The 57,671-nt window shown below is 48.4% G+C and carries 52 protein-coding genes and 1 pseudogene; 35 read left to right on the plus strand and 18 right to left on the minus strand.

From position 1 onward, the window contains the following. Positions 1 to 359: 359 nt before the first annotated feature. From AB1L17_RS24995 to AB1L17_RS25015, 5 genes are all read left to right on the plus strand, one after another. Positions 360 to 2,294 (plus strand): sigma-54-dependent Fis family transcriptional regulator, encoded by a 1,935-nt coding sequence (locus tag AB1L17_RS24995; RefSeq protein ID WP_412846082.1) that lies wholly within the window; start codon positions 360 to 362, stop codon positions 2,292 to 2,294. Between the two features lie 88 nt (positions 2,295 to 2,382). Then, positions 2,383 to 3,699, plus strand: a complete 1,317-nt coding sequence (locus AB1L17_RS25000) for a serine hydrolase domain-containing protein (RefSeq protein WP_412846081.1) — start codon at positions 2,383 to 2,385, stop codon at positions 3,697 to 3,699. 167 nt (positions 3,700 to 3,866) lie between these two features. Then, positions 3,867 to 5,186, plus strand: coding sequence for an ABC transporter substrate-binding protein (locus AB1L17_RS25005; protein ID WP_412846080.1), 1,320 nt, complete (start codon positions 3,867 to 3,869; stop codon positions 5,184 to 5,186). 18 nt (positions 5,187 to 5,204) lie between these two features. After that, entirely contained in the window at positions 5,205 to 6,155 is a 951-nt protein-coding gene (locus tag AB1L17_RS25010) for a carbohydrate ABC transporter permease (protein WP_412846079.1), read from the plus strand. Beyond that, the gene (locus AB1L17_RS25015; RefSeq protein WP_412846078.1) at positions 6,155 to 6,988 is read left to right on the plus strand and encodes a carbohydrate ABC transporter permease; all 834 of its coding nucleotides are present in this window, start codon (positions 6,155 to 6,157) and stop codon (positions 6,986 to 6,988) included. Before AB1L17_RS25010 ends, AB1L17_RS25015 begins: the two co-directional genes overlap by 1 nt. A gap of 101 nt (positions 6,989 to 7,089) precedes the next feature. Here the strand turns inward: AB1L17_RS25015 and AB1L17_RS25020 are convergent, their stop codons facing one another. The 9 genes from AB1L17_RS25020 to nikC form a co-directional block, all read right to left on the minus strand. Continuing rightward, positions 7,090 to 7,536: a hypothetical protein gene (locus AB1L17_RS25020; RefSeq protein WP_412846077.1), complete on the minus strand. Its 447-nt coding sequence runs from the start codon at positions 7,534 to 7,536 to the stop codon at positions 7,090 to 7,092. Positions 7,537 to 7,661: 125 nt separating this feature from the next. Continuing rightward, on the minus strand, positions 7,662 to 8,555 hold the full coding sequence (locus AB1L17_RS25025; protein WP_412846076.1) for a DMT family transporter: 894 nt from the start codon (positions 8,553 to 8,555) through the stop codon (positions 7,662 to 7,664). 22 nt (positions 8,556 to 8,577) lie between these two features. Beyond that, entirely contained in the window at positions 8,578 to 9,906 is a 1,329-nt protein-coding gene (locus AB1L17_RS25030) for a sodium:solute symporter family transporter (protein WP_412846075.1), read from the minus strand. Continuing rightward, the gene (locus AB1L17_RS25035; RefSeq protein ID WP_412846074.1) at positions 9,903 to 10,607 is read right to left on the minus strand and encodes a response regulator transcription factor; all 705 of its coding nucleotides are present in this window, start codon (positions 10,605 to 10,607) and stop codon (positions 9,903 to 9,905) included. Before AB1L17_RS25035 ends, AB1L17_RS25030 begins: the two co-directional genes overlap by 4 nt. Before the next feature lie 4 nt (positions 10,608 to 10,611). After that, complete coding sequence (locus AB1L17_RS25040; RefSeq protein ID WP_412846073.1) at positions 10,612 to 11,400, minus strand: sensor histidine kinase; 789 nt, start codon at positions 11,398 to 11,400, stop codon at positions 10,612 to 10,614. Between the two features lie 128 nt (positions 11,401 to 11,528). Then, entirely contained in the window at positions 11,529 to 12,515 is a 987-nt protein-coding gene (locus AB1L17_RS25045) for an ABC transporter ATP-binding protein (RefSeq protein WP_412846175.1), read from the minus strand. Positions 12,516 to 12,520: 5 nt separating this feature from the next. Further along, positions 12,521 to 13,543 carry an ABC transporter ATP-binding protein gene (locus tag AB1L17_RS25050; RefSeq protein WP_412846072.1) on the minus strand — a complete coding sequence of 341 codons (1,023 nt, stop codon included), beginning with the start codon at positions 13,541 to 13,543 and terminating at the stop codon, positions 12,521 to 12,523. A 12-nt stretch (positions 13,544 to 13,555) separates the two neighbouring features. Then, positions 13,556 to 14,476 carry a nickel ABC transporter permease gene (nikB, locus tag AB1L17_RS25055; protein ID WP_412846071.1) on the minus strand — a complete coding sequence of 307 codons (921 nt, stop codon included), beginning with the start codon at positions 14,474 to 14,476 and terminating at the stop codon, positions 13,556 to 13,558. A 13-nt stretch (positions 14,477 to 14,489) separates the two neighbouring features. Next, entirely contained in the window at positions 14,490 to 15,389 is a 900-nt protein-coding gene (gene nikC / locus AB1L17_RS25060; protein WP_412846070.1) for a nickel transporter permease, read from the minus strand. Positions 15,390 to 15,569: 180 nt separating this feature from the next. On the opposite strand from nikC, the gene AB1L17_RS25065 reads away from it, so the two are divergent. Genes AB1L17_RS25065 through AB1L17_RS25075 form a run of 3 tightly spaced genes read left to right on the plus strand, consistent with a single transcriptional unit; the run spans position 15,570 to position 19,294 of the window. Further along, positions 15,570 to 16,805: an amidohydrolase gene (locus AB1L17_RS25065; RefSeq protein WP_412846069.1), complete on the plus strand. Its 1,236-nt coding sequence runs from the start codon at positions 15,570 to 15,572 to the stop codon at positions 16,803 to 16,805. A 16-nt stretch (positions 16,806 to 16,821) separates the two neighbouring features. Further along, positions 16,822 to 18,045: an amidohydrolase gene (locus AB1L17_RS25070; RefSeq protein WP_412846068.1), complete on the plus strand. Its 1,224-nt coding sequence runs from the start codon at positions 16,822 to 16,824 to the stop codon at positions 18,043 to 18,045. A 31-nt stretch (positions 18,046 to 18,076) separates the two neighbouring features. Next, positions 18,077 to 19,294 (plus strand): amidohydrolase family protein, encoded by a 1,218-nt coding sequence (locus AB1L17_RS25075; RefSeq protein ID WP_412846067.1) that lies wholly within the window; start codon positions 18,077 to 18,079, stop codon positions 19,292 to 19,294. A gap of 59 nt (positions 19,295 to 19,353) precedes the next feature. On the opposite strand, the gene AB1L17_RS25080 is transcribed toward AB1L17_RS25075, so the two are convergent. Next, on the minus strand, positions 19,354 to 19,983 hold the full coding sequence (locus AB1L17_RS25080; protein ID WP_412846066.1) for a type 1 glutamine amidotransferase family protein: 630 nt from the start codon (positions 19,981 to 19,983) through the stop codon (positions 19,354 to 19,356). 155 nt (positions 19,984 to 20,138) lie between these two features. Between AB1L17_RS25080 and AB1L17_RS25085 the strand changes: the two genes are divergently transcribed. From AB1L17_RS25085 to AB1L17_RS25115, 7 genes are all read left to right on the plus strand, one after another. Continuing rightward, entirely contained in the window at positions 20,139 to 21,635 is a 1,497-nt protein-coding gene (locus tag AB1L17_RS25085) for an aminotransferase-like domain-containing protein (RefSeq protein ID WP_412846065.1), read from the plus strand. Positions 21,636 to 21,654: 19 nt separating this feature from the next. Next, positions 21,655 to 22,587 carry a D-alanine--D-alanine ligase gene (locus tag AB1L17_RS25090; RefSeq protein ID WP_412846064.1) on the plus strand — a complete coding sequence of 311 codons (933 nt, stop codon included), beginning with the start codon at positions 21,655 to 21,657 and terminating at the stop codon, positions 22,585 to 22,587. 223 nt (positions 22,588 to 22,810) lie between these two features. After that, the gene (locus AB1L17_RS25095) at positions 22,811 to 23,476 is read left to right on the plus strand and encodes an MBL fold metallo-hydrolase (RefSeq protein WP_412846174.1); all 666 of its coding nucleotides are present in this window, start codon (positions 22,811 to 22,813) and stop codon (positions 23,474 to 23,476) included. 89 nt (positions 23,477 to 23,565) lie between these two features. Next, a complete protein-coding gene (locus tag AB1L17_RS25100) occupies positions 23,566 to 24,027 on the plus strand; it encodes a GNAT family N-acetyltransferase (RefSeq protein WP_412846063.1) in 462 nt (153 codons plus the stop codon). Positions 24,028 to 24,104: 77 nt separating this feature from the next. Continuing rightward, a complete protein-coding gene (locus tag AB1L17_RS25105; RefSeq protein WP_412846061.1) occupies positions 24,105 to 24,296 on the plus strand; it encodes a hypothetical protein in 192 nt (63 codons plus the stop codon). Beyond that, positions 24,289 to 24,435 (plus strand): hypothetical protein, encoded by a 147-nt coding sequence (locus AB1L17_RS25110; RefSeq protein ID WP_412846060.1) that lies wholly within the window; start codon positions 24,289 to 24,291, stop codon positions 24,433 to 24,435. Before AB1L17_RS25105 ends, AB1L17_RS25110 begins: the two co-directional genes overlap by 8 nt. Positions 24,436 to 24,716: 281 nt before the next feature. After that, a complete protein-coding gene (locus AB1L17_RS25115; RefSeq protein WP_412846059.1) occupies positions 24,717 to 25,373 on the plus strand; it encodes a hypothetical protein in 657 nt (218 codons plus the stop codon). Between the two features lie 582 nt (positions 25,374 to 25,955). Here the strand turns inward: AB1L17_RS25115 and AB1L17_RS25120 are convergent. Continuing rightward, positions 25,956 to 26,783 carry a DUF92 domain-containing protein gene (locus AB1L17_RS25120; protein WP_412846058.1) on the minus strand — a complete coding sequence of 276 codons (828 nt, stop codon included), beginning with the start codon at positions 26,781 to 26,783 and terminating at the stop codon, positions 25,956 to 25,958. 208 nt (positions 26,784 to 26,991) lie between these two features. Here AB1L17_RS25120 and AB1L17_RS25125 point away from each other — a divergent pair, with 208 nt between their 5' ends. After that, the gene (locus AB1L17_RS25125; protein WP_412846057.1) at positions 26,992 to 27,366 is read left to right on the plus strand and encodes a nuclear transport factor 2 family protein; all 375 of its coding nucleotides are present in this window, start codon (positions 26,992 to 26,994) and stop codon (positions 27,364 to 27,366) included. Between the two features lie 109 nt (positions 27,367 to 27,475). On the opposite strand, the pseudogene AB1L17_RS25130 reads toward AB1L17_RS25125, so the two are convergent. Further along, a pseudogene (locus AB1L17_RS25130) lies at positions 27,476 to 27,859 on the minus strand (B3/B4 domain-containing protein); the annotation flags it as partial. 159 nt (positions 27,860 to 28,018) lie between these two features. On the opposite strand from AB1L17_RS25130, the gene AB1L17_RS25135 reads away from it, so the two are divergent. Continuing rightward, the gene (locus AB1L17_RS25135; protein ID WP_412846056.1) at positions 28,019 to 28,795 is read left to right on the plus strand and encodes a MeeY/MeeF family manganese export membrane protein; all 777 of its coding nucleotides are present in this window, start codon (positions 28,019 to 28,021) and stop codon (positions 28,793 to 28,795) included. A 51-nt stretch (positions 28,796 to 28,846) separates the two neighbouring features. On the opposite strand, the gene AB1L17_RS25140 is transcribed toward AB1L17_RS25135, so the two are convergent. Beyond that, entirely contained in the window at positions 28,847 to 30,088 is a 1,242-nt protein-coding gene (locus AB1L17_RS25140) for an amidohydrolase family protein (RefSeq protein ID WP_412846055.1), read from the minus strand. Positions 30,089 to 30,373: 285 nt separating this feature from the next. Here AB1L17_RS25140 and AB1L17_RS25145 point away from each other — a divergent pair, with 285 nt between their 5' ends. After that, positions 30,374 to 31,843: an amidohydrolase family protein gene (locus tag AB1L17_RS25145; RefSeq protein ID WP_412846054.1), complete on the plus strand. Its 1,470-nt coding sequence runs from the start codon at positions 30,374 to 30,376 to the stop codon at positions 31,841 to 31,843. Positions 31,844 to 31,904: 61 nt separating this feature from the next. Here the strand turns inward: AB1L17_RS25145 and AB1L17_RS25150 are convergent, their stop codons facing one another. After that, the gene (locus AB1L17_RS25150) at positions 31,905 to 32,687 is read right to left on the minus strand and encodes an SDR family oxidoreductase (RefSeq protein WP_412846053.1); all 783 of its coding nucleotides are present in this window, start codon (positions 32,685 to 32,687) and stop codon (positions 31,905 to 31,907) included. A 235-nt stretch (positions 32,688 to 32,922) separates the two neighbouring features. On the opposite strand from AB1L17_RS25150, the gene AB1L17_RS25155 reads away from it, so the two are divergent. The 10 genes from AB1L17_RS25155 to AB1L17_RS25200 all read left to right on the plus strand — a co-directional run bounded on the left by AB1L17_RS25155 (position 32,923) and on the right by AB1L17_RS25200 (position 48,261). Next, positions 32,923 to 33,996, plus strand: a complete 1,074-nt coding sequence (locus AB1L17_RS25155) for a branched-chain amino acid aminotransferase (protein WP_412846052.1) — start codon at positions 32,923 to 32,925, stop codon at positions 33,994 to 33,996. Positions 33,997 to 34,223: 227 nt separating this feature from the next. Next, complete coding sequence (locus AB1L17_RS25160; RefSeq protein WP_412846051.1) at positions 34,224 to 34,940, plus strand: GntR family transcriptional regulator; 717 nt, start codon at positions 34,224 to 34,226, stop codon at positions 34,938 to 34,940. Positions 34,941 to 34,965: 25 nt separating this feature from the next. Continuing rightward, the gene (locus AB1L17_RS25165) at positions 34,966 to 35,598 is read left to right on the plus strand and encodes a sterol desaturase family protein (protein WP_412846050.1); all 633 of its coding nucleotides are present in this window, start codon (positions 34,966 to 34,968) and stop codon (positions 35,596 to 35,598) included. Between the two features lie 485 nt (positions 35,599 to 36,083). Next, positions 36,084 to 37,688: a glutathione ABC transporter substrate-binding protein gene (locus AB1L17_RS25170; RefSeq protein WP_412846049.1), complete on the plus strand. Its 1,605-nt coding sequence runs from the start codon at positions 36,084 to 36,086 to the stop codon at positions 37,686 to 37,688. A 1,345-nt stretch (positions 37,689 to 39,033) separates the two neighbouring features. Then, a complete protein-coding gene (locus tag AB1L17_RS25175) occupies positions 39,034 to 40,620 on the plus strand; it encodes a glutathione ABC transporter substrate-binding protein (RefSeq protein WP_412846048.1) in 1,587 nt (528 codons plus the stop codon). Between the two features lie 100 nt (positions 40,621 to 40,720). Beyond that, complete coding sequence (locus AB1L17_RS25180) at positions 40,721 to 42,292, plus strand: glutathione ABC transporter substrate-binding protein (RefSeq protein WP_412846047.1); 1,572 nt, start codon at positions 40,721 to 40,723, stop codon at positions 42,290 to 42,292. 35 nt (positions 42,293 to 42,327) lie between these two features. Then, the gene (locus AB1L17_RS25185) at positions 42,328 to 43,548 is read left to right on the plus strand and encodes an amidohydrolase family protein (protein WP_412846046.1); all 1,221 of its coding nucleotides are present in this window, start codon (positions 42,328 to 42,330) and stop codon (positions 43,546 to 43,548) included. A gap of 823 nt (positions 43,549 to 44,371) precedes the next feature. Then, positions 44,372 to 45,943 carry a glutathione ABC transporter substrate-binding protein gene (locus tag AB1L17_RS25190; protein WP_412846045.1) on the plus strand — a complete coding sequence of 524 codons (1,572 nt, stop codon included), beginning with the start codon at positions 44,372 to 44,374 and terminating at the stop codon, positions 45,941 to 45,943. A 125-nt stretch (positions 45,944 to 46,068) separates the two neighbouring features. Further along, the gene (locus AB1L17_RS25195; protein ID WP_412846044.1) at positions 46,069 to 46,698 is read left to right on the plus strand and encodes an NUDIX hydrolase; all 630 of its coding nucleotides are present in this window, start codon (positions 46,069 to 46,071) and stop codon (positions 46,696 to 46,698) included. Between the two features lie 123 nt (positions 46,699 to 46,821). Beyond that, positions 46,822 to 48,261 carry an MDR family MFS transporter gene (locus tag AB1L17_RS25200; RefSeq protein WP_412846043.1) on the plus strand — a complete coding sequence of 480 codons (1,440 nt, stop codon included), beginning with the start codon at positions 46,822 to 46,824 and terminating at the stop codon, positions 48,259 to 48,261. Between the two features lie 53 nt (positions 48,262 to 48,314). Here AB1L17_RS25200 and AB1L17_RS25205 read toward each other — a convergent pair whose 3' ends face one another. Next, positions 48,315 to 48,824, minus strand: a complete 510-nt coding sequence (locus tag AB1L17_RS25205) for a GNAT family N-acetyltransferase (protein WP_412846042.1) — start codon at positions 48,822 to 48,824, stop codon at positions 48,315 to 48,317. A 205-nt stretch (positions 48,825 to 49,029) separates the two neighbouring features. Between AB1L17_RS25205 and AB1L17_RS25210 the strand changes: the two genes are divergently transcribed. The 4 genes from AB1L17_RS25210 to AB1L17_RS25225 all read left to right on the plus strand — a co-directional run bounded on the left by AB1L17_RS25210 (position 49,030) and on the right by AB1L17_RS25225 (position 52,360). Continuing rightward, positions 49,030 to 50,280 (plus strand): GNAT family N-acetyltransferase, encoded by a 1,251-nt coding sequence (locus tag AB1L17_RS25210; RefSeq protein WP_412846041.1) that lies wholly within the window; start codon positions 49,030 to 49,032, stop codon positions 50,278 to 50,280. 88 nt (positions 50,281 to 50,368) lie between these two features. Next, positions 50,369 to 50,542, plus strand: coding sequence for a hypothetical protein (locus tag AB1L17_RS25215; RefSeq protein ID WP_412846040.1), 174 nt, complete (start codon positions 50,369 to 50,371; stop codon positions 50,540 to 50,542). A 73-nt stretch (positions 50,543 to 50,615) separates the two neighbouring features. Further along, the gene (locus tag AB1L17_RS25220) at positions 50,616 to 51,092 is read left to right on the plus strand and encodes a PilZ domain-containing protein (protein ID WP_412846039.1); all 477 of its coding nucleotides are present in this window, start codon (positions 50,616 to 50,618) and stop codon (positions 51,090 to 51,092) included. Between the two features lie 116 nt (positions 51,093 to 51,208). Next, positions 51,209 to 52,360: a DUF2087 domain-containing protein gene (locus AB1L17_RS25225; protein WP_412846038.1), complete on the plus strand. Its 1,152-nt coding sequence runs from the start codon at positions 51,209 to 51,211 to the stop codon at positions 52,358 to 52,360. Here the strand turns inward: AB1L17_RS25225 and AB1L17_RS25230 are convergent. The 3 genes from AB1L17_RS25230 to AB1L17_RS25240 all read right to left on the minus strand — a co-directional run bounded on the left by AB1L17_RS25230 (position 52,357) and on the right by AB1L17_RS25240 (position 53,716). Next, positions 52,357 to 52,674 (minus strand): hypothetical protein, encoded by a 318-nt coding sequence (locus tag AB1L17_RS25230; RefSeq protein ID WP_412846037.1) that lies wholly within the window; start codon positions 52,672 to 52,674, stop codon positions 52,357 to 52,359. The two genes, AB1L17_RS25225 and AB1L17_RS25230, sit on opposite strands and share 4 nt — an antisense overlap. Before the next feature lie 128 nt (positions 52,675 to 52,802). Then, positions 52,803 to 53,261, minus strand: a complete 459-nt coding sequence (gerQ, locus tag AB1L17_RS25235) for a spore coat protein GerQ (protein ID WP_412846036.1) — start codon at positions 53,259 to 53,261, stop codon at positions 52,803 to 52,805. A 32-nt stretch (positions 53,262 to 53,293) separates the two neighbouring features. Then, a complete protein-coding gene (locus AB1L17_RS25240) occupies positions 53,294 to 53,716 on the minus strand; it encodes a cell wall hydrolase (protein ID WP_412846035.1) in 423 nt (140 codons plus the stop codon). Between the two features lie 167 nt (positions 53,717 to 53,883). On the opposite strand from AB1L17_RS25240, the gene AB1L17_RS25245 reads away from it, so the two are divergent. The 3 genes from AB1L17_RS25245 to AB1L17_RS25255 are packed head-to-tail and all read left to right on the plus strand — an operon-like array spanning position 53,884 to position 57,634. After that, the gene (locus AB1L17_RS25245; protein WP_412846034.1) at positions 53,884 to 54,270 is read left to right on the plus strand and encodes a MerR family transcriptional regulator; all 387 of its coding nucleotides are present in this window, start codon (positions 53,884 to 53,886) and stop codon (positions 54,268 to 54,270) included. Beyond that, a complete protein-coding gene (locus AB1L17_RS25250) occupies positions 54,267 to 55,838 on the plus strand; it encodes a class I adenylate-forming enzyme family protein (RefSeq protein WP_412846033.1) in 1,572 nt (523 codons plus the stop codon). The genes AB1L17_RS25245 and AB1L17_RS25250 overlap by 4 nt, the downstream gene beginning before the upstream one ends. Continuing rightward, complete coding sequence (locus AB1L17_RS25255) at positions 55,835 to 57,634, plus strand: acyl-CoA dehydrogenase family protein (protein WP_412846032.1); 1,800 nt, start codon at positions 55,835 to 55,837, stop codon at positions 57,632 to 57,634. Before AB1L17_RS25250 ends, AB1L17_RS25255 begins: the two co-directional genes overlap by 4 nt. Positions 57,635 to 57,671: the final 37 nt, after the last annotated feature.

A 57,671-nucleotide genomic window follows, 5' to 3' on the forward strand; every position in this document is an offset into this window, starting at 1 on the left:
TTGAGCGTTTTCTTCTTTTTTCTCTTCCCCACAAAAGCCCGACTTATGAAATTATCTTTTAAGCAAGAACAACCACTAAAGCAGGTCAGAGAAAAAAGAAGAAAGTAGCGAAAGTCTTTGGGATACCCCCGAAGCGTAATGGAAAAAAGGAAACCTGCCTTTAGCGTCCACCTCTGAGACGCTCCATAGATGCGCGACTTTGGACGCGGGCTTCATTTTTTCCATGGAGCTGGGCAGGGATGACCCCACAGCAGGTATCCCAAGAACTTGAGCGTTTTCTTCTTTTTTCTCCCCACCACTACAGCCCGCCATAGAGGTATAATAAAATAAGGAGAGATAACTAGATGGGAGGGTAGGCTATGCATAAAAAACGGATGACAGCCAGAGATACGTTTCTCTCTGCCGGACAGGTGAAGGCTGATGTTCCCGTCAGTATTTCTGAGTCGTGGAGCAGGAGCTTGTCGTATAAAATCGATCCGAATTTGCGAAAAACGCCTGAAGTACTCAACCAAATGGACGTCCATATGCTACAGGAATCCAGCTTGTTATACCATGCGTATCAATCGATTATCCCAAAAATCCAATCTTTCATTCATACAAACTATTCCATTATAGTAGCGGATAACAAAGCGAGATTACTAAACGTTTACGCCGATAACGAACTGATGGAGCTGTTAACCAGCTTCAATGCGGTTCCAGGCGGGGTATGGAGTGAGGAGCTCTGCGGAACGACTGCCTTTGGCACCACGCTGGTGGCAGGGGAACCAGTCGTCATCCACGATGCACAGCACTTTTGTGAGAGCTGGCAAAATATTTCCTGCGCGGGTGTGCCGATTTTTCATCCGATCACCAAACAGGCAATTGGCGTATTGGATTTGACGAGCTTTGCCGAGGATTTTCCAGCCCACGCCCTGGTCTTGACGCAGACAATCGCGAAAAGCATGGAGATGGAGATTTTTAATCAGCTTCAAATTCATCGGCTTTATCTCGAAAAAACCTTTCTCGAAAAAGAGCTGTCGATTGCCAATGATTTATTAGTGGCCGTTGATTTGGATGGTCAGATCGTGCGGAGCAATGATCCGGCTACGACGGATCAGCAAGAGTGGTGCAACCGATTCGACTGGCAGCATTTTTTCCAGGCTTGTCAGGAGCAGTCGGACCTTTCGCTATTAGCTGCAATCGTTCCCGTTGAGCGTCCTTTGCCTTTTTCAACCGATCCTTCCACAGGTCGACTACAGCTCGTCTCTTACAAAAATCGGATTATCGGTGCTCTGATCCAAATGCGCCGTCAACCTGTGCGAGCTGCGAAAGTAGTTGAAATAGCTGGCAATAAATCGCTAAACCGTGGACTGCCGAGCAATGGAACTGCAAAGGAAATGGTGGGGGAGTCACCCGAGTGGCTTGGTCTCCTGCAAAAATTGGACAAGGTCGCTGGACGTGAGATGTCCGTTCTCTTGATTGGAGAGAGCGGGACGGGGAAAGAAGTGCTATCCCAGTACATTCACGATCATAGCATGCGAAGACATAAGCCATTTGTTGCGGTGAACTGTGCGGCTTTCGCCCATGATCTGGTTGCAAGCGAACTGTTTGGGTATGCGCCAGGGACATTTACAGGAGGATTGAAGGAAGGGAAGGTCGGGCTGTTTGAAGTAGCAGACGGGGGCACCTTGTTCCTGGATGAAATCGCTGAGCTCCCACTGCCCATCCAGGCCATGCTGCTCCGTGTATTGCAGGAGAAGCAAGTGACGCGTATCGGAGAATATAAAGCCCGTCCTTTGGATATTCGGATTGTGGCTGCAAGCAATAAGGATCTGAAAAAAATGGCGGAAGCAGGGCAATTTCGCTTGGATCTGTACTACCGCTTGAATTCCATCGAGCTAAAAGTCCCACCACTGCGGGAGCGTAAAGAAGATATCGTACCGATGGCCGAGCATTTTTTGGGCAAGCACCAGCACGGATCATTCGCATACCGTTTGATGCCCGATACAATGGACGCATTGCGTATGTACGATTGGCCGGGTAATGTACGCGAGCTGAAAAATGCGATCGAGCATGCCGTCGTCTTTGCGGAGGATGACCGAATCTTCCCATGGCATATACCGGATATGATCCAGGAGTCAGCAGGCACAAGCATAGATAGCAAGCGGCTTTTGCAGACTGCGTCGAGCGATGAACGTACGCAAATCGTGGAAGCTCTGAACGACACGCGTTACAATTTAACAAAGGCAGCGAAGCAGCTGGGAATCGCACGAGGCACGCTGTACAATAAAATGAAAAAATATGAGATTACGTAGAGCAGGGGTGTTCCTAGGGCGAGTTGAAAGTCTTATGGAACACTCTTTTTGCTAGCTAGTAACTTATTGCCAAAGGTAGGGGAATGGTATGGACCACGCAAGCGTTTCAGGTCTGGAAGCATTTGTGCAGCAGTTCATGGAAAAGGAAAAGGTGCCAGGGCTCTCTATTGGTATCTCCCGGAATGGTGAGAGCATCTATCAAAGAGGCTTTGGTGTGACCGATCTCGATACGAATCAGCCAGTAACACCCACGACCATTTTCGGCATTGCTTCGGTCACCAAATCGTTTACGGCTGTAGCCATCATGCAGCTTGTGGCAGCAGGCAAGCTCTCAATCGATGACCCGATTGGCAAATATTTGCCTGACTTACGTTTGAAGGGGAGCATTTCTCTTGAGCAAATCACCATTCACCATCTTCTCTCTCACACTTCAGGAGTTCCTCCGCTGCTGCGTCGTGAAGAACTCACGAGATTACCGGAGCACATTGAGTATTTGAGCGAAGTACCATTTGAACCCCTAGGTGTTCCGGGGGAGTATATCAGTTATAGCAACGACATGTTTCTTCTGCTTGGAGCCATCATTGAGCGAATCACTGGGCAGGGCTACCGTACATATGTAACGGAACAGCTGCTAGAGCCGCTCGAAATGGATCGCTCAACGTATAGCCTGGAGGAGGTCGCCCGTTTTTCAGATGTCTCCGTCCCTTATGTTAATGGGGAGAACCAGCAGCTGAAAAAGGCGGAGTGGCCGACGCTCGGCAACTATGAAGTCGGGGGAGGCATCCGATCCAATGTCGTCGATTTGCTGAAGTACGGACAAATCTACATCCAGGCAGGGCGCTATAAAGAAAAACAGATCGCAGACGAAGCCTTGCTTACAGCGATGTGGCAGCCTGTCCATCGTCTACCCCAAAACAGCTGGTATAGCTATGCGCTCAAGACAACACCGGATTATGCAGGGATGACGCTAGTAGAGCATGGCGGTGGTCAGCCAGGTGTGTCTTCTAACTTCGGCTTTGTACCAGAAAAAGGACTCGTCGTCACTGTGCTGTCCAATCTGGAAAATGTGCCAATCCGCAATGTTTGTCTGGCGGCTGTAAATGCTGGGCTTGGCTTACCGATTGCACACAAAGAAAGCGAGGCACCTCACTATTCTCCAACGAAAGAAGAGCTAGAAAAGATCGTCGGGACCTACACGTCAGGGGAAGGCGGAAGATTGCGACTCTTCCTGCGAGGTGATGCTCCTGTAGCAGAGGTAGCTGGTATGGAGTACGAGTTACGCGCAAGCAGCCACGACACACTGATCGATGTACAAACCGGTCAGCCACTCCGCTTCTTTTTCAAAGAACAACAGCAAGCATGGGCAGTCCTCCTGGGGCTTAGAATGCTTTGCCGAAGTGAGTAAACGAAAACATCCTGTCCACTACTAATTCGTGGGCGGGATATTTTTTTGTGAGATAGGAACAACTAGTAAAGAAAACGAAAAAACTGGTAAAGATATTAAAACTTATAATTCAGAATATTTAATATAATACGAACTATCTCGCAAAAAGATCATGAGGGGGTTCGTGTATGGGGTTTCGTTCCTGGATATCTGTGGCGCTCCAATTATCGATGGCGACAGCATTGCTTGTAGGCTGTAGTCAGCCAGCGGCCACTCCTGACTCAGCATCGTCGTCAGGTGCGAATGGCATCACGTTAAAAATGGTCGAGAGCATTACCAGCCCACAACGAACTGCGTTGCTAAAAGAAATGCTAGCCCAGTTTGAAGCGAAGAATCCGGGGATCAAGGTCGATCTGATTTCACCACCATTTGAAGGAGCGGATCAGAAGATCACACAGATGCTGATGGCAAAAGAAGAGCTGGATGTGCTGGAAGTCCGGGAATTCAATGCCAAGCAGTTTTCGATGAACGGCTTTATCGAAAATTTGAAGCCTTACACCGACAAGTGGCAAAATTACGATCAGCTGACAGACGTCGCCAAACGCCGAGCCACTTGGGTGGACAATACGCCTTATTACATTCCGAATGGCTTGTACCAGCGCGTCTTGTACTACCGGACGGATTGGTTTAAGGAAGCTGGTATCGAGGTGCCGAAGACGTGGGATGAGCTCTTGGTTGCGGCCAAGAAGCTGACTGACCCTGCCAAAAACCGCTACGGGTACAGCTTTCGTGGAGGAGCAACCGGGTGGGATTACGCGCTGATCACCATGTGGGCCTACAATGGTACAGAGGTCGACCCTGACTCTGCCTTTTTCATGAAGGATGGACGTACGATCTTCTCCACTCCGCAATCACTGGAAGCGATGCAGTATTACAAACAGCTCTACAAAGAAGCCTCTCCCAAAGATTCCGTGAGCTGGGGCTTTCAGGAGATGGTACAGGGCTTCGTAGCGGGTTCGACTGCCATGCTGATTCAAGACCCTGATGTCATTGATGGAGCCAAAGAGAAAATGCAGGAAGGCACATGGGCGACGGCTCCGATCCCGATAGGTCCATCCGGCGTGGCACAGCAAGTAGTCGGTGGTCCAGGCTGGGGGATGACGGCGTACTCGAAGCACAAGGAAGAGGCGTGGAAGCTGATTGAATTCCTCTCCGATCCGGAACAGAGCACTCATTTTGCGAAAAAGACATCCACGATTCCCGTCGTGAAAAGCGCGGCAGAAGATGAATTTTACAAGACGGGTTACTTCCAGCCGTTTATTGAGATGAGCCAGCAACCGACGAAATTCCTCGACGTGTCCCGTCCAGTCGACTACAAAGGCTGGGGAGCTTGGCAAAGCACGGCGGATAAAGATATTCAGAGCTTTTTGCTCGATCAGCTCACCGCAGAGGACCTGTTGAAAAAATGGGATCAATACTGGACGAAAGAAAAAGCCGAACGGAAATAGACGTGGGGGGATGGTAGCTTGGACACACAAAAACCCATCGTCATGACGACGAAGCAGGTGGTGCCGGACGGAAAGAAAGCGTTCCGGATAGCAAAAGAAGGGCGCTTCATATTTTTGTGCCTTTTGCCCGCGATTTTGTTTGTTTCGGTGTTTACGTATTATCCACTCGTGCGTGGCATCATCATGTCTTTTCAAAACTATACCTTGTTTGATTTGATGAATATTCAGTTCATCGGGCTGGACAACTTCGTGAACGTTCTGACAAGCCCAGACTTCCCGCGAGTTGCCATGAACAGCTTTTACTGGGTGTTTTTCTCGCTCGTGTTTCAGTTGCTGTTTGGCTTCATGCTGGCTCTCTTGATGCGCAAAAAATTCCGCGGGAGAGGGATTTATCAGGCGTTTGTCTTTTTCCCGTGGGCCATGTCCGGTTTCTTGATCGGCTTGATCTGGCGTTGGATGTTTAATGCTCAGTTTGGAGTCATCAATGATTTGTTGCTGAAAATAGGGATAATCGATGCGCCAATCTCGTTTTTGGCCGATGGCACGTGGGCAATGGCTGCCGTCATTATCGCGAATATTTGGTATGGCGTCGCGTTTTTTGCCATCATGATTCTGGCAGCCCTGCAATCGATTCCCGAGGAGCTGTACGAAGCGGCGGCGATGGATGGAGCGGGGCGGATTCAGCAGTTTTGGAGCGTGACGCTGCCGTATATCATGCCGACGATGCTGGTGACGATCCTGTTGCGGGTGATCTGGATTCTCAACTTCCCGGATATTATTTATGCCATGACGAATGGCGCACCTGCTGGGTCTACGCATATTTTCGCTACGTACATGATCGATAAGGTCATTTTCGGACAAGATTACGGGCAAGCCTCGGCAGTGGGTGTCATTATCGTGTTGATTCTGATGTTGTTCACGATCTTTTACGTGAAAGCGACCAAAGTCGAGAAGGGAGGGGACTTCTGATGCATCGTGAACATCTATGGTGGAGGACTGGCCGAGCGATTGTACTAACCCTGTTTCTGGCGTTCGCCATTTTCCCGCTGTATTGGATTATCATTACGTCGCTCAAAGGCCAAAAGGAAATCTTTTCGCTTCCGATTCAATATTGGCCGGAACAGGTGACATTGATCAACTACTTGGAGATCTTTCAAATATCCCACTTTCAGGTGTACATCTGGAACAGCTTTCTCGTTTCTGTGGTCGCCTCGGCTATGGTCGTGTTCATCGCGATGCTCGGCGGTTACGTGTTGGCCCGTTTTTCGTTTAAGGGAAAGCGTCAGGTGATGTTCGGATTTCTCATCACCCAAATGATTCCGATGTTCATTGGCATGGCGCCGTTGTACATGATGATGTCGAAGATGCACATCCTAAACAGCCTGTTTTCGCTGATGCTCATCTATACAGTTATGCTGATCCCGTTTTGTACAATTATCATGTCTGGCTTTTTCCAACGGATACCAAACGCCTTGGAGGAAGCAGCGATGATGGACGGCTGTTCCCGGTTGAGCGCATTGTTTCGCGTCATTGTGCCGATCATGCTCCCCGGGATTGCGGCCACGTTTATTTTCGCCTTCGTACAATGCTGGAACGAGCTGATTATGGCGGTTCTGTTCATTGATGAAGAGTCTGTCAAAACGATTCCCGTCGCGATGAACGCATTCATCAAAAAGTACGATATCGAATGGGGAGCGATGTCGGCAGCGACAGTGCTGTCGGTCATTCCGACGATGCTCTTGTTTGCCTTTTGCCAAAAGTACTTGGTGGAAGGGCTCACTCAGGGTGCGGTAAAAGGCTAGAGGTAGTCTCGTATGCCAGCCAAGTACGCTGTATAAGGCAATCCTTTACTCACATTTCGAAAAAAGAGCACTCTCCATTAAAGGAAAGTGCTCTTTCGTATTTATGATGCTGCCAGTTCAAATCTGACGAGCGTTTCCTTGGTGTCTGCGAGCTTTTCTAGTTCAACAATTCGCCAGTTAGGGGAGATTGTCCTGTGCATCCACGCCAGCGCATCGTCTGGTAAGCGAACCTGGTGCAGCGCTTGTTCTTCGACCTGATAATCGCGCTCTGCTTGGAGGCTGTAGCGCTTGTTCAGCAAAAACTTGATCCCGTTAAAAGTCGTGAACTTGATCTGATAGCCTTCGCGAATCGCTATTTCGAGCGTAGTGGGATCGTTTTTGGACAGTTCAAAGAGATGGGTGTAATCGTACTTACCGCCCTCCACGTCCGAAAAAGGCGCAGGGTCACCAGTTCTCAGCTTGTGGATGATTTCCTCATCGACGAATCCATGGGCACGTGCTGCCTCTAACAGCATCGTTTCCCACTGGGATAGTTTTACGGTAGACATGGACTGTCCCCTCCTCATATCACGATGTAACGGTACGCCTTTCTTCTAGTATATAGCAATGAAACTGTACTTCTCAACTACAATTCCGACTGTTTTACTATGAAAAGATCGGCGAACTGCTTTGCTCAGGATGACAGCGAGGAGAGCTTCTTCTTTTCACGCGGTTCCTTGGAGGTTGTGGTCAATGTCACGCCCGCGATGATGAGAATCGCACCGAAAAACTGCACGGCTGTCACAGGCTTTGCCAAGAGCAGCAAGCCAAAGAGCATGGCAATAAACGGCTCCAGATTAGCAAACATCGCGGCTTTGGCGGCGCCTACCTTCTGTAGTTGACTGTTCCAGATCAAGGTCACAATGCCGTGCATGACGACAGCGGTGACGAACAAGAGAATCCATGCTGAGAGGCTGGTGCTTACCGTGGCCGTAGGGATGCTGATCAGGACAAAAGGCAGCATTGATCCGAAGCCGATCAAATTGGATACGAGCGTCGTCACGAGTGGAGGGAGTCGATGTCCCAGCACCCTGACGAGTATGATCGAGGTCGCGAATGTCAGCATCGTCAATACAATCCAGAGGATACCTACATCAAAATGCAGCTCTGCCCCTGTATAAATGACGAATAAAACGCCTGATGTACCGATGACCGAACCAATTGCCATGCGGCCAGTCAGCGATTCCTTTAGGAACAAGGCGGCCAAGAGGGCTGTTGTTATCGGCGTCAGTGCCAAGATGAGCGCAGAGGTGGTGGGATCAGCCGTAACCAGCCCTTTGTAGAAGGACCACTGATTGATGAATACCCCGACAACTCCGAGTACCGCGAGCAGGAGCCAGTCCGTACGAGTCAGCTTTGGCATTTTCAGACGCCCTCTGGACCAGATGAGTAAAAATAACACGATGAACAAGAGGCGCATAGCCGATAAAAAGAGCGGAGAAAATTCGGCTACGAGCATTTTCCCGAAGACGAAATTGCTACCCCAAGCGGTTACGCAAAAAATGAGCAGCAAGTAGGAGCGTAGCATAGGATTCGTTCCTTCCTGTGGGTCAGCGAGTGTGATCGGGTGTTCGGATGTACCGTTTCCACAGCCAGGTCATGCACAAGTAGGCAGTTAAGACCAGAGCGGTACATAAGGAGGCAATCCAGATTGCCATCATCGGATCGACAAGCATCCGGCTGCTATAGCCTGCGACGCACCCAATTACTGCGCTGATCAAGATGAAATTATGTGCCTTCCCCCTCGTCAACACGATGACGACGACAGGCAAAAACAGCGAGGCATAAATAATGCCAAAGAAGAAGAGCAGATCCAGCAAGGTTGGCTGGAAGTAAAACGTTAAACCGTACGAGAGTGCACCGATGGCAATGGCAAGGATGTAGCCCAAACGAATTTTTTGCCGTTCAGAAGCCTCCGGACGGAACAGCTGATAGACGTTATTCACCATCAGGCTGATCATGGAATGAAGACCCGCACCAAAAGCGGACATGATCGCTCCAAAAGAACAGAGGACAAACAGGACAAGCAGGAACATTGTTTCAATCTTGCGGACGAGATCAAACAGCAGCGAGTAAATATCATCGAAGCCGCCTGTAAAAAGGACAATGATGATCAGCGAGGAAAACGCCAGAGGTACGGTGGCAAAAATCAGACCGGACACCAGAAAGATAGGAACGATCTTTTTTTCTTCCATCATATAGAGCCGCTGCCACGATGCCTGATCGACAAACACTTGCCCAAACCCAATCAACAGCCCGGTGATGATAAAAAAAAGACCCTCGTTGTTGTTGAGCACTAGAAGGTAGGGATGGTAGAGGCGTAGCCCGTTATAGACGTGCTCGACCCCTTTGCCAACGAAAAAGTAGACGGGAATCAGGATGATGGCCGCAAACGTTATGACGATCTGCACGATAGCAAAACGATGGATGGAGCGTATTCCTCCGATGCCTGCGAACAATACACAAAATCCAAAAAAACAGAGCAATCCGAGTGGGATCGGCAAGCCGAACAAGATGTTAAGCAGTACTCCCCCGGCCATTCCCTGAACAAACATCGCTTCAATCGTGGTAATCAAGAGAATGATGATCATCAGCCAGTAACCAAACGGATGCAGCTTGTCACGCATGTAATCTCCGATCGTCATCCCTTCGGATAACTCTCGGCGTACTCTGCGTCCTAAGAGACCAAACATGCTAAGGGCAAATGCTCCCATCAAAGCGAAGCCGATCCCGCCAAATATCCCGTATTTGACGAGTGCTTCTGGTGAACCGAATATCGTATTGCCGGTCACCCAGCGGGCAAGGATCGAGACGACCCCAAGTCCGATGCCGATCTTCGCTGCACCTACCACGTATTCGCGAAACGATAAGTAGGTCAAGATGCATTCCCCTTGTCCCGGTATTCTTTCGGGGTTTTCCCGACTACCTTGCGAAAAATGGTGCTGAAATAATGTTGGCTATTGAAGCCAGTCCGCTCGGCAACCGTCGAGATACTCCAATCAGGATGAGCGATCAGGAACTTCTTTGACATTTGAATGCGGTACTGCATTAAATACTCGGAAAAAGAGACGCCTACTTCTTCATGAAACCGGCGGCTCAAATAAGTTGGATTGATATGGACCTCTGCGGCCAAATCAGCCAAATTCAGCTTCTCCGCGAATTTTTGATGAATGATGTTCATCGCATCGGAAATAATTCGCGTGTAAGCGGAGAGGGCAGGGCTCTTCTGATATTTTTTCAGAATGTCGACCAGCTCGCTCTCAATCACGGGCTTCGTGATGTAATCCACGACTCCGAGTCGGATCGATTGCTTGGCATAATGAAAATCTTGATAAGCCGTTACAATGATGAGCTCGATGTCTTTGTGCTGGGCTCTCAGCTCTTCGCCAAGCACCAGCCCGGATTTCCCCGGAAGATTAATGTCCAGAAAGGCGAGATGAAGAGGAACCTTCTGGCTGATCGCCATGGCTTGGCTGCCATCTGCGGCCTTGTAGAATTTCCACAAGGGGAACATGGGCTGAATCAAATATTCGAGTTGCTCCAGCTCCAATGGTTCGTCATCCACGAGTAGTACGTTCATCTTCTCACCTCAGATCGATTTGTTCGTAAATACAGGGCCACCTGACAGTCACGAGAGTTCCTCCCTCAGATAGTGGAGCAAGCTCCAGATGCGCATGATCACCAAAACAAAGGTGAAGCCGCCTGCGGATGTTGTCCAACCCGTGGCCGCTCTTCTCATGTGGCTGTTCAGTTTCGATCTCGCTTTCATTCTGGAAGGCTGTGAGTCCGGAAGAACCGTTGTCGATGACTTCAAGTGTGACATCATCATCGATACGGCTGACGCGGATTTCTAGGGTAGCTTCGCCCATTTTTCGTTCCAAACCATGCTTAAATGCGTTTTCCACGAGCGTTTGCAAGACGAACGGAGGGATGGATGCAGGTAGAAGGTCATCTGCGCATTCTAGCTGAATCCGGAGTCGATCTCCGAAGCGCAGCTTCTGAATCTCCAAATATTGCTCCGTATACGTGATCTCACGCTCCAATGAAATCAATGGCTCAGTGGACTTGTATTTGAATTTGAGGAACTGGGAGAGGACTTCAATCGCTCTCACCAGCTCCTTCGTTCGGTTCAATCGTGCAAGACTCAGGATGACATTTAACGTATTAAACAAGAAGTGAGGCTGGATTTGTTGGTTGAGCTGATTGTAAAGTGCTTGCTGCAGTTCTTTTTCCAGCTCGATCTTCAGATTCTTGTTTTCTAACAGATCAATCCGCTTCTCGAAAATGAACAGAAACAATAAAGCAATAGCCCCTATGATAGGAGCCAAAATGAACAGCAGAATGAGTAACGTGAAACCTTCGAAGCTTATCATGAGATCCCTTCTGTATGGATAGATTTTGCAGTTACCATCATATCATGCTGCTTCGTGTTCTCTTTTATTTTTAGAAAATTTTAATCTCTAAAATCAAGTTCAAAAAGTCGACTTTTGTAACAACCGCTTTAAACCAGATGGCACGCAACCTGATGTGAACTGTGTACGCTAATGAGTTCTGGCACTTCCGTTTTGCAGCGATCAATCGCATAAGGGCAACGCGTATGGAAGCGGCAGCCCTGTGGAGGGTTGATCGGCGATGGCACGTCACCCCGCAGAATGATCCGCTCCTGCTTTTTGTTTATGTCTGGCACCGGAATAGCAGACAAGAGTGCCTGAGTGTAAGGATGCTTCGGACTGTCGAACAGCGACTTTTTATCCGCGATCTCTACCACTTTACCGAGGTACATCACCATGACGCGATCAGAGATGTGACGAACGACACCGAGGTCATGGGAGATGAACAAATACGTCAGCTTGAACTGCTTTTGCAACGATTTCAAGAGATTCAGCACTTGTGCCTGAATAGATACGTCGAGTGCCGATACGGCTTCGTCACAAATGATCAGCTTCGGCTGCATCGCGAGTGCACGTGCAATCCCGATCCGTTGGCGTTGTCCGCCACTGAATTCATGCGGGAAGCGGTCAATTTGATCCGGGCGCAAGCCTACATAGCCGAGCAGCTCGATAATGCGCTCGCGTCTTTGATGCGCAGGTACGATATTTTGGATGGCCAGTGCTTCCCCGAGAATAGCCGATACAGATTGGCGCGGGTTGAGTGAAGCGAATGGGTCCTGGAAAATGACCTGCAAATGCTTGCGCATGTCGCGCATTTGCTTCTTGGACATCGCCAGCAGATCTTGTCCTTCGAATAATACCGTTCCGCTCGTCGGTTCATCCAGACGGAGGATGGCTCGACCGGTAGTGGATTTCCCACAACCGGATTCGCCTACAATACTGAGTGTTTCTCCTTCATAGATCGTGAAGGTGATGTCATCAACGGCTTTTACATGGTTGACGGTACGCCCTAATATGCCGCCCTTGATCGGGAAGTGCTGCTTGAGATTTTTCACTTCGAGCAGTGGTTTTTTCGTTGGATTGGCTTGTGTCGTCATATTGGTCATACCCCCACTTCCGTAGCAGTCTTGATGTCGCCGTCCCACTCAGACGTATACATCCAGCAGCGTACCTTGCTTCCGTCTGCATACTCCAGCAGCTCAGGGAGCTTCGTGTTGCACAGCTCCGTTGCATGAGGGCAACGCGGGGCAAATCGGCATCCTACAGGCATGTTGAACGGACTTGGAACATTGCCTTTAATTGCTTGCAGCTCTTCCACATCCTCATCCAGACGGGGGAGGGAGTTCATCAGCCCTGCCGTATATGGATGGCGTGGATTTGCGAACAAGTTTTGTGCAGTCGTATACTCCACGACTTTTCCTGCGTACATCACCGCTACGCGATCACATGTTTCAGCAACGACACCCAGGTCATGCGTAATCATGATAATGCTCATGCCCATTTCGACTTGCAGCTTTTTCATCAGCTCAAGAATTTGAGCCTGAATCGTAACGTCCAAAGCTGTGGTCGGTTCATCCGCGATCAAAATTTCAGGGCGGCAGGCGAGAGCCATCGCAATCATGACGCGCTGGCGCATACCACCAGACAATTCATGCGGCTCTTGGGTTGCGCGTTTTTCCGGGGAAGGAATACCAACCAGACGCAGCATGTCTACTGCTTTGTCCCAGGCTTCCTTACGCCCCATGTTTTGGTGCAGGCGCAATACCTCTGCGATTTGTTCCCCAACCGAATAAACCGGATTAAGCGAAGTCATTGGCTCTTGGAAAATCATCGAAATCTCGTTGCCACGGATCGCGCGCATGTCTGATTCCGATTTTTTCGTCAGGTCTTGCCCTTTGAAAAGAATTTCTCCTCCTACAATTTTTCCCGGAGGACTGGCAATCAAACGCAGGATCGAGAGGGAAGTGATACTTTTTCCACATCCCGATTCTCCTACCAGACCTAGTGTTTCTCCTCTATTAAGAGAGAAATCAACGCCGTCCACTGCTTTACTGACGCCATCGTCTGTGAAAAAATGCGTTTGCAGATTGCGAACGTCCAGGATGATATCTTGTTGTTCCGGCATGGTGATCCCTCCTTAGTTCAGATCAATTCGTTTATTGAAGTAGCGATACAATACATCGACGAGCAGGTTTACGAACACGAAGATAATAGAAGCGATCAGTACGCCGCCTTGTACGACAGGCAAATCACGCATGCGGATCGCATCGACGATCAAACGACCCAAACCGTTGATGGCAAATACCGATTCAACGAGAACCGTACCACCCAAAAGGAAACCGAACTGCAAACCAACGACGGTGATGATCGGAATCAACGCATTTTTCAGTGCGTGCTTGTAAACGATGACTGATTCTCGCAAGCCTTTCGCTTTTGCTGTGCGGATGTAGTCTTGGCGTACAACGTCGAGCATACTGGAGCGGGTCATACGGGCAACGATGGCTGCTCCTGCCGTACCAAGTGTAATGGCTGGCAAAATCATGTGCTTCCAGGTGCCCCAGCCAGCAACCGGGAAGATTTGCAGCTTGACGGAGAACGTGTAGATCAAGCTCAAGCCGAGCCAAAAGCTAGGCAGGGATACACCGAGCAAGGCAATAACCATGATCGTAATATCTGCAGCAGAGTATTGCTTGGTAGCTGAGATGATACCTGCGATCATCCCGAGAACAACCGTTACAAAAATACTGGCAACGGCGAGCTCGATGGTAGCAGGTAAGCGCGCCATGATCTCATCCCATACGGGGAGATTCGAGCGAAGTGATGTACCTAGATCGCCTTGGAACACGCTGGCGACATATTGAAAGTATTGAACCATGATCGGCTGATCCAAGCCGAGCTGTGTACGCATTTTCGCAATCGTTTCTTCAGAAGCGCCTTCACCGGCAAGCAATACCGCCGGGTCGCCAGGAACCATTTGCATGATCAAAAAGACAACCAGAATGACACCGAGCAGGACGGGAATCATCTGCAGCAGGCGACGGATAATGTAAACAAACATGTAGCATTCCCTCCTAAGTTTTCATTCGTGGATCGAGAGCGTCCCTGAGGCCGTCTCCAAAGATGTTGAAGCCGAGAACAAGAGTGGCAATAGCGAAACCAGGGAACATGGCCAGGTGAGGAGCGGTAAACAAGAAGTCGCGTCCGTTACTGAGCATGGCACCCCACTCAGGAAGAGGAGGCTGCGCTCCCAAACCGAGGAACGAAAGACCAGCTGCGGATAGAATCGCGGTAGCTAGGCGCATCGTTGCCTGTACGATAATAGGAGACAAAATGTTTGGAAAAATGTGTTTAAAGATAATTGTAAAGTCGTTGGCACCGAGTGAGCGGATCGCATCGATGTATTCCAGCTTTTTCACAGTCAGGGTAGAACCGCGAACAATCCGTGCAAACACAGGGATCGAGAAGATACCAACGGCGATCATTACGTTAAAGAGACTTGGGCCCAATGCACTGACGATGGCCAGTGAAAGCAGGATTCCCGGGAAGGCGAGCAGAACATCGATGATACGGGAGATGACCGTATCTACCCAGCCTCCGTAGTAACCGGATAGTAAGCCGAGAATAATTCCGAAAAATGCACCAATAAAGACGGCGACAAATCCGACGGACATCGAGAGCTGCGTTCCGTATAAGAGACGGCTCATTACATCTCGACCTTTGTCATCGGTACCCATCCAGTGTTCAGCAGATGGTGGCTTCAATTTGTTAACCAAATCAATCTCGTATGGATCGTAGGGAGCGATGAATGGTGCCAGCAGTGCAATGGCGATGTAAAAAATCACGATACAGCCGCCTACCATGGCGAGTTTGTTTTTTCGTAGTTTCCTGTAAAAAGTCCGCCATCTGCCAGGGCGTGCAGCCGCTGCTTTCGGCGGAAGAGCTTGATTGGTTGGTGCGATCTCAACCTTCATGGTGTAACCCCTCCTTTGCTTACGTCAAAGTTATCAGAAAAATGTACGAAGTAAAGGCAATTTGAACAAGTCGTAAAAATAGTGAAAATAGACGTAAAGATTGTGCAAATCAAGTCTTCCGGCTTCCTAGATAATGGGGGAGAAAGGAATGGAGAGAGACAAAGAGAGGGTGGATAATGGATGGGCGTTACCTATTGGTTGACCAATGTTCGTTTGGAGACGGGTTACCGTCGGGAAAACGGTGTCGTCACGGGGACAGAGGCATCCTTGTTTCACATGTTAGTAAAAGACGGAAAATTCGCGCGCATTGTACCGGCGACAGAGAGCCTTACTGACGGTATTTTGCAAAAGGATGCAAAAGGCTTATTGGCACTCCCATCATTAGTAGAGAAGCATGTTCATTTGGACAAAACGCTTCAGGGAGAACCATGGCGGGCAGTCATTCCTGTGTCCAATATTATTGAGCGCTGCGAAATTGAAAAGCGCACACTGCCGGGATTGCCGACAACCACACAAGAGCGTGCGGAGAATCTGTTGGCGATACTCTTGTCCTATGGCTCCACACACGTGCGTACACATGTGGACATTTACCCGGAAGTGGGAATCTCCAATTTGGAATCAGTAAAAGCAGCATTGGCAACTTACGCGGATCGGGTTACACACGAGATCGTGGCATTTCCGCAGCACGGCTTGTTGCGTACAGACGCAAAAGCACTTTTGCGTGAAGCATTACGCCAAGGTGCGACTCACGTGGGGGGCGTAGACCCAGCTAATGTGGACGGCGATATAGAAGAATCCTTGCACCAGATGATGGAGCTGGCGGTAGAAGCAAACGCAGGCGTGGACCTGCATCTGCATGACCCGGGACATTTGGGCACCTACACGATGAAGCGATTGGCAGCGATGACCGTTGACGCTGGCTGGCAAGGTCGCGTTGCGATCAGCCATGCTTTTGCTCTCGGAGACATCCCTGTACAAGAAGCAGAAGAGATGGCGACGATCCTGCGAGAAGCAGGCATCACGATCATCACCAGCGTTCCATTTAGCCGCGTGATCCCACCTGTACAGCTGTTGAACCAAAATGGCGTAGATGTGGCGGTAGGCTGCGACAATATTTTTGACACATGGCAGCCATATGGAAATGGTGATGTGCTTGAGCGACTCTGGCGACTGGCTGAACGCAATCGTTGGCTGGACGAGCTGTCCTTGTCCCAATCCCTGCGTTATATCACGGGTGGCAAAACGACGCTGGATGCCAACGGAACGCAGCTGTGGCCAGCACAAGGGGAAGACGCTAGCCTGATCCTCGTGGATGCGACCTGCTCAGCAGAAGCGATCGCGCGCCGTGCAGATCGACACGCTGTCTTTTTCAAAGGCAATCTGGCTTCTGGGCAAGTGGAAGAAGTGAACGTTTAAGAGGGGTGAAAAGCCGGTGAAATCTTCTCCTTATTGGATCGTCAACGCTCGATTGGAAAGCGGGTATGAGTGGGAAGAAGGCGTAGTCAGTGGAACGCGGACAGAGCTGTGCGATTTGCTCATTGAGAATGGAAAAATCACACGCATTGTCCCTTCCAGTGAGATTTTGGAGGATGGGCTGCCGAAAAAGGACGCGAAAGGCTTACTGATCCTGCCGTCAATGGCCGAGAAGCACATTCATCTGGAAAAAACGTATTTCGGCGGCCCATGGAAGGCGACAACTCCCGTAAAAAACTTGTTTGAACGCCATGCAGAGGACAGAGGACTGTTGCCGATGTATCTCAAGCAGGCTCAGACAGGAGCAGAAAATATCCTCTCGCTATTGGTGGAAACAGGCGTTACGCATGTAAGGACGCATTGTCATGTGGACCCACAGGTCGGTCTTGGGTTTTTGGAAGGAATGAAGAGTGCGTTTGAGACGTATGCAGACCGCTTGTCCCACGAAATCGTCGCTTTTCCGCATTATGGGATGCTGCGTACACAGGCACGCGACATGGTACGCGAGGCACTGCGACAAGGCGCAACACATGTGGGCGGCGTCGATCCGGGTGGTGTAGACGGCGACATTGAGCGTTCCCTGCAAACGATGCTAGAGCTGGCGGTAGAAGCGGATGCCGACATCGACATGCATTTGCATGATCCAGGTCATCTCGGAATGTTTACGATGAAGCGCCTCGCCGCTCTGACTGAAGAGGCAGGCTGGCAGGGACGTGTCACGATTAGTCACGCGATGGGATTGGGAGATGTTTCGCAGGAGGAAGCCAGAGAGCTGGCTCAGCGCATCGCCTCCCTTGGCGTCTCCATTGCATCGACAGTGCCGATTAATCGCCCGACCATTCCGATTCCGTTGCTGCATCAGGAAGGTGTTGCCGTCATGCTCGGCAACGACAGCCTGACAGACAACTGGACACCCTTTGGCAGTGGAGACCTGCTGGAAAAAGCAGGGCGACTGGCTGAACGCTTCCGCCTGACGGATGAAAGATCATTAGGCGCAGCACTCGGCTTCGTGACAGAAGGGCGGATCACGCTCGATGATGCCGGGAATCGTCTGTGGCCATTGGTTGGAGATGAGGCGAGCCTGATGGCAGTCGAAGCAACATGTTCAGCTGAAGCTGTTGCGAGACGTGCGAAGCGCAAGGTCGTGCTTTTCCAAGGCAACCGTGTAGCGGGTGAGTGGTAGTACTTTTAAATAGAAAGGATGTCATGGATAGATGTCTACAGCCTATTGGATAACCAACGTCCGCTTGGAGAGCGGGTACCGCAAAGAAAATGACAAGGTGGTTGCTACAGATACTGAAGTGGCGCATCTTTTAATAGAAGACGGACGAATTGCACAGATCGTGAGTGGAGCTGCTCCACAGACCGAGCTGCCAACAAAGGATGCCAGCGGTCTGTTGGCGTTGCCGTCATTTCGGGATATGCACATCCACATCGATAAAACGTACTACGGCGGTCCGTGGAAAGCTGTTACACCAGTAAAAAACATCTTGGGTCGACTGGAAGAAGAGAGCCAGCTCATGCCGAAGCTGCTGCCAACCGCACAAGAGCGGGCTGAAAAAATGCTGGAATTGCTGCTGTCCGCAGGCTCGACTCATATTCGCTCCCATTGCAATATTGATCCGTTTATCGGACTCAAAAACCTGGAAGCAACCATGGCAGCGCTTGAGACCTTCAGCGGCCGACTGCATTGCGAAGTCGTAGCCTTCCCGCAGCAAGGTCTTCTGCGAAGCAACCAAGTGGAGAACATCCGCCAAGCCTTGAAAATGGGTGCGACCTACGTCGGCGGTGTAGACCCGGCGACAGTGGATCAAAACATCGAGAAATCGCTCGCTACCATTTTTGAGCTGGCAGTCGAAGCGAATGCACCAATCGACGTTCACTTACATGATCCGGATCATCTCGGGGTGTTTACGTTCAAGCGTCTGGCTAAAATGACAGAAGAAGCAGGCTGGCAAGGTCGCGTCACGATCAGCCATGCGAACTCTCTCGCAGACATCAGCCTGGAAGAAGCAGGCGAAGTAGCAGAAATGCTCGCTGGCTTGGGCATTTCTATCACCTCTACCGTACCAGTGAACAGAGGGACGATTCCAATCCCATTGCTGCATGAGAAAGGTGTCTCGGTTTCACTTGGAGACGACAGCATTACCGATCACTGGTCGCCATTTGGACAAGGCGACAGCTTGGAGAAAGCCGGACGTTTGGCAGAGCGCTTCCGCATGCAGGACGAGCGTTCTCTGTCCCAGGCACTCGGCTTCATCACAGGCGGGAAGACGCCGCTGGATAAAGAGGGCAACCGCATGTGGCCAAACGTTGGAGACGAGGCGGATATTGTATTCGTCCACGCATCCTCAGCAGCAGAAGCAGTTGCACGCCGTGCGAAGCGTCAGGCAGTTATGTTCCGCGGGAATGTCGTGTCTGGGGCTTTGTAAAGTCGCAAATGGAATCATAAAAAGGCAGAACCGCAGGGGTCTGCCTTTTTTCCTTTTTGTTAGTGGCTGATTGAATCCATTAACTCGTAAAAATACGCAGATTCCCGACTCCGATAAAGGTTATACCACGCATCTAATGTTTTGGAAGAACACACATCCAAAGCGCTCAAGACGTGTCTAGCAAATTCCAATGGTGCGATTCCGGAAGCAGTTATCAGTTTTCCATCGGTTACGGCAGGCTCCTTCTTATAGTAGTTTTCTCCCGCATAGCTAGGGCAGAGCATTTGAAGGTATTCCAAGTCATTGCTCGTATGCCATCTCGAATCCAACAATCCCCTCTGGGCAAGGGCTATTGTAGCACCACAAATCGCTGCTATAATAATTCCTTCTTTTAAACACCGCTCTACCTTAGTGAATACAGGTTCATGAATGATATCTGTCCACGTATCTCCGCCGGGTAGAATCAAAGCATCTGCGTTTTTTATGTTGCACTCATCCAGTCCAATATCTGGTAATATTTTCAGACCTCCTTTTGTAGTAACAGGAGTCTTTTCTATCCCCACCGTAACTATTTTGGAAGCGGGCAATCCTTTCTTATAATATCTTCCGGAGTTTAGTTCGGCAGTTAAATAGCCTACTTCCCAATCCGCCATTGTATCAAAAACATAAAGATATACAGTATGATTCATTTGCAACTCCTCCTTCAACACCATCATAAAATAACTTCACTGACAACTACGGTCAGTGAAACAGGCGGAGCCACCGCAGGATGAAAAATCCAGTGCGGTGGTTCTTTTTTTCTCTCGTCTTCCGTGCCATCATTATAGCTGGGGGGCGATGAAGGATGTTCCAGGATTTCAAGCTCGTCGGTGACCGGCCGGTCGCGATACAAGTGAAAGAATACGTCAAACGTTTAATCATAAAAGGGGTGCTTCAGGCAGATCAGAAGCTGCCCTCCACACGAGAAGTGAGCGGTCTCTTAAAGGTGAGTCGCAATACAGTCATAGCAGCCTATGAAGGTCTAGGGGATGACGGGTTTACGTATGCGATTCCCGGCAAAGGCAGCTATGTGTCCGCTATGGTAGGCCATTTGGCTGCGGATAACGGAGGAGCTGACGGGTCCGCAGCCTGGCAGATCGACTGGAAGGCAAGAATGAACGAGTATGCTGTATCGGCAGTAGAGCTGGATAGGATGAAGCAAGGCATTCGTGCCAAAAAAGGAACCATCTCATTCACAAGCATCGCTCCGGATGAGCAGCTGTTTGATTTGGGGGATGTAAGGCGAGCCTTTATGGATCGGATGGCAATCGAAGGACAGGTGCTGCTCAACTACGGCTATGCCAAGGGCTATAAGCCGCTGATCGATTACCTGATGCGTTATATGGAAAATAAGGGCGTCGATTTAAGCGGCAAGGATATGCTGATTACAAGCGGGTTTACAGAAGGCTTTGACATTGTGCTGTCGGCACTGCGTCCTTCTGCTCGCCTCGGAGCGGCCATTTGTGAAAACCCGACCCATCATACGGCGATCAAAAATTTGAAGCTGCAAGGATTTGAGATTACGGGCATTCCAATGCAACATGACGGTATTGATGTGGAGCAGCTTGAGGCGGTATTGCAGACGCAGAAGAACGGCTTCGATCTGGCCTATTTGACTCCTTCCTATCACAATCCTACAGGCATTGTCATGTCGCCAAAGAAGCGCAGCGCCGTTATGAAATTAATGATGCGGTATCAGATTCCGGTGATCGAGGATGGATTCAATGAGGAGCTGCGCTACTCGGGAGCGCATGTCGCGCCATTAATAGCGACAGTTGGCCAAGGGAATGGAGTCATCTATATTGGCAGCTTCTCCAAGGTGCTTTTCCCAGGCTTGCGAGTAGGCTGGGTGCTTGGAGACCGGGCGCTGATCGACAATTTGGAAAGCATGAAGCGTGCACGCACTATTCATACATCAACCATCGATCAATCGATACTGTATCAATATTTGCTCAATGGAAATTTCGATAAATACGTAAAAAAAGCACGTATGGAATATAAGCGCAAATATGAGCTGACGAAGGCATGCTGTGAAGCACATCTCCCTGCGGCGCAGCTGTCTGGCGATGGCGGCTTGCATTTGTTCCTCACCTTCCCGACAGGCGTAAATACACGCGAGCTGCTTGAAGCTTGCACAGAACAGGGCGTTATTTTTACACCGGGAGACAGGTTTTTTATTCAAGAAGGCGAAGGGACGAATACATTGCGGCTTGGTTTTTCACGAGTAACGGATGAAGATATCAAACGGGGTATTCAAATAATCGGCGAACAGACGCGTAGCTTCTTAAGGCATAACATTTAGATAAGGATGAGGTGTTAGGATGAAGATTGGCGTTATTATGGGAGGTATTTCCTCTGAGCGCGAGGTTTCTATGAAGACAGGTCAAGAGATGATCAATCACTTGGATCGCAGCTGCTATGAAGTGGTTCCCATTGTGATCGAGCATCAAGAGGATTTAATCACACAGGTTCAGCAGGCAGGCATCGATTGCGCGCTATTGGCGCTACACGGACAATATGGCGAGGATGGCACAGTGCAGGGAGCGCTTGCGACACTGGGTATTCCATATACAGGAAGCGGTGTCCTGGCTAGCAGCTTATGCATGAATAAGCAGCTGTCCAAGATGCTGCTGAAGGCAGCGGGTGTGCATACGCCTGCAGGCCTTTTCTGGCAGGGGGTTGACGATTATGATTCGCAGGCGGTGGAGCAGCTGGGCTATCCGGTTATTGTGAAGCCGAATACGGGGGGATCTAGCATCGGCGTCCAGCTTGTACAGAATGAGAAGGAGCTGCTGCCGGCTGTTCAGGAGGCTTTTAGATTGGGCCAGGCGATCTTGATCGAGTCTTATATGAAAGGAACGGAGCTCACCTGTGCGATAATCGATGGCGAGGTACTACCGATCATTGGCATTCGCTCCGCTCATTCAGAGTGGTTCGACTACAAAGCGAAATATGAGGACGGCGGCGCTGAGGAGAAGGTGATCCAGCTTCCTCCCGTTACCCAGCAGCGAGTGCGCGAGGCGGCGCTTACCAGCTACCGGCTGCTGGAATGCAAGGTCTATGCAAGGGTCGACATGATTTTGTGTCAGGATATACCGTATGTGCTGGAAGTGAATACATTACCGGGAATGACCGCGGGCAGCCTGTTTCCAAAGAGCGCAGCGGCAGCAGGTATGACTGTTACACAACTGCTAGACCGTATTATTGCCAGCTCGCTCCATGAGCGGAAACAGGAAATTTTTCTGATGAAGTAGTTGATGATGCTTTAAGAAGGTTAGACCAGTTAAACCAGTTAACAAGTTCCACCAGACCATTAAACTAACGGAGTACGCTAGTGGAATATGCACACAACGACAGGCTGCCAACAGTAAATGGCAGCCTTATTTGAATGAAGGGGCAGGAAGATATTGACAACAACAAAATCTACATAATAATATTGATTTGCGTAAAAATATAATTTTACGGAGGCCCGATATGATGGAAATTTCAAAGGGAGTAGAAATGCTTCATCTAGATTTTCATGGGAATGTCATTCACCCAGTTCTTTTGTGGGATCGAGAAATGGCTGTTTTAATCGACACAGGATTCCCGGGGCAAATAGAAGATTTACGTGCAGCCATGGAAAAGGCGGGCGTGTCGTTCGACAAACTAAAAGCTGTCATTTTGACGCATCAGGATGTGGATCATATAGGCAGTCTTCCTGACATTTTGAAGGAGTGTAGTCATCATGTTAACGTTTATGCACACGAGTTGGATAAGCCGTATATTCAGGGGGAGATACCGCTTTTAAAAGACGGACACCTTGAGAATCCCCCAAAAGGCAGAGTGGATCATACCTTGATTGACGGTCAGGAGCTGCCTTTTTGCGGTGGGATTCGCGTCATCCATACTCCTGGGCATACTCCCGGTCATATCAGTCTATATTTAATGCAAAGTAAGACTCTCGTTGCCGGGGATTCGATGTACAGTGTAAACGGGATTCTCGGGGGAATTCATGCCTCGACCACACCGGATATGAGTGCAGCTCGTCTCTCTTTAAAAAAGTATGTAGACCTCGACATTGCATCCGTCGTTTGTTACCACGGGGGATACAGTCATGTAAATGTTCATGATCAGATAGTAGGACTTATCCAAGAATTTTAAAGGTTACGTTTCAGCAGATTGTCTTTGGTAAAATACAGCAGGAAATGCCTCCTTGAGGCTGGAAAGTATAGTTTTCGAGGAGGCGGATTATGGTAATTGTTCGTTTGGCAACAGTAGACGATATTGATGACCTTGTTCAAATGCGTTGGGACTTCTCAGAGGAAGAGAAAACCATTCATTCCGTTAGCTTTGAGGATTTTAAACAGACTTGTAGTGAGTTTTTGATGAAGGCGATGAAAAGCGGAGATTGGTACATTTGGATAGCAGAAGTGGAAGGAAGACTAGTATCACATATGTACCTGCAACTGATCCATAAAGTGCCTAGGCCGGGTAAATCTCCAGATCCTTATTTCGGATATGTAACGAATGTCTATACTCGCCCTGGTTATAGAAGTCAAGGTATTGGCACGATGATACATAGCGCTATGGAGCAATGGTCAAAAGAACATCATGTTGAGTTTCTTATCCTTTGGCCAAGTAGTGATAGTGTAACGTTTTATACAAGAAACGGTTTCTCTCCATGCGAAGAAGCTATGGAGAAGCATTGGTGAGCTTTCGTTTTCGCTTCATTCTAAAGAAACATCCAGGAGAGTTGTGGACATACTAACCCGAGAAGGAGGAGAAGCATATGTATGACAATGATGGAAACGACCTACCTGATTTCAAGCAACTGGATGACAGACTGATTGCTCAACCTCCAACAAGCCCGATAATTGCAATCCGTACCAATCTGGACAAGGAGCCAAATGACATCGACAATCCTTATATCCAGCAGGATTCCACACTTACTAGGCAAAATAGGAGTGAGTCAATTGACTGATCGCAAAACAAAGGAAAAACCGGACATGGGTTATAACGGAAGTAATATGCATGGTTATTCCTTTACGGAAAAGGAAGAGACATTGGACCAAACTACTCAGGCGGCTTCGGAAAACAAAGAAAACAGGGAAAAAGAATAGTTCTTTTCCTATCTCGACTTTTTACGATGACGGAGTTCGTAGGCTTAATATTCACGAAGAGACGGCAGCCGAAATAATTGGCTGCCATTTCCTTTGCCGCTCGTAGAGGCAGTTTATACGTACCGCCGATGTTATTAGGTCAACGTTTGTGAACCTAATGGACAGTTTTTGGAATAAATTGTATGTTATAATGTCACTTGATCACGGGCTTCATTGGTAATAATCGGATAGCCTCTCTCCGCTAGTGGGCAGGGTAATCTCAATTTAGGAGGTGGAGATGTTTGTTTGAATGGGTAGAAGAAGTTGAGGAGCCCCAGATAACCTGCGACAATGTGAGTGGCGAATTAAAAATAAGAAGAGTGGAGTCAACACTCGAACCTCACGAAATGAGCGAAGTCTGTCAATTATTTGCAGCATACTCTGTGATAACCGGGATGGATGCAATGTCACAATTCCCTACTCCCAATGAGGTTGCGAAAAACCTGATTCTCACGGAAATAGTACCTCATTACACGGATGTGAAAGAAATCTATTATGATGGCGTTCTGCAAAGAATCAACGTCCATGGTATAGAACCAAGCTCAAGGAAAATCATTCAGGATAAGCTTTTTCAAGGGATTTATCCAGTTGTAACAGATCTATATCGGAGCAAAAATCTTAATCTTGCCACTAGCACAAGGGAAGTAAAGTATTATCGTGTTCGTAAAGAAGCTATTCGTCCACTTTATACACGAGAAACCGAGAAGGTGGGCTACTTCTTCCAGCATACTTTTTTTGCTGAATCCGGGTCTGTTTTTCTTGCTCCGACTGGATGGACTTTTGAAAATGAGTTACGGGAGTCTTTCGCGATCCGAACCTTTTGTGTATTTGCACGATCACTCATTCTTGTTGTTGATACACAAGACAATTGTGTGATTGGACTTGATATTTACGGATAAAGGCTAAAGCTAACGGGGCTGGAACAAGGTTGGATGTCTTTCATTGTTAAGAGGTGAAATATTATGACATCAGTGAGAGTCAGGCCATATTTGAGTCTAATCGGATTTTGTTTGTTTTTTGTCACCGTAATGGTTTATACCGCTTTTCAATTAACAACAGACCCTGGTTCGAAAATGCTTTTATCAAGCTTTAGCGCAATCTTAATCTTGTTTACTTTACTGTGGGGAATAATGGGTGTCGTTGAGTTTTTTACTTTAATGAAAAAAACAAACAGGGTGAAAGCAGAATATCAAAATGAGCGAATAGGTAGAGAAGAATATCGGAAAATATCCAGTAGCCTTACAGTGTGTTACGTAACGAATGTAAGTTATCTTGTTATTGTTTCCTTTCAATTTTGGTATGTGATCAGTCATTGGGATACATTAAATTTATAGTAAATGGTACAAACGGTTTATTACTACAAGCTAGAAAATTTACAGCCTAACGAATGAATTGCTGATTGGGTGAAATAGGGCGGAAAAATCGGAAGGACTTAGCATCGTTCGACGATACGAAGTCTTTCCGGTTTTTTTACGTCATGCTTAGCCGAGTGCCAGTGCCAGCAAGACGGCAGTCGCACCTCCTGCAAGTGAGCCAGCGACATTAACAGCATCGTTGTTCCAACCAGAGCGCCCGCGGATTCGCACAGCTGGCTTGTCGCAGTGGCGGGCCTGCTCGATTTCGCGCCCGCAAGTGCCGCAGCGGTACATTTGTTGCCAGGTTGCACCGATCCACGAATCGGCAAGCGACCCAATGAAGCCAGCCAAGCCAGCTATTCCGACCCAGGCGAACGGTCTTATCGCCGTCGCGACCGCATCTGGCGCGGCTTGGCCGGACACCGCAAGTAGCATCCACGCTACGCCGCCGATAAACAGGCCACCGCCCAGCGAAGCGCCCATTCCGAGGCCAGACACACCACCGGACGTGCCAGGCGATACGCGCCGACCTGTCTTGATCGATCTCGGTGGCTTCCGGCTCAAGCCGCCGATTTCTGTCGCCCATGTATCGGCTGTGACCGCTGCCATAACACCGAGGAAGGCGTACCACCAAAGTGGATGCGGATACACCCAATTTGCCACACATAATAGCAGCCCCAGCCCTCCGTTAGCGAGCACTTGGCCGGCGTCGCGCCTCCCGGTTTTCTCGTAACCGCTCTCTGCCTCTTCCTTTTTATGCTTTTTCCACTTGGACAATAGGGTGGACGAGACAAAAAAAGCGATGAGGGAACCGAACCAGATAGGGCTGCTGAGTGCGTACATCACTGTTCCCAGTATCACCGCTGCCAAAAAGCCGGAACCGGATAGTGACCGTTTTACATAAGCCATCCCCGCAATCCCAGCGCTGCAGGCCAGTCCTATTAACCACTCCACAGTTTTCCGCCCCCTTTGCATTGAACTATTATACCTCAACGCAGCAGGCTTTCGAAAATGAAAAGGGAAACAAATGCCAGTAGTCAAAAGATATCAATAATGGGGGAGATAATCGTAGGAAGAAAAGCGCTAGTTTGGTACAAAATGAATAAGGACATGTTAAGCTAAAAATACCAACTCTGCGTAACATGGGAAAGGATGATTTGTAATGAAGACTTCTCACAAAGAGAATGCGGTGTCGTTTTTGCAATTGGTAGCGTCGGGGAATGTGCGAGAAGCATACCAAAGATACATAGGTCCGAATTTCCGTCACCATAATCCCTTTTTCCAGGGCGATGCTCAGTCGCTTATGCTTGCAATGGAAGAGAACGCCGCAAAGAATCCTCATAAGATTCTTGAAGTGAAGCGTGCCATCGAAGAGGGAGATATCGTTGCGGTTCACTCCCATGTGAAGCAAAACCAAGAGGATCTTGGGGGTGCTGTGGTCCATATTTTCCGTTTTCATAACGATCTAGTCGTCGAACTCTGGGATGTAGGCCAGGCCATACCGGATAGTTCCCCCAATGAGAACGGAATGTTTTAATGTAGAACATTATTGGACTTTAGTAAACACAAAGAATGGCAGCCTGTGTATTTGGCTGCCGGTTGTCCATACCGACTCCCAGAGTATCATTTTGATAGGCAATTTGACCTTAATCAAAGATTGCCATTTCCCTATTATTGATATCTAACACTTCGATCTTCACCATACCACCAAGATGATGTGACACGACATCAGACAATTCGTTAAGGGCCATATGGAATTCATCGCTTCTTGTTTCATCGATTAATTCAATACAGAGGAAGGCATTTTTCGTATCTTCTGTTAGCATCGTCCTCTTGGCTTCACGCCAATTCCAGCATCGGCAGATTGCACCGTCATCATCTTTATAAACAATTTCACCTTCATATGGTGAGGCATTTTCATCACTCCCCAATGGAATAAACGGTTCGTTACCATTTGCCTGCGTTAGCCGAATATCGCCCACAAAAGTGTCGATATCTTCTCCGCCACATGGAAGCCCATAACGCAATGAAGCCACTCAACGCGGTCGCTCCTCCGTGAAAATGAAATTCCATTTATATTAGTATATGTTTATATTCTTATATACGACAAAAATATAGTACACTAGAAAAAAGAGAAAGGATGGATTTGCCACAAAGAGGGATAGGACTAACATAAGGGGGGAACTGGAATGGATTGGGCTATGATATTGGAGTATGGATGGGTGCTACTTGTCCTGATCGGACTAGAGGGGATCTTGGCGGCAGACAATGCTTTGGTGATCGCGATTATGGTGAAGCATTTGCCAGAGAAAGAGAGAAAGAAAGCTCTATTTTATGGGCTTGCCGGTGCCTTCCTGTTTCGTTTCGGTTCGTTATTTATCATTTCTTACCTGGTGGACGTATGGCAAGTCCAGGCAATAGGGGCGGCTTACCTCCTGTTTATATCCATACACCACGTTGTTAAGAAGTTTATATTGCGCAAAGATCATAATCAAGAGACTGCCAACGAGAAGAAAGGCTCTGGATTATGGATGACGGTATTGAAAGTAGAGTTGGCGGACCTTGCCTTTGCTGTCGACGCGATTCTCGCCGCTGTTGCCTTTGCCGTTACACTTCCAGAGACGTCTTTGCCAAATGTAGGCGGAATGGATGGCGGACAGTTCGGCGTCATTCTCGCAGGTGGGATCATTGGTTTAGTCATTATGCGATTTGCTGCCTCTTACTTTGTCGGGTTGCTGCAACGCAAGCCTGGAATAGAGACAGCCGCATTTTTGATCGTCGGATGGGTGGGCGTTAAGTTGGCCGTATACACACTGTCGCACCCTGAGCTAGGATATTTGGCAGCTGATTTTCCAAAGTCAGTCGCATGGAAGGCAACGTTCTGGACCGTTCTTCTATTGATCGCTGTACTGGGTTGGTTCTTATCTAAAGAGAAGGAAGCTTCTTCAAATAATTCTGCAGCTTAATGTGACAAGACAAAAGAGGCTTCGCCCAAATCGGCGAAGCCTTTCGATCTATTACTTGCCCTCTTCCATTCTTTCCAAAGCACCATGCACAATCTTCCCTTTAAACATAACAGCAGCACGACGAGATTTTCTCGCAATCGCTTCTGCAGAGCAGGAGCTTTCTGCAAACACGATGCTTGCTACATCGCCGACTTTTGGCCATGCACGGTTGCCATCTTTATCGAGCGTTGTTTTTCCTCCGGTAATGAAGTACAAGGATTGCACCAATGATTTCTCATCCACCCAACGATAGCGCTCGACCAGACGGTTTAGCTTATCCAGCATATCGCCCGTACCATATGGCGACCAAGAATCATAGAAGCCATCGTAGCCAAGTGCGACCTGTACGCCTTTTGCATGAAGCATCGGTACAGGTGGCATCGCACGATTAATCGGAACCGTCGTCATGATCATCGTTCCCAGCTTGGACAACCGGTCTGCCATTTCCGAGCTTTCCTCGATAGACACATCTCCGAGTGCAAAAGCATGACTGATTGCCATACGGTTCTGCCAGCCAGCTTCCTCAGTCAGATCGAGTAGCCTTTTGATCGTATAGAAGCCGAGTGTGCCCGGATCATGCAGGTGAATATCGACATCCGCATCGGCTTCCACCGCGATGTCCATCATCTCACGCAAGGAGCCTTCCAATTCATTGTCAATACCAGCCGGGTCCAATCCCCCAACCAGTGTAGCGCCTTCCTTCATAGCCTGTCTCATCAAGGAGCTCACTTGTGTACGCAAGAGACCTTGTTGTGGGAAAGCGACGATTTCGTACGTCAGACGATCGCTGTACTCTTCCAATGCAGCACGTACACCCTCCAGGTTTTTCAGGCCGATGTACGGGTCGATGTTGACGTGTGTGCGCACATGTGTGGCACCGCCCTTCATATGGAGCTGGAGCATCGCTTGTGCGCGTTGTTTGGTTGTCCCAGTTATGAGTGGCATCTCTGTTGCCTCGAACTCCAAGCGATCAATCAGTTTTTTCGGAGGGAGGCAAGATTTCCAGGTTGCGCCCGCATACGTTTTATCCAGATGGTTATGCTTCTCGACAAAAGAGGGGAGGGCCAATAGACCTTTTGCATCTTCTTGCGGTAAAGTGGTGTCCAGTGGTTCGTTCGCCGATACGATCTCTGCGATTTTGCCGTCTTCGATCTTCAAATGACAGATTTCTGAGATCGTATGAAAGACGCCGTCGTCTCCCGTTTCAAATCCTTTATCGAGACGAACGTTGGTTAACCAAAAAGCTTGCATCACTAGAAATCAGCCCTTTCTCAGTATTACAAATAGTGGATGATGGTCCAGTCTAGCTGTCTACGTTAATTGTAGTGAATATTTCGAACAAGGTTGTTCATCTTTTTTACTAGTTTTTGCATGATCTTTACGTATTGTATGGAATCTTGTCTGTTTTCAAAAAGGAGTAAAGATTATGCAAATACACGTAAAGGTTTTGAAACAAATTTTACAGAATATTTTCTATAATAACTTAGGATACAATGGAGTGAAGAGGTCTGGAACGAGAAAGAGTAAGGGAGGATCATCATGAAAAAGAAAATAACCGCAAAATATGTGATCGGATTTGACGGAGCAGATCATGTGATTTTGAAAGATGGGGAAGTCGTTTACGAGAATGACACCATTGTGTATGTGGGGCACCATTTTGACGGCGAAGTAGACGAAGTAATTGATGCTGGCAATGCAGTCGTCAGCCCGGGCTTCATCGACCTGAATGCGTTGGGTGACATCGATCATGACATCGTACATCTGGAGCAAGCTTCTGCGAGAAGCAAAAACATGCTCTGGTCCGAAGATTATTACCGCAAAGGCTATCATGAGGTAATGACCCCTGAGGAAGAGGCGTTCAAATCCCTCTACGCATACAGTCAACTGATTCTTAACGGGGTAACGACAGCGATGCCGATTACTTCCGTCTTCTACAAGCGCTGGGCGGAAACGTATGAAGAGCTGGCAGCAGCAGCCGATCATGCAGGGCGATTGGGATTGCGGATGTACATGGGGCCGAGCTATCAATCCGGCATGCGTGTAGTGAAGGCAAATGGAGAGATCGAAGTACTGTGGAACGAAGCGGAAGGACAAGCAGGTCTGGAGCGGGCGGTACAGTTCGTCAAAGATTTCGATGGGGCTCACAATGGACTCATCCGCGGGATGCTGGCACCAGAGCGAATCGAGACACAGTCTGTGGAGAACTTGATCAACACAAAGCGCTACAGCGAAGAGCTCGGATGTCCAATCCGTCTGCATGCTGCACAAGGTCTCTACGAATATACAGAAATTCATCGTCGTCACAACAAATCACCGATTCAGTTCCTGAATGAGATCGGCTTCCTCGGAAAGAAAACAGCGATTCCGCACGCACATTTCATTCCAGGCTTTAGTAAAGCGAAATTCGGAGAGGGCGACGATTTGGCGATCCTGCAAGAGACTGGTACGACGGTGATTCACTGCCCGCTCGTGGTCGGCCGTCACGGTGAGGCACTCGAATCGTTCGCTCGTTACAAGCGTCGTGGCGTGAACATCGCGATCGGAACGGATACATTCCCGCCTGACTTCATCCAAAACATCCGCACGGCCAGCATGCTTTCCCGCTTGGTGGAAGGCGATGTAGCGGATTCCAGCTACGCTGACATTTATCGTGCAGCTACATTGGGCGGCGCACGTTTCCTTGGCAGAGACGATCTGGGCCGATTGGCGCCGGGTGCAAAAGCAGATATCATTGCCATCGACTTGGACGGCTTCCACATGGGCGGGATTGATGATCCGATCCGTACCATTATCACGTGCGGATCAGGCCGTGATGTGAAGCTCTCGATCATCGCTGGACGCACCGTTATGAAGGACCGCCTCTTGCCAGGTGTTGATCTGGATGAGATCAAAGCAAAAGGTCAGCGTTACTTTGACAAAATGCGTCTGGGCTACGTTGAGCGTGACTATCAACAGCTGGGTGAAAAAGAGCTGTTCAAGCCTTCTTTCCCAATCGTGAGCAAGCCATAGTTCGCATAAATTATAGAAGAAGCACAATCTGCTAGAAAACGGCGGATTGTGCTTTTTTCACTTACCGTATGAACCCGCCTTCGGAATGCATAATTTGTCCCGTAATCCACTCCGCTTCGTCGCTCGCCAGAAAAGCGACCAGACGGGCTGCATCCTCAGGCTGTCCGATCCGTCCGAATGGAAATTGCTGCACCATGTATTGCTTGAGTTCTTCATTCATCCAGCCTGAATCGGTAGGACCTGGATTTACAGCGTTGACCGTAATCCCACGCGTAGCTACTTCGGCAGCAAGTGTAGTCGTCAGTGCATCCACGGCTCCTTTTGTTGCCGCATACGCGATCTCACCGACCATCGGGCCTTTGGATTGCCCAGAAGTCATGTTGATAATTCGTCCCCCGTGTTGTTGGGAGAAGCGACGAGCAAATTCTACGCTGAGCATCGTGGTTGCCCGCAGATTGATGGCATAATGTGCGTCCAAACTGGCAATATCCAGTGCTTCGTAGCCGTCATTTGCTGAGTAGCAAGCGTTATTGACGAGGATGCTAGGTGCGCCCAGTTGTGCCGTGGCAGTGTCGAGGACCTCTTTGTAGGCATCAGGCTGTGACAGGTCGATCTCGATCCCTGCACATCTGACTCCATAGCGTTTGATCTCTTCCTGCAAGGTTGCGGGTTCATCCTTTTGAATCCCATGCGCCATGGACTGGTCATACGGGGTCCAATACGTATGGAAAATATCTGCGCCGTGTGAGGCAAGCATTTTACAGATAGCAGCTCCAATTCCTTGAAGGCGGCTGGCACCTGTTACAATGGCAATTTTTCCGTGCAAACGAAGGTTTGTCGGCAAACATATCCCTCCTTATTTACGTCACTTTTCTTTCTTTTCGGGATGGTTATGCCTTTCATCCTCCTTTTGAGCAAAATAATTGTTCGCGACAATTTTGCGAAGTTTTCGCTAAATGACCATAAATTGTGGTTTTACGAGAAACTTACGCTGGAAATCATGCAAAATTGTTGCTATTTTGTATATATAGGAAGTTGTTCAAGAAATAGTGGATTTAATACCAAGGGAGATGTAGAAGATGGAGTGTCAGTTAACAATTACCCGAACAGAACAGAAAAAAGAAAAGCCAGCTTCTGACAAGCTAGGGTTCGGTGTTCATTTTACCGATCATATGTTCACCATGGATTATACAGAAGGTAAAGGATGGCATGATCCACAAATCGTCCCTTACTCTCCGCTTACGCTGGACCCGGCTGCTATGGTGTTCCACTACGGGCAAGCAGTGTTTGAAGGCTTGAAAGCATATCGCAATCAAGAGGGCAAGGTAAGCTTGTTCCGTCCTGATCAAAACTTCAAGCGTATGAACCGTTCGCTTACGCGTATGAGCATGCCGTTGATCGACGAGGAATTCATGGTCGAGGCATTGAAGCAGCTGGTGGCGGTTGATAAAGAGTGGATTCCGACAGAAAGCGGACAGTCTCTCTACATTCGTCCCTTCGTAATCGCGACAGAGCCATGCTTCGGTGTACGCGCTTCGCATATGTACAAATTGGTGATCGTCCTGTCGCCAGTTGGCGCCTATTATGCGGGTGGCATGCATCCTGTTAAGATTTATGTAGAAAACAACTACGTTCGCGCGGTAAGAGGCGGAACTGGAAACGCAAAAGTGGCAGGTAACTACGCAGGCGGTCTGAAAGCACAAGTGGAAGCCAAGGAAAAAGGCTATGAGCAAGTGCTGTGGCTCGATGGCGTAGAGAACAAATATATCGAAGAAGTAGGTAGCATGAACGTGTTCTTCAAGGTAAAAGGGGAAGTGTGGACCCCTGCTTTGAACGGCAGCATCCTGGAGGGTATCACGAGAGATTCGACCATCCAATTGCTCAAGGACTGGGGAATTCCAGTAGTAGAGAAGCGGATTTCCATGGAAGACCTGCATACAGCTTACGTCAACGGTGAGCTGGAAGAGGCATTCGGTACAGGAACGGCAGCTGTTATTTCCCCAGTGGGTGATCTGAACTGGAACGGACATCAAATGATCATTAACGGTGAAAAAACAGGGGAATTGACGATGAAGCTGTACGAAACCATGACTGGCATTCAGTACGGTGAACGTGAAGACAAGTTTGGCTGGTCGGTAAAAGTGACAGAATAATCACGCCAATAACACAAGAGGCATAGCTCTTTCTTTATCGGAAGAGGGCTATGCCTTTTTTTGATGCTGCTAAAGAAAAACCAGCTTCATCGAAAGGCTTCATCAATTTCGCTCAGGTACTGGTAAGTTGCGCTATTTCGCCTATTGACAGGGATTGTGTAAACTACTACCATTTGTGGTATTACCACAGAATTTTGTTGTAGGACCAACAGGGCAGGGAGGCGAACATGACATTGGAGAAAAAAGGGGGAAAGAAAGAACGGTCGTCGGATCAAATTGAGATGAAATTAATCAAGGCAATTTTGACCCGTGAGTATCCTACAGGAAGTACGCTGCGGCCGGAACGGGAGTTGGCAGAGTACTACGGGGTAGGTCGGCCAACCGTTAGAGAAGCACTGCAACGCTTGGAAAGAGATGGCTGGATCACTGTGCGGAAAGGACATCCGGCAATTGTCAACGATTATTGGCAGCAAGGCAATATTATGACCCTTGTCCATATCATTCAAAACCACGACGATGTTACGGATGAGTTTATTTCGTACTTGCTGGAACTGCGGATATCGTTGGCGCCAGTTTACATTCGTAACGCGGTTGTTGCTCATCAGCCTAAGGTAGTCGCTTTGCTTGCCAATCTCGATCAATTGAAACCTGATGCGGATTCTTATGCAGCGTTTGACTGGGAGTTGCAGAAAAATCTGACGAGGCTTTCCCCAAATCCTATCTATTTACTGATTGTAAACAGTTTTGATTCCTTTTACCTAAAAATGGCGCGAAGGTATTTTTCCATCCCGGAACACCGCGAAGCATCTTGGCACTATTACCATGAACTGTTGAACTTCGCGTTACAGGGAGATTTCCTCGAAGCAGAGCGTGTATCCAGAAAGGCAATGGAAAAAAGTTTGGAGCTGTGGAGAAACCGAACCGTGCTGGAACAAGACAAGTGAAGGCACACAAGAGGAGGGCATTCTGTTGAAGGCAAAGTTTCTGAAGGAATTCTTTACGTTTCCGGATATCCTCATCATGAGCATTCTATTCCTGATTAGCTTGTCTTTCACTATTTCTGAATGGTACGTGTTGGAAACATGGCTGGCACTCGTGGCGGGGATGATTGGATATGCGGCAAGCGAATACTTGATTCATCGATTTCTCTTTCACCTCAAACCGCCTCGAAATCCATTTTTTCTCCATTTGTTAAAGCGCTTACATTACGATCATCACGCCGATCCGAACAACTTGCACCTGTTGTTCTTGCCCGTGTGGTACAGCTTGCCGCTCATTGCAGGAACGGGAGCCATTTGTTATCTGCTTACTTCCGACGGTATGGTGACCAACGCCTTTGTTACAGGCGTGATAGGATTTCTGCTATTTTATGAATGGAAGCATTATATCGCCCATCGTCCGGTTCAGCCCATATCTCCATGGGGGCGCTGGATGAAAAAGCTCCATCTATGGCATCACTTCAAAAATGAACATTATTGGTACGGTGTTACCAGCCCTGTTTTTGATGTCATGCTGGGAACTTTCAAGAATGAACAGGATGTCGAGAAAAGTTCGACGGTGAGGGATCTGGAAAGACGGTGGGACAAAGATATTGAACTGTAATATGGTATATATCAACTTCTTTTGCGCAGCCATCCCTTTTTGAGGGATGGTTATTTTTCTAAGATTTAGAAGCTATCGATAAACCACCAAAGCTGGTGAGAAGAAAAAGCACAGGGCTCGTAGACCTTGACATCGCCTACCCAGTCGGAACTTAAAAAAGGGGACCACGCTTGTCGAACACTTCTTCCTTGAAAAGCACCCGCCCGTAGGGTGGCTTTGGCTCGACGGTCCCCTTTTTTAAGTGGAGACGGCCAGTGAATCATCCCTGCTGGCGTGTCAGAGTCGAAGAGAACTGTGCTTTTTCTTCTCCTCCACTATGTTGACCCAGCTTCAATAGAGTTATTTTGAACATTCAAAAACGACATAGTAAAGATAGTGAAAAGAAAGGTAAAGATAATGAAAAGATTAATAGTTAGAAAATTAGTAATATTTAGGCATGTCATATTCTTTTCATCCTACCATCCAGAATAAAGGGGGCATTCACAATGAAAAAGAAGCACATGCTAGGATCTATTCTCGCCCTGTCCGTCTTGCTTTCCACCGTCTTGGCAGGCTGTGGTGGCAGTCAACCATCCAGTGGGACGAATTCCGGGTCCAACCCGAATCAAGCTTCGACTAGCCCCGCTCCTTCCACTGCCGCAGCGGGCGGAGGCGGTACCTTGATTATCGCCCGTTTGTCCGATGCGAATAATCTGGACCCGCATTTTAGTACCCAGATTAATTCCATGGCAGTGACGCAGCACAAGCTCTATGAAGGTCTGGTGATGATGGATCGGAATAGCGAGTACAAACCTCTCTTGGCAAAGGAATGGAAACAAAAAGACGATGTCACATGGGAGTTCACGCTTCGTGATGACGTTACTTTCCATGACGGAGAGCCTTTCAATGCAGAAGCGGTCAAGAAGACGATCGGCCGTATTTTGGATAAAGACAATCCGACCCCCAAGGCAAACATGTTTGGCATGATAAAAGAAGTGAAGGTCATCGACCCACATAAGCTAGAAATCATTTTGCATTATCCGTTTGCAGGGTTACTTTCTGTATTGGCGAGTGCCGAGGGTGGTATCATCAGTCCGAAAGCCATCCAGCAATATGGCAAAGAGTTGTCCAAGAAACCAGTAGGAACTGGGCCGTTCATCTTTGAATCATGGACGCCTGGACAAGAAATCGTCATGGTGAAAAACGAAAAGTATTGGGGGAACCAACCAAAGCTAGAAAAAGTCGTGTTCAAGACGATTCCAGAAGATGCGACGCGCGTAGCGATGGTGGAAACGGGTGAAGCGCATGTTGCCGAACAGCTCCCGGTAACTGAGCTGGAGAGGGTGCAGAACTCGCAGAGCATGTCGCTCGGACGTTTTGAATCATTTGCGGTTGACCACATCGGGATGAACGTCAATCAGAAGCCTTTTGACGATGTTCGTGTCCGTCAGGCAATCGCTCATGCCATCGATAAGGAAGCGATTATTAAAGGGGTTTATAACAATGTAGGAAAAGTCGCGATATCGTCCTTAGGGCCAAAAGTTATCGGCTACAGCCCGAATATTAAGACGCCGGAATACGATCTGAACAAAGCGAAGCAATTGCTCACCGAAGCTGGCTATGGAAATGGCTTCAAAGCAACCATCTACCTCAATGACAACAAGGCGCGGATCAATGTGGCAGAAGTGCTGCAATCCCAGCTGAAAGGGATCGGCATCGACTTGCAGATTCAGGTCATGGAGTTTGGCGCGTATCTGGAATTGGCGGCAAAAGGGGAAGCGCAGATGTTCATTAGTGGCTGGGGCAATGCGACCGGGGATGCAGACTACAACCAGTACAATCTTTTCCATAGCACGTCAGCAGGTGTACCAGGCAACCATTCCTTCTATAATAATCCGAAAGTCGATGCGTTGATTGAAGCAGGGCGTAAGGAAAAAGATCCGGAAAAGCGCAAGGAAATCTACGCAGAAGCTCAGCAAATCGAGATGGAGGAGGTTCCATTGCTGCCATTCCGCAGCAGTGAAAACCTAGCAGCCATCGCGAAAAATGTACAGGGTGTGTATATCAGTCCGTCCGGGTACATTGACGTGAGCCAAGTGACGATTCAATAGCATGATCATGAGACCTTCTCCGACAGATGGAGAGGGTCTTTTTTTAGTAAGCTTGGTGTAGCCAGTATTGTGGCTGTGGTGGGGAGAAGAATATTTCCAGACTAGGCTCCGTGCTCCGTCCCTCTGGGAGATTGGACTGCCCGCTCCGAAGGGATTAGCGGGGAAACGCAAAAGAGGTAGCCGCTTCGTCGTAGGGGCACGGTTGCGTTTCTATTTCCCGCTAATCCCTTCTCCGCTCGGTAGGACTTCACAAGTCGCTACGTCTGGAAATATTCTTCTCGGGCGTTACTGATTGCATTTCATCAATCTTTTAAAGATTTTAAAACCCGATTAGCACGATAGCTCGTAGAGGAAACAGGAGAAATAAGCGAAGATCTTTGGTACACCGACCGAGACGGAATGCAAAAAGCGAAACACACCTTTAAGCGTCCACCTCTGAAACACATCCTGAGAGGACCACTTTGGACGCGGTTTCGCTTTTTGCGTGGAGTCGGGCAGTGAATCCCCCAGCGGGTGGGACAAGAATCTGAGCGTTTTCTCCTGTTTCCTCCCCACCACTACAGCAACAACTTAGGGTTCCTGTTATGGGGCTGCGGTGGGGAGAAGAATATTTCCAGTCTAGGCTCAGTGCTCCGTCCCTCTGGGAGATTGGACTGCCCGCTCCGAAAGGATTAGCGGGGAAACGCAAAAGAGGTAGCCGCTTCGTCGTAGGGGCACGGTTGCGTTTCTATTTCCCGCTAATCCCTTCTCCGCTCGGTAGGATTTCACAAGTCGCTACGTCTGGAAATATTCTTCTTGGGCGTTACTGATTGCATTTCATCAATCTTTTAAAGATTTTAAAACCCGATTAGCACGATAGCTCGTAGAGGAAACAGGAGAAATAAGCGAAGATCTTTGGTACACCGACCGAGACGCAATGCAAAAAGCGAAACACGCCCTTAAGCGTCCACCTCTGAAACACATCCTGAAAGGACCACTTTGGACGCGGTTTCGCTTTTTGCATGGAGTCGGGCAGTGAATCCCCCAGCGGGTGGGACAAGAAGCTGAGCGTTTTCTCCTGTTTCCTCCCCACCACTACAGCAACATATACTGCAAGTTATTTTTCGCATTATTCGCACAAAGGTAGAAAAAATGAAAAAAAGAGTAAAGAAAGTGAAAATAGAAGTAAAGAGAGTGAAAAAATAATGCCTGAATAGTAGGTAAAATGAAATATGCGCGAATGGTCAAAATATTCAAGTACATCTGGCGCAAAAAACGGTCACGACCGTTTTTTTGACCGCAAGCGGTCACATCAACATTTATGAAAAACGGCTATACGTTTTTCACAAAACAGGGGGATCACTACATGAAAAAGACGCGCTTTTTCCAGACGCTGCTTGCCATGACCGTTGCGGTTTCTACAGCGTTGGCAGGCTGCTCGCAAGCACCTGAAGCAGGGGGGAGTACCAATTCTTCCGGACAATCCAATGCTTCTGCACCTGCTGGTAAAGAAGGCGGGACGCTCGTCATCGCCCGTTTGTCTGACGCGAACAACCTTGACCCACACTTTCTAACGCAAATCAACTCCGCCGCTATCATTCATCACAAGGTATACGAGGGTCTTGTTCGGATGGACAAAGAAAGCAAATATGTAGGCTCACTCGCTTCTGAGTGGAAGCAGCTCGATGATGTGACATGGGAATTCAAGCTGCGTTCCGGAGTTACATTCCACGATGGGACTCCATTCAATGCGGAAGCCGTGAAAAAGACGATTGCCCGTGTGCAGGACCCTGCAGTAGGCTCTAACCGCGCCAACTTGTTTGAAGCGATCAAAGAAGTAAAGGTCGTGGATGATACGACGGTTCAATTTATTTTGCACTATCCATATGCACCGCTCCTGTCCGTACTCGCCAGTGCCGAGGGTAGCATTTTGTCACCAAAAGCGATTGAACAGTATGGAAAAGATTTGACCAAGCATCCAACCGGAACCGGGCCTTACAAATTCGAATCGTGGACACCTGGGCAAGATGTCGTCTTAGTGAAAAACGATAGCTATTGGGGCGACAAACCGAATTTGGACAAAGTGGTCTTTAAGACGGTTCCAGAGGATACGACCAGACTCGCGATGGTCGAAACAGGAGAAGCGCATGTTGCCGAGCAATTGCCGGTTACAGAGGTTGACCGCGTGAAAAATTCTACGAGCATGACACTTGGCCGTTACCCTGCTTTCGCGAGCGATCATATCGGGATTAACAACTCGAAGAAGCCTTTCGATGATGTACGCGTTCGTCAAGCCATTGCACATGCGATCGATAAGAAAACGATCATTCAAGGTGTCTACAATGATGTGGGGACAGTTGCCCATTCTTCCATTACCCCGTCCATGGTCGGCTACAGCCCGAATGTAAAAGACTTGCCTTACGATCTGGAAAAATCTAAACAGCTGTTGGCAGAAGCAGGATATGCGAACGGCTTCAAAGCGACCATTTACTTAAACGATAACAAAGCTCGGATTAGCTTGGCAGAGGTGCTGCAGCAACAGCTGAAGCAAATCAATATCGATCTGGAAGTGAAGGTGCTAGAGTTCGGTGCTTACATTGATGCGGCGAACAAAGGAGAAACAGAATTGTTCCTCAGCGGTTGGGGTAACGCAACAGGCGATGCAGACTACAATCAATACAATCTGTTCCACACGAAGTCTCAAGGAGCAGCAGGCAACCACGCTTTCTACAGCAATCCTGAAGTGGACAAGCTGATCGATGAAGGCCGCAAAGAGAAGGACGAAGAAAAACGGAAGCAAATTTACGAAAAAGCACAGCAAATTGAAATGGATGAAGCGGCAATGATACCGTACCGCTTCTCTGAAAACCTCGCAGCTATTCAAAAAGGCGTTGAGGGAGTTTGGATCAGTCCAGCAGGACACATCGAGATTGACGATGTAACCTTGCCATAATTTCAGTAACCAAGTGCTTCATGATCAGCATAGCTTCGCCCATTGGGAACGAGCTATGCTGATTGATTATATATAAAGAAGAATAAATGGGGGCGAGTCTATGAAAAAACAGAAAATGCTAGGTTCAATGCTGGCAAGTATACTGAGTGTTGGCCTCGTGCTTACAGGCTGTTCATCAGGTACAGAACAAGGGGCTGCAGGGACTCCAACTGCGAAGGAAGCTCCGGCAACAGATCAGACGCTCGTTATTGCTCGACAGTCTGATGCAAACAATCTCGACCCGCACTTTATTTCCGCGATCAATGCAGCGAGCGTAGTCCATCACAAAGTATATGAAGGACTCGTCCAGCGGGATGATAACATGGCGTTCAAACCAATGCTAGCCACCGAATGGAAGCAGCTGGATGATGTCACCTGGGAGTTCAAGCTGCGTCAGGGAGTCAACTTCCATGATGGTACTCCGTTTAATGCTGAAGCGGTGAAAGCAACATTCGCACGCGTCCTCGATGAAAAAGTCGCCTCTCCACGTGCGTCTCAGTTTAAGATGCTTTCTGAAGTGAAGGCAGTAGATGATTATATCGTACAATTCAAGCTGGCCTATCCGTATTCCCCGCTGCTGTCCATCCTCGCCAACCATGAAGGCAGCATTATCAGTCCAAAAGCCATTGAGCAATACGGCAAGGACTTGAGTAAGCACCCGGTCGGTACAGGGCAGTTCGTCTTCGAATCATGGACACCAGGTCAAGAGATCGTACTTGTGAATAATGACAGCTACTGGGGAGAAAAGGTAAAATTCAAGAAGGCCGTCTTCAAAGTCGTACCGGAAGACACGACACGCGTTGCCATGGTAGAGACGGGAGAGGCGCATATCGCTGAACCGTTGCCCGTGACAGAAATTGACCGCGTCAGTAATTCCCCTCATATGAGCCTGTACCGGACAGAGGGCTTGGGGACAGATTTTATCGGGTTCAATACCAAGAAAAAACCGTTTGACGACGTTCGTGTACGTCAAGCAATCAACTATGCAATTGAAACGGATGCAATCATTAAAGGTGTGTACAACGATGTCGGGACCAAAGCAAATTCAGCCATGAGTCCAAAGGTTCTTGGCTACAATGAAGCGTTGAAAGGATACGAGTTTGATCCGAACAAGGCGAAGGCGCTGTTAAAAGAAGCAGGATATCCGGATGGCTTCAAGACAACCTTGTGGACAGGTGATCGCAAGGAACGAATTAATGCTGCAGAAGTCATCCAGTCCCAGTTGAAGGGGATTGGAATTGAAGTAGAGGTAAAAGTGCTTGAATATGGGGCTTACCTCGATGCAGAAGACAATGGCGAAACAGAGCTGTTCATCAGCGGCTGGGGCAATGCGACTGGCGATGCAGACTACAATCAATACAATCTGTTCCATTCCAGCGTCGTGGGCAAGGGCGGAAACACAACATTTTACGTCAATAAAGAAGTGGACAAGCTGATCGAAGAGGGACGCCGCGAGCAGGATACGGAAAAACGCAAGCAAATTTATGCAAAAGCGCTGGAGATCGAGAAGCAGGAAGCGCCAATCGTCCCGATCCGTAATCTCGAGCATGTCGCTGCAGTGGCCAAAAACATCAAAGGCTTCTGGATCAGCCCTTCTGGGTACATGATGATCAACGGTATTACGATTCAATAACATTCATTCAGACAAAAAAAGGATGGAGAAGGAGCATGAAAGAAAGCTTGTGGATTAAAAATGCGAGTCTGGAATGTGGTTATTCGCAGGAGAATGGCACAGTAACGGGAACGAGGACGGAGCGTTTTCACGTCTTGCTATCTGACGGTCGTGTAGAGCAAATTGTCCCTGCTACAACACCTATACCCGATGGAGTATCTGCTTGGGATGCAAATGGTCTACTGATGCTCCCTTCTTTCCGGGAAATGCACATTCATTTGGACAAAACATTTTATGGAGGTCCGTGGCAAGCTGTTCTTCCTGCTCCCAATCGTTTTTTTCGCATCGAACAAGAGCAGGAACTGTTGCCCCGCCAGCTTCCCGTTGCCCGTGAGCGTGCAGTAAAGCTGTTGGAGTTAGTGCAATCACACGGCGCTACCCACGTGCGGACGCATTGTAACATTGACCCGGTCATTGGGTTGAAAAACCTGGAAGCTACATTGGAGGCGTTGGCAACCTACCGTGAAAAACTTTCCTGGGAAATTGTCGCGTTTCCCCAACATGGCTTGCTGCGCAGTGATTCCGTTGCCCTCGTTCGCGAGGCGATGAAGCATGGAGCTGGTCTCGTCGGGGGTCTCGACCCTGCTACGTTTGACGATGACATCGAGAAATCCCTCTACACCATGATGGACATAGCGGTGGAAGCAAATGCGGATATTGATCTCCACTTGCACGAGCCTGGTCATTTGGGTGTTTATATTATGAAAAAACTGGCTGGTATGACGAAGGAGGCCGGTTGGCAAGGTCGAGTCACTGTCAGTCATGCTTACGGGCTAGGAGAGGTTCCGACTGTTGTTGCAGAAGAGATCGCAGAGCTTTTTGCCGAGCAGCAAATCGCCGTCATGTCGGCAGTTCCGATTGACATGCCGACCATTCCGATTCCATTGCTTCATGCCAAAGGCGTACATGTTGGCTTGGGCAATGATAACATCACCGATCACTGGGACCCGTTTGGAACAGGAGACATGCTACAAAAAGCAAACCGTCTGGCTGAACGTTTCCGTTGGATCGATGAGCGATCTTTATCGCGAGCGCTGGGATTCGTAACAGGTGGCGTGACGCCATTGGATCAGGAAGGCAATCAGGTTTGGCCGAAAGTTGGAGATGAGGCAAATGCTGTTTTCGTTCATGCAAAATGCTCCGCCGAGGCTGTGGCTAGACAATCTCCGAAGGAAGCGGTTGTTTTCTTGGGGAAAATGGTTTGGGAGAAACAATAAATAGTTGTCAACATATCCGATCTTCTTCAGGAGGTCGGATTTTTTTGTTTATAAAAGTGACTGTAGTGGGGGAAGAAGCGCATTTCCAGTCTACGCTTCGGCCTCCGCCCCGCAAGGGGGGATTGACTGTCCGCTTCGGAATAAATGGCGGGAGCGCTTCAAACGTAGAAGTTTCGAGGAAGTATCTCATAGGTGAAGCTTAAATTCCCCGCCATTCATTCCTACGCTGGGATGGGCTCCAGAGGCGCTTGGACTGGAAATGCACTTCTTCCGGCGTAGCTATGATTGACTACTTGGAAGTCGATTCAAGAAGGTTACTTAGCTAATCACGAATGATTTTCATATCAAATGCATTCAAATAGAAAGCTACAGAAGAACAATCAAGAAATACTTCAATGAATTTCTTGTTGCTTTTCATATACAGATCGAAAAATAGACAAAAGCAACGCCAAAGAAGCGTGTTTCCAGTCATAGCGCCTCTGGAGCCCGACCGAGCGGAGGGATGAATGACGGGAGCGTTTTTAGCTTCAACGTGCGAATACCTCATCGAGGCTACCACTTTTGAAGCGGCTCCCGTCATTCATTCCGGAGCGGACAGTCGATACCCCTTGTGGGGCGTAGGCCGAAGCGACGACTGGAAACACGCTTCTTCACCGAGGCCACGGATTCACGCATATTTCCATCTGTACGAAATTAAATAAAAGTAAAAATATTATAAATTGATGTAAAGATGCTGAAAGGTTCGCCTCGAAATCTACCGTATAATGCAAATATGAAATACATTCAGAATTTTCGACAGCATTCTACAAGGGGGTAGACATAAATGAAGAAGGCACGTTTGTTTGGACCATTTCTTGCTCTGACATTGAGTGTCGGTGCAGTATTGACTGGATGTGGTGCTGCGAGCACGGAGCAATCCGGTGCGACGAACACAGCTTCGGAGGCACCTAAAGAAGGGGGAACCTTGATTGTGGCTCGTAAGGCAGACGCCAACAATCTGGACCCGCATTTTATCTCCAATATTCCTTCGGCAAACTATGTGTATGGAAAAGTGTATGAGAGCTTGGTTTCCCGTGATAAAAACAGTGAGTACAAGCCTACACTTGCCACCGAGTGGAAGCAGCTCGACGACTTGACATGGGAGTTTAAGCTGCGCGAGGGTGTTACGTTCCACGATGGGACGCCATTTACAGCAGAAGCTGTGAAAAAGACGTTCGAACGCGTACTCGATCCAAAGGTTGCATCACCACGCGCATCGAATTTCTCCATGATCAAAGAAATCAAAATCGTGGATGACAAGACTGTACACTTCGTACTGGAATATCCTTTTGCACCGCTGCTCTCCATCTTGGCTAGCTCGGAAGGTAGTATCATCAGCCCGAAAGCCATCGCGGAGCATTCAGATACATTGGCGAAGCAGCCTGTGGGAACCGGACCTTTCAAATTTGCATCATGGGCACCGGGCCAAGATATGAAGCTCGCGAAAAATGATACCTACTGGGGTGAAAAACCAAAGGTAGATGAAGTAGTATATAAAGTCGTTCCAGAAGATACGACGCGTGTAGCGATGATCGAAGCAGGCGAAGCACACATCGGCGACCAGCTTCCGGTGACGGAAGTAGAACGCGCACAAGCATCTCCTGGCATGAATATGGTACGTGCAGAAGGCTTAGGTGTGGATTACATTGGCTTTAACGTACAGAAGAAGCCATTTGACGATGTACGTGTACGCCAAGCTGTAGCGCATGCCATCGAAAAACAAGCGATTGTACAAGGGGTTTACAACAATGTGGGAACACAGGCTGTCTCCTCCATGTCGCCAAAAGTAATCGGCTACAACCCGAATCTACAGGATTATTCCTACGATGTTAATGCAGCAAAAGCATTGCTTGCTGAAGCAGGTTATCCGAATGGCTTCAAGACTTCCATCGTGACAGATGACCGCAAAGAGCGCATGAACGTAGCAGAAGTGATTCAGTCGCAGTTGAAAGGCATCGGCATTGATTTGGAGATCAAAGTAATGGAATACGGTGCGTATCTGGAGCACACAGACAATGGTGAGCATGCCATGTTCATCGGTGGCTGGGGTAATGCAACAGGTGACGGCGACTACAATCAGTACAACGTCTTCCACAGCACTTCGAAAGGCAGCGCAGGAAACATGGCGTTCTACAACAATCCAGAGGTAGACAAGCTGATTGAAGACGGACGTCGCGAAAAAGATCCGCAAAAACGCAATGAAATCTATGCAAAACTGCAAGAAATCGAGCTGAAGGAAGTACCGATCATTCCAATTCGCACGATTGACCATGTAGCTATTACTTCCAAGAATGTAAACGGCTTCTGGTTGAGCCCTGTCGGCTACTTGATGCTGGATGAAGTATCGATTAACTAATAAGTGGATGGAAGGGATGGCGCATGTCGCTGTCCCTTCTTTGTAAGTATGGAGGAATTCGCTAGCTGGATCGGGAATGTAACTTGAGGAGAAATGCTCAAGAGACAAGTCATGGGGTGGAAAACATGCAGGAAGAGCAGCTAGACATATTTGACGAAGCAGGACAACACATCGGAGTTGAGACTCGTAGCGAAGTACATCGCTTGGGCTACTGGCATCAAACCTTCCATTGCTGGATTTATCGTGTGGTGGATGAACAGATCGAATTGTTGTTCCAAAAAAGACATCCTCAAAAAGATACGTGTCCGAACTTGCTGGACATTACCTCAGCCGGTCATCTTATCGCATCTGAACAGCCAAGTGACGGCGTGCGTGAACTGGAAGAGGAGCTGGGGTTGTCCGTGAGCTATGAGGAATTGGATCTGATCGGCGTGATACGTGATGTAACGCTAGCACCCACAATCATCGATAAAGAAATGTGCCATACATTTTTGTATGAATGCGAGCAACCTTTGCGCGAGTACCGTGTACAGGAAGAGGAAGTCACGGGACTGTTTTGGGTTAGACTGAATGCGCTAGAGCAGTTATTTGCGGGCGAGAACGGACAAATGACAGTGAATGGATTTTTGCTGGAGGAAAACGGAGAGCAGAAAGATACAGACATGATCGTGACCAAAGCTGATTTTGTTCCACATGAAGCGCACTATTACCAGCAGGTGTTTGCAGCAGTGAAATCACATGTAGCCAATCGTTAACGCCTAATGGTAAAACAAGGCCTCGCTTGTCACCAACAAGACGAGGTTTTTCGTTGTGTGGTATACTAGACCATGTTTTTTTCGCTGCTCGCGATCATGCGTAGATAGAGAGAGGAGATCGAGATGAGACTACAGATTATGATTGCACTAATGCTCTCGACATTCCTTGCTGCAATGGAAGGAACGATTGTGAGTACAGCCGTACCACGCATTACAAGTGATTTAGCAGGCTTTGAACAGGTGAGCTGGGTATATGCGATCTACATGCTCGCAACTGCCGTATCTGCTCCCATTTACGGCAAGCTGGCTGATTTATTTGGCCGCAAAAAAGTTCTGTTAATCGGGATCGGGATCTTTTTGCTAGGTTCTACACTCTGTGGAGTGGCGACGTCGATGTGGCAGTTAATTGTGTACCGTGCCATCCAAGGCTTGGGTGCAGGGGCAGTTATGCCGATTACGATGACGATCATCGGGGATTTGTACCCCGAGCAAACAGCCAGGGCAAAAGCCCAAGGCTGGATTAGCGCTGTATGGGGACTTTCTGGTGTGGCAGGTCCGTTGGTCGGAGGATTTTTGGTCGATACACTTACTTGGCGTTATATCTTTTTTCTTAACTTGCCTTTTGGACTGGTATCGTTTTTCATGCTCGTCTTTTTGTACAAGGAAAAGCTCGTGGTCAAGGAAAAGCGTCATATCGATTATCCGGGTGCGCTTATCTTTTCGCTGGGGACCATCGCCTTGCTGTATGCCTTACTGACAGGTAGCCAGAATCAGTCCTGGACCAGTCCGGTGACGATTTCCTTGATCGTGTTTGCCTTGGTAACCTATTTGGTGTTTGTATCAGTGGAGAAGAAATCGCCGGAGCCGATGATTCCATTATCGCTTTTCACCAATCGAAACGTGACGATGATCAATCTGCTGACTCTCTTGACGAACGGAATTGTGATTAGCATGGTTGTGTACTTGCCGATCTGGAGCCAGGGTGTCTTGGGAGAAAGCGCGACAATGGCAGGCTTTGTCTTGACGCCGATGCCAGTTTGTTGGACGATTGGCTCCATTCTTGCCGGTAACCTGTTAGGCAAGCTGCGTGCTGAACAGCTGTTTATGGCAGGGACGGCGGTACTAACCGTCGCGACAACACTACTGACCTTCCTGTCCACACAGTCTGCGGGATATCTTATCTATGTAGCGGTGGGTTTAATCGGTTTGGGAATGGGGCTCATTTCCCCGATTATCATGGTGAAAATCCAATCGTCCGTTGCTGTCGACAAGAGAGGGACGGCAGTCGCTCTCAATACATTCACGGGTACATTTAGTCAGACCTTCGGGGCAGCTGTATTCGGGATGCTGTTCAATATGGTGACGGTAGCTGGCGGTCATACGAATTTGGGAGCTTCTTTTGAGCACGGATCGATTCCTGTCGCCGAGCTGACACAGATTCGAGACCTATTGGCCAGCGGAGTTCATGTCGTCTTCACCGGTACATTGGTGCTTGCGATAGGCAGCTTTGTCCTTACACTTATGATTGCCAAAGCCCAAAAACAACAGGCATCACAACACTAGCTCGAAAACGCCCGACATGTGCGGGCGTTTTTCTCTTGGAGAAACATGCGAAATTAGTCTTTGCGGATTTTCAGCTCCATAAATTTCGTTCCTTCAACTGGATTAAATACATAAGGGTCAATATCATAGAACCCGAAGGAATGATATAAATCTTGTGCTCTTGTCATCGAGGGGAGCGTGTCCAGTCTCATATAGTCATAATGAAGCTGTGAGGCTTTTTGAATGATCGTTTGAATCAGAGAAACTCCGATCTTGTATCCTCTGTACGCATCTCGAACATACAATCTTTTCATTTCGCATATCCCTCCCGCAATCTTGCGAAGAGCTATACAGCCCGCTGCTTGTCCATCTACGAATGCTACTACTAAAGCACCAGCAGGTGACCCGTACTTTCCGGGTAAAGTCATGCATTCTGTATCAAAATCTTGAAAATCTAAATCGACCTCAAGCGATTGCGCATACTCCGTAAAAAGCTGCTTCACTATTTCTAGCTCATGTATGTCTTGTCCCGTAATGAGCTTGAACTCAATTAAATGTTCCTTGCCATTTCCTGTGGTTTGCATATCATGTGAGCCCCCGACTCTAGAGGATGTTTCGTGATATCCGAATAGTAGCACTTTTTGCCATAAAAATATATCCACTCGAATGAATGCCCAAATTTGGATAATAATTACCAAAAAATACAAACTTCATGTTGCCATTCATAATAAACATTCGATACTATTTTCCTATAAGCCCAATTTCTTGCAGACAGGAGTGCATGAGACGATGGAGGAGATTCGCCCTGTTTCAATTGACGATATCGATGAGGTCGTAAGGATCGCAGCGATGAGCTACCCTGGAAGCAATCTCCTGGGTGCAGAGAGCAGACAGCGATTCGCGGAACGTGTGAAGGAGACGATCGAAAATGATCCAAACGTCAGCTATCACGGCTGTTATCGGGATGGACGACTCGTGGGGATTATGAAATGGTACGACTTCCCGATGAATGTTCTTGGCACACCGCTCTTGACAGGCGGTATTGGCATGGTTGCCGTAGACCTTTTGCATAAAAAGGAAAAAGTGGCCAAGTCGATGCTGCAAGGTTTTCTCTCCAGCTATCGGGAACGCGGAATCTCGCTTGTCTCTCTTTATCCGTTTCGTGTTGATTTTTACAAGCAGATGGGTTTTGGAGTAGGGACCAAGGTTAACCAATACAAGTTCAAACCGTCCAGCCTGCCATTTGTGGGCAAGGACAACATCGTCTATATAGGAAAAGAGGACAAGGAAGACCTGTCGGCTTGCTATCATCGTATCGCACGACAGACACACGGCATGATCAAGCGAACGGATCGTGATTGGGACAGAATCCTTGATGCTCCCGAAATGATAGTCATCGGCTATAAAATGGAAGGGAAGCTAGGAGGCTATCTCGCCTTCCAGTTCCAGAGCGCACATGAAAAAAACAGAATCTTCAACAATATTGAAGTGAGGGAGCTTTTGTATGAGAATAGAGAAGCACTTGCCCAATTGCTCTCTTTCCTGCATAGTCAGGCTGATCAGATTCAGCGTATCGAATTAACGACGCCGGACGAAGATTTTCACTTGTTGCTCTCTGATCCGGGTAATGGATCGGATGCGCTCTTGTGGAGCATTTATCACGAGAGCCATGTATCTGGTGTGGGACTAATGTATCGGATAATTGATGTGCCAGGGTTTTTCCGCCAGCTTTCTCACCACCGCTTTGGTTCGGAAACGATGAATGTGAAGCTGTCGATCCGCGATTCGTTCCTGCCTGAGAATGAAGGAACGTGGCTCATCAAGTTTGTCGATGGACGTCCTGAAATAGCGGAAGAAGCTGCGGTCGACGTTTCGATGCAGCTGGACATTTCCGATTTTTCTTCACTCGTGATGGGAGTAGTAACTGCCCGCAAGCTGTATCAATACGGCCAGCTGCAACTGGATGTCCCAGAGAAGCTTCCGCTTTTGGATAAGTTGTTTGCTGTTCCAGAGAAGCCGCGAAGTGTGACGACCTTCTAAAAAATGAGGTTGTCACGTTTTTGACACATTTGGTTATCTTATTTTGCTTCCTCCCATATGTTGTTAGTAAATGGGAGGAGGTAGGTTTATGATCTTTCTTACGCTGGTTATCTTTTTTGCGTTTCTTTTAGTTGTTTGGGTTGTCGTGAAACTCCTCTTCCGGCTAGAAAAGCATGATTCCATTACGCATGACGAGAGAGAATTGTGGAATCGCTTTCAGGTAAAAGAGAAGGAGATGCGATACCGAAAACCCAAAAAATAAAAAAGAAAGGCGCCAAGCATCCAGGCGCTCTTTCTTTTGCGTAGCATCCATTATTCGAAGGAAGGTGAAAACAATGGCAGGTGGATCAGAGGGTCATCAACGTGAATTTTTCCGCTTACGATTAGAATACGCCCTCTGTGCAGACATGACCATTGTGCTGGTCAAAGGGAAAACCATGGAGATTGGGAGTACACAGGTCTTGATCGAGGATATTGGAGCTGGAGGACTTCGGTTTCTCTCTCATTTGAAAATGCCTGCAAATGACCAGCTCGTACTGCAGTTTGCGACGGAATTGTGTGGACAGGATCTTAAAATGTACGGCCACGTCGTCCGTACGATTCCGTGGGAAACGGATTTTTACGAGTATGCTGTACGCTTTACGATGGAAGAGGAACAACATCTGGAGATCAATCGTTTGGTAAACCGCCTGGCGATCCGCTACCGGCAAAAACGGGCAGCGACAGAAGGGCGTTTCTACAAAGGTGATCGTTTGGCATTTTTAAAAGAGCTGGCACAGGCGAGCCTTACCATGCGTGCTAGTGAAGCGTAGACAAAATAGCTTTCTGTTGTGCGAATATACAACAGGGAGCTTTTTTGTTTGACATATAACAAACGTAATGATAAATTATCTATAATAAAACAAACGAACAAAGGTTGTGTTTATAGATGGGTCTTCATGAAGCATTTTGGAGCGCGTCCCTGCAGGAGTGGAAGCAAGGATACATGGAACAAGAGGAGCATGTGATGTGCTTGCTCTGTGGAGAGCAGGTGGAGAAAGGGATTATTTATCCGGTGGAGGGAGCACTGTATGAGGCGTCTCGCTTTATGCGCCATCATATCGAGGTAGCACACGGTTCCGTCTTTACTCACCTGAGCCAGCTTGATAAACGATTAACGGGCTTGTCTGATCATCAAATTAGCTTGCTTCGCCTCTTCTACCAAGGCAAAACAGACGCTGAGGTTCAGAAAGAAATGGGAATCGGAAGTGCATCGACGATTCGTAATCACCGCTTTGCCCTAAAGGAAAAAGAGCGTCAGGCTAAGGTGTTCCTCGTCATGATGGAGCTGTTGCATGAAGCGGACAAAAACCAATCGTCCGCACAGGCAGGCGATGCCAAATCAGGCAAGCAAAAGAACTCCGTAAAAGATGGGGATGCCGCAGAGTATGCAGCGATCGTCACGAGATTTTTGCCGAATGGATTATCGGGCCGATTGGAGCGCTTCCCGCGCAAACAAAAGCATAAGCTCATCTTGCTCGAAGAGATTTCCAAAAAGTTTGAGCTTGGGCGTTTCTACACTGAGCCGGAAGTAAATGAAATGTTAGAAGGTCTCTACGACGATTACGTGACCTTGCGGAGATATTTAGTCGATTTTGGCTTGATGGACAGACAGGCTGACGGCAGTCAATATTGGCGGATTGCCGTGGCAAACGAAGGAGAGGAACGGGAGGAGCAACAGATGAATCGCAAACAAGAGCTCAAGCAGATGTACAAGGAATTAGAAGTCGATGCTGGCGTCTATCAAATTAAAAACAAGCAAAATGACAAAGTTTTTATCGCCAGCACGAATAACCTAAAAACGATCAACGGTAGAAAGTTTATGCTTCAACAAGGCTCTCACACGAATCGGGAACTGCAAAAAGACTGGGATAAGTATGGGGCAGACGCTTTCGAATTCGAAGTACTAGAGAAGGTTGAGAAGAAAGACCATCCGTATTTTGATGTGAAGGATGCACTGGAAAAGCTCGAAGATAAATGGATGAAAAAGCTGGCGCCATATGGTGATCGAGGCTATCACGTACAAAAAGATCCGTCCTAGTCTCGTCCATCATCCAGCATGCGGAAGCGCTCCAGGTGATCCCACAAGCCTTCCTTTTGCAAAATCTGAATTTGTTTTTCGCCAAGTAAATCAAAGTGCGGGAAGGGTGCACGGTTATGAATGTAGACAGGATTGAGTCCGTTGGCAAGGCACCAGTCTGTCAGTAACGAATAATTGGCACATCCTACTTTTGTAACGGTTTTGATTCCAGGAAACCGGGGGTCCAGCCAATAGTGGGTGAGAAATGCCAGTTCGCCTCGACTAACAGCTTGCTTCCAGCGGTTTAATTCGTCTCGTGTAATACCAAATGCCACTCTACCTCATCCTTTGCATAGCAGTCGCGTTTCTACCTCATTAATAGCATGGAATTGTTTATACGTCAAAAAGACAGTTCTCCTCGGGGATAGCCGAAGGAAACTGTCTTTTTGTGCAAGAGGTTATTTCATCGAACTCCTGTTGGAAGCTGCGGCGCGATGTAGTTCAGCTCTTCATCTGCTGTGATGTAATCTGTGTTGACCATGAGGAGCAAATAGCGTTTGCCGGTTTGTGGATCGCTAAGAATGATGTGATCTCGACCTGCTGTTTCGAGGACGCCACGGAAGATTTTGGCGTTCCATTGGCTGTTGTTTTCAAACGTTTGGTACACCGTAATGACTTTGCCACGATTCAGGCGAAGGATGTTTTCGATGTACGACTCTTCCATCACTTGCCCAGGAGTAATGGGCGTTCCCGGAATCCAGGCTCCACTTGGCTGCATGGGCACCAGTTGAGGCTGCTGCTGCTGAATCATCTGCTGTTGCTGCTGTTGTTGGGGCATGCCGTATGGATACTGTGCGGATGGGTACATGTCATAGCCGTATTGTTGTTGAGGGTAACCCGTGTAAGGCATTTGTTGACTCATGATGAACTCGCTCCTTTATCTATCTAGTCCTTCTAATAGACGCGTGGACAATCTGCACGTGTTGGAATGAAGAAGCAGTGTGCCTTATATCGACCTGAGTTTTGTTGATCCCACCAGGTAGCAGGACAGTTTCCAGTAGGACGGTAGAACCACAATGCGTTGCTCGCAGGTCGGGTTTTCTCACCATTGATTGCGCGTTGTGCCAGTCGTCTGTCCTTTTCCCTGGCCCGTTGATAGAAATACGGCTTCTGGATCGCTTCGAATCCTCCCGGGGATTGATAGACCATGTCACGCATGCTACGAATGTTTTTAAAGTCAAGACAGTTGCCCAAAATCCGATTGACCCCAACATTGCCAACCATCAGCATGCCTAGCTCACCTTCACCCTCAGCCTCGGCCCGAATCAGTCTGGCAAGCATATCGACATCGTTAGAATTTGCTTTGATGACGGCCATTGCTTCACCTCCTTCCCCAAAATCACAATATCAATATATGGGCGAATAGTAGAATGGTGATTGACCCGATAAATTTTTCATCTGATTGACGTTGACGTAAACGGCAGTTACAATTATTTTGTTCAGTAAATTTGGAATTTTACAAAAGGTTGTAAGGGGTGCTGGACATGTGGTCCATCTCTGATCTTGCTCAACAATTGGATATCAGCACCAGAACGATTCGGTACTACGAAGAGCTCGGCTTGATAGTTCCCAGTCGGACAGAGAAGGGGACCAGGCACTACGGCCGTAAGGATCGTGCCAGGCTGCGACTTATTCTGCGAGGGAAGCGATTCGGATTTTCGTTGGATCAGATTCGCGAGATGATTGAGCTGTTTGGCTGTGATCGTACAGGTCGTGCGCAGCTATTGCGAACGATCGAATACGGGAACCAAAAGCTGGCTGAAATCGACGAGAAAATCATGGAACTCCGACAACTGAGAAAAGACATTCTCGTCTACAAGCAAAAATTTGAACAAAAATTGCTTGAAGAAAATGAGGAGGAGAAACGATGAACGTATCAGCTCTGCTCGCAGCAAACGGAAGGAAATACCCTGACAAGCCTGCTCTTGTTGCCGGGGATATACAGGTCAGCTTTTCTCAGTGGGATACGATTTCAACGCAATGGGCATGCCAGTTGCAAGACCTTGGCATTGAGCAAGGTGATCGGGTCGTCATGCTGATGCCGAATTGCCCGGAGTTTGCGCTTTTTTACGTTGCTGTCATTCGCAGTGGAGCCCTCGTCGTACCGATTAATGCACGCTCAACACAAGAAGAAGTACGACATATATGTGAACATGCCGGAGCAAAGGCCATTCTCGTTCATGATGCCCTCGTCCATATCGTAAATGAATGGATCATTGATGCTCCACAGCTTGTCGCCATCAAAACGGGAGCAAGTCAAGGGAAGTGGCATGGAACAGCAGATTGGGATTCACAAGAAGTGTCTTCAGATAAAATGTATGCGCTTTCTTTTGGGGCGTATTTGACCAGTCTGAACGAAGATAGCGAGGTCAGCATCTTATATACATCCGGTACGACTGGACGCCCAAAAGGGGTGCTCTATACACATAGAAATTTATTGACTGTAGCCAAAATGATGTCGATTGAACTGTCGATGTCACATCGATCACGAATTTTGCATTTGATGCCGCTGAGTCATTCGGCTCCGCTCCATCTCTTTTTTATTGCAGGGCTGATGCTAGGCTCGACGCAGGTCATGGCCCTTACATTTTCTCCGCAGCTTCTCCTGGATTTGGTACAAACGCATCGGATTACGCACTTCTTCGGAGCGCCGGTCGCGTATTTGCTGACGATGAAGCATCCGGAGTTCGCCTCGTACGATTTGTCTTCCATCGAATACTGGATGTATGGAGGAGCACCGTTGTCAAAAGAGATGGCTTCGATCATGGAAGGAGCTTATGGTCGTGACAAGCTGGCGTGCGTCTACGGCTTGACGGAGGCGGGGCCGACGGGGATGTGCCTCTTGCACCGGGAGCATCCCGACAAAATCGGCAGTATCGGCAATCGCGGTGTCTTGTTCGTTGAAGTGGAAGTCGTTAACGAGCAAGGAGAGTGCTGCGCCATTGGCGAAGTGGGCGAAATCCGCTTGCGTGGGGATGGGACGATGAAAGGCTACTACAACAATCCTGAGGCAACCGCAGAAACCATCCGTGACGGTTGGGTGTACACTGGTGACATCGCCCGAATAGATGAGGATGGCTTTTTGTGGATGATTGACCGCAAAAAAGACGTGATGATTACAGGAGGGGTGAACGTTTATCCCAAGGAAATCGAGCAGCTGATAGAGCGTCATCCAGCGATTGCTGAGGTAGCAGTTGTAGGGCTGCCACATCCAGAGTGGGGCGAAACGGTTACCGCTTATCTGGTACTGAAACCAGAAGTTGATGCCAATGCTGATTGGCTAGAGGACATCAAGGGCTTTTTGCGCGGCCACCTCGCCGAATACAAGCTCCCTAGACAGGTGAATATCGTGCCTGCCCTGCCCCGTAACACAAGCGGAAAAGTCTTGAAGCATGTATTGCGTGATGTCAGCTCCCAGAAGGAAGTGGAGCAACGATGAGCGATCTGCAAACAAGGATTGATCAGCGCTCATACAGCGATAACATCCCGCATCCGCGAGCGCCGCATACCCAAAACTTTTTCGAGTCAGACCCCAACATTCATTATTTGCTGGAGCGTTATCTTCCTGCTTCCATGCAGGAATGGGCGAAACAGCAGTTAAGCTGGCTCGGGGCGCAGACGGCAGGTCCGATCGACGAGCGTGCAGCCTACACAGACAGAGAAGGCAAGCCGAGATTGCGCAAGTACAATCGGCTGGGCGAGGATGTATCCGAGATCATTACGAACGAAGGCTACCAGGAAACCGTAGCGGAGGTTTACGGAGCGGGCATCGTCAGCTACTTGTACCAAGACATACCTGAATTGGGGAGAAAAGCCCCGTATAGCTATTCTTTTTTCATGGGTTATCTCGTCAGTCAGTCTGAGCCTGGCTTCTATTGTCCCGTTACCTTGTCGATGTCAGCCGCTTATTTGATCGACAGGTATGGCAGTGATGAACAGAAGGAACAGTATCTCACAGGGCTCCGCACGCGCTTGTATGAGGGAGCCACTTGGCTGACGGAGAGACAGGGCGGTTCAGATGTTGGAGCGAATCGGACAGTAGCGGAGCCTGTAGCAGGTCGTCCGGGTGTGTATCGATTGACGGGCGAAAAGTTTTTTGCCAGCAATGCGGGAGCGATGGTTGCGACTGTATTGGCGAGAATGGATGAGGGGAAACCTGGAACCAAAGGGCTTGGCCTGTTTTTGGTCCCATGGATCAAGCCAGACAATGAGCGTAACAGCATCCAGGTCCGCCGACTGAAGGATAAGCTGGGGGTCAACGCCGTACCATCCGCAGAGATCTTGTTGAACGGGGCAGAGGGCTATTTGATCGGTGATCCGCAGAATGGCTTCAAATATATGGCGGAAGCCCTTAACCTGTCACGGATTTGCAACGCAATTGCTTCCATTGGGATCATGCGCCGAGCTTTTTATGAAGCGAAGTATTATGCGCAAGAACGCCGTGCATTCGGGAATACAATCGATCACTATCCGATGGTAAAAGAAATGCTGGTCAGCCTCTTGTTGGATACGGAGGTCAGCACGGGTGCGGTGTTTGATATGATTGCTGTCTATGATCGCCTGCAGGCCAATCCTGTGAGTAAAGAGGACGTTGCACTGGCTCGTTTGCTGATTCCGTTGCTGAAATACCGTACAGGGGAGGAAGCGGTCGAATCAACCCATACGGCGATTGAAATCCATGGCGGTAACGGTTTTATCGAGGAATACGTGACGCCACGGCTGTTGCGTGACGCACAAGTTTTGACGGTGTGGGAAGGCACCTCGAATATTCTTGCCCTCGATATATTGCGTGTGATGCAAAAAGAAAACAGCCACGTAGTGTTTAGCAGAATGCTGCGCGAGCGCATAGCTGGCTGGAAGCATAATTTTTCACAGCCACACGCCGATTTGATTCGGTCAGAGCTGGCCACCCTGGAAGAAAATATCGCTTATCTCATGCAACAGACCCACGATTATTTGACGTACAAATTAAAAGCGCTCGCGGACCATATGGTAGATTTGTACACCTTATCGTGCATCGTCAGTGAGGCAGAGGATCAGGTTACACGTGAAGGAAATGCGCGCAAATACATTTTGGCAAAGCTGTATGCCGAGAAGCATTTCCATCCACCAGCAAAGCGGGGAATTCAAGCTGATTCTTTGCTGGATGTCCAGTTTTTTGCCCAGCTGGTGGAGTATCAGCCTGTCAGTGTGGAAGAGTTGGCCCGACATTCCGCTATTGTTCCGACCCGATAATCAAAAAGCGCCTAAAGACCACTTGTTGAAGTGTCTT

It is taken from the genome of Brevibacillus jepli, assembly GCF_047229145.1.
GTDB lineage: Bacteria > Bacillota > Bacilli > Brevibacillales > Brevibacillaceae > Brevibacillus.

Excerpts from the sequence above, each read along its gene's own strand:
- AB1L17_RS24995 (WP_412846082.1), top strand. The coding sequence starts at position 360 with ATGCATAAAAAACGGATGACAGCCAGAGATACGTTTCTCTCTGCCGGA.
- AB1L17_RS25000 (WP_412846081.1), top strand. The coding sequence starts at position 2,383 with ATGGACCACGCAAGCGTTTCAGGTCTGGAAGCATTTGTGCAGCAGTTC.
- AB1L17_RS25005 (WP_412846080.1), top strand. The coding sequence starts at position 3,867 with ATGGGGTTTCGTTCCTGGATATCTGTGGCGCTCCAATTATCGATGGCG.
- AB1L17_RS25015 (WP_412846078.1), top strand. The coding sequence starts at position 6,155 with ATGCATCGTGAACATCTATGGTGGAGGACTGGCCGAGCGATTGTACTA.
- AB1L17_RS25020 (WP_412846077.1), bottom strand. The coding sequence starts at position 7,536 with ATGTCTACCGTAAAACTATCCCAGTGGGAAACGATGCTGTTAGAGGCA.
- AB1L17_RS25025 (WP_412846076.1), bottom strand. The coding sequence starts at position 8,555 with ATGCTACGCTCCTACTTGCTGCTCATTTTTTGCGTAACCGCTTGGGGT.
- AB1L17_RS25035 (WP_412846074.1), bottom strand. The coding sequence starts at position 10,607 with ATGAACGTACTACTCGTGGATGACGAACCATTGGAGCTGGAGCAACTC.
- AB1L17_RS25040 (WP_412846073.1), bottom strand. The coding sequence starts at position 11,400 with ATGATAAGCTTCGAAGGTTTCACGTTACTCATTCTGCTGTTCATTTTG.
- AB1L17_RS25045 (WP_412846175.1), bottom strand. The coding sequence starts at position 12,515 with ATGACGACACAAGCCAATCCAACGAAAAAACCACTGCTCGAAGTGAAA.
- AB1L17_RS25050 (WP_412846072.1), bottom strand. The coding sequence starts at position 13,543 with ATGCCGGAACAACAAGATATCATCCTGGACGTTCGCAATCTGCAAACG.
- nikB (WP_412846071.1), bottom strand. The coding sequence starts at position 14,476 with ATGTTTGTTTACATTATCCGTCGCCTGCTGCAGATGATTCCCGTCCTG.
- nikC (WP_412846070.1), bottom strand. The coding sequence starts at position 15,389 with ATGAAGGTTGAGATCGCACCAACCAATCAAGCTCTTCCGCCGAAAGCA.
- AB1L17_RS25065 (WP_412846069.1), top strand. The coding sequence starts at position 15,570 with ATGGGCGTTACCTATTGGTTGACCAATGTTCGTTTGGAGACGGGTTAC.
- AB1L17_RS25075 (WP_412846067.1), top strand. The coding sequence starts at position 18,077 with ATGTCTACAGCCTATTGGATAACCAACGTCCGCTTGGAGAGCGGGTAC.
- AB1L17_RS25080 (WP_412846066.1), bottom strand. The coding sequence starts at position 19,983 with ATGAATCATACTGTATATCTTTATGTTTTTGATACAATGGCGGATTGG.
- AB1L17_RS25085 (WP_412846065.1), top strand. The coding sequence starts at position 20,139 with ATGTTCCAGGATTTCAAGCTCGTCGGTGACCGGCCGGTCGCGATACAA.
- AB1L17_RS25090 (WP_412846064.1), top strand. The coding sequence starts at position 21,655 with ATGAAGATTGGCGTTATTATGGGAGGTATTTCCTCTGAGCGCGAGGTT.
- AB1L17_RS25095 (WP_412846174.1), top strand. The coding sequence starts at position 22,811 with ATGGAAATTTCAAAGGGAGTAGAAATGCTTCATCTAGATTTTCATGGG.
- AB1L17_RS25100 (WP_412846063.1), top strand. The coding sequence starts at position 23,566 with ATGGTAATTGTTCGTTTGGCAACAGTAGACGATATTGATGACCTTGTT.
- AB1L17_RS25105 (WP_412846061.1), top strand. The coding sequence starts at position 24,105 with ATGTATGACAATGATGGAAACGACCTACCTGATTTCAAGCAACTGGAT.
- AB1L17_RS25125 (WP_412846057.1), top strand. The coding sequence starts at position 26,992 with ATGAAGACTTCTCACAAAGAGAATGCGGTGTCGTTTTTGCAATTGGTA.
- AB1L17_RS25135 (WP_412846056.1), top strand. The coding sequence starts at position 28,019 with ATGGATTGGGCTATGATATTGGAGTATGGATGGGTGCTACTTGTCCTG.
- AB1L17_RS25145 (WP_412846054.1), top strand. The coding sequence starts at position 30,374 with ATGAAAAAGAAAATAACCGCAAAATATGTGATCGGATTTGACGGAGCA.
- AB1L17_RS25155 (WP_412846052.1), top strand. The coding sequence starts at position 32,923 with ATGGAGTGTCAGTTAACAATTACCCGAACAGAACAGAAAAAAGAAAAG.
- AB1L17_RS25160 (WP_412846051.1), top strand. The coding sequence starts at position 34,224 with ATGACATTGGAGAAAAAAGGGGGAAAGAAAGAACGGTCGTCGGATCAA.
- AB1L17_RS25170 (WP_412846049.1), top strand. The coding sequence starts at position 36,084 with ATGAAAAAGAAGCACATGCTAGGATCTATTCTCGCCCTGTCCGTCTTG.
- AB1L17_RS25175 (WP_412846048.1), top strand. The coding sequence starts at position 39,034 with ATGAAAAAGACGCGCTTTTTCCAGACGCTGCTTGCCATGACCGTTGCG.
- AB1L17_RS25180 (WP_412846047.1), top strand. The coding sequence starts at position 40,721 with ATGAAAAAACAGAAAATGCTAGGTTCAATGCTGGCAAGTATACTGAGT.
- AB1L17_RS25185 (WP_412846046.1), top strand. The coding sequence starts at position 42,328 with ATGAAAGAAAGCTTGTGGATTAAAAATGCGAGTCTGGAATGTGGTTAT.
- AB1L17_RS25190 (WP_412846045.1), top strand. The coding sequence starts at position 44,372 with ATGAAGAAGGCACGTTTGTTTGGACCATTTCTTGCTCTGACATTGAGT.
- AB1L17_RS25195 (WP_412846044.1), top strand. The coding sequence starts at position 46,069 with ATGCAGGAAGAGCAGCTAGACATATTTGACGAAGCAGGACAACACATC.
- AB1L17_RS25200 (WP_412846043.1), top strand. The coding sequence starts at position 46,822 with ATGAGACTACAGATTATGATTGCACTAATGCTCTCGACATTCCTTGCT.
- AB1L17_RS25205 (WP_412846042.1), bottom strand. The coding sequence starts at position 48,824 with ATGCAAACCACAGGAAATGGCAAGGAACATTTAATTGAGTTCAAGCTC.
- AB1L17_RS25210 (WP_412846041.1), top strand. The coding sequence starts at position 49,030 with ATGGAGGAGATTCGCCCTGTTTCAATTGACGATATCGATGAGGTCGTA.
- AB1L17_RS25215 (WP_412846040.1), top strand. The coding sequence starts at position 50,369 with ATGATCTTTCTTACGCTGGTTATCTTTTTTGCGTTTCTTTTAGTTGTT.
- AB1L17_RS25220 (WP_412846039.1), top strand. The coding sequence starts at position 50,616 with ATGGCAGGTGGATCAGAGGGTCATCAACGTGAATTTTTCCGCTTACGA.
- AB1L17_RS25225 (WP_412846038.1), top strand. The coding sequence starts at position 51,209 with ATGGGTCTTCATGAAGCATTTTGGAGCGCGTCCCTGCAGGAGTGGAAG.
- gerQ (WP_412846036.1), bottom strand. The coding sequence starts at position 53,261 with ATGAGTCAACAAATGCCTTACACGGGTTACCCTCAACAACAATACGGC.
- AB1L17_RS25240 (WP_412846035.1), bottom strand. The coding sequence starts at position 53,716 with ATGGCCGTCATCAAAGCAAATTCTAACGATGTCGATATGCTTGCCAGA.
- AB1L17_RS25245 (WP_412846034.1), top strand. The coding sequence starts at position 53,884 with ATGTGGTCCATCTCTGATCTTGCTCAACAATTGGATATCAGCACCAGA.
- AB1L17_RS25250 (WP_412846033.1), top strand. The coding sequence starts at position 54,267 with ATGAACGTATCAGCTCTGCTCGCAGCAAACGGAAGGAAATACCCTGAC.
- AB1L17_RS25255 (WP_412846032.1), top strand. The coding sequence starts at position 55,835 with ATGAGCGATCTGCAAACAAGGATTGATCAGCGCTCATACAGCGATAAC.